General features: G+C 60.0%; 37 protein-coding genes. 25 read left to right on the top strand and 12 right to left on the bottom strand.

Annotated features, from left to right (window positions below; translation table 11 throughout):
- On the bottom strand, positions 1 to 537 hold a 537-nt coding region (locus WCA85_RS31800), incomplete at its 3' end, for a CoA transferase (RefSeq protein ID WP_424069125.1).
- Between the two features lie 127 nt (positions 538 to 664).
- Here WCA85_RS31800 and WCA85_RS31795 point away from each other — a divergent pair.
- Positions 665 to 1,897: a citrate/2-methylcitrate synthase gene (locus WCA85_RS31795; RefSeq protein ID WP_424069123.1), complete on the top strand. Its 1,233-nt coding sequence runs from the start codon at positions 665 to 667 to the stop codon at positions 1,895 to 1,897.
- Here WCA85_RS31795 and WCA85_RS31790 read toward each other — a convergent pair.
- Positions 1,890 to 2,204, bottom strand: coding sequence for a DUF2917 domain-containing protein (locus WCA85_RS31790; protein ID WP_424069121.1), 315 nt, complete (start codon positions 2,202 to 2,204; stop codon positions 1,890 to 1,892). The two genes, WCA85_RS31795 and WCA85_RS31790, sit on opposite strands and share 8 nt — an antisense overlap.
- Before the next feature lie 159 nt (positions 2,205 to 2,363).
- Here WCA85_RS31790 and WCA85_RS31785 point away from each other — a divergent pair, with 159 nt between their 5' ends.
- From WCA85_RS31785 to WCA85_RS31775, 3 genes are all read left to right on the top strand, one after another.
- Positions 2,364 to 3,788 carry a PLP-dependent aminotransferase family protein gene (locus WCA85_RS31785; RefSeq protein ID WP_424069119.1) on the top strand — a complete coding sequence of 475 codons (1,425 nt, stop codon included), beginning with the start codon at positions 2,364 to 2,366 and terminating at the stop codon, positions 3,786 to 3,788.
- Between the two features lie 81 nt (positions 3,789 to 3,869).
- Positions 3,870 to 5,330, top strand: coding sequence for a multidrug transporter subunit MdtD (mdtD, locus tag WCA85_RS31780; protein ID WP_424069117.1), 1,461 nt, complete (start codon positions 3,870 to 3,872; stop codon positions 5,328 to 5,330).
- A 266-nt stretch (positions 5,331 to 5,596) separates the two neighbouring features.
- Positions 5,597 to 6,871: an EAL domain-containing protein gene (locus WCA85_RS31775; protein WP_424069115.1), complete on the top strand. Its 1,275-nt coding sequence runs from the start codon at positions 5,597 to 5,599 to the stop codon at positions 6,869 to 6,871.
- On the opposite strand, the gene WCA85_RS31770 is transcribed toward WCA85_RS31775, so the two are convergent.
- Positions 6,827 to 7,813, bottom strand: a complete 987-nt coding sequence (locus WCA85_RS31770; protein WP_424069113.1) for a sigma-70 family RNA polymerase sigma factor — start codon at positions 7,811 to 7,813, stop codon at positions 6,827 to 6,829. The two genes, WCA85_RS31775 and WCA85_RS31770, sit on opposite strands and share 45 nt — an antisense overlap.
- A 290-nt stretch (positions 7,814 to 8,103) precedes the next feature.
- Here WCA85_RS31770 and clpP point away from each other — a divergent pair, with 290 nt between their 5' ends.
- Positions 8,104 to 8,751: an ATP-dependent Clp endopeptidase proteolytic subunit ClpP gene (gene clpP / locus WCA85_RS31765; RefSeq protein WP_424069111.1), complete on the top strand. Its 648-nt coding sequence runs from the start codon at positions 8,104 to 8,106 to the stop codon at positions 8,749 to 8,751.
- A 559-nt stretch (positions 8,752 to 9,310) separates the two neighbouring features.
- Positions 9,311 to 10,747 carry an NYN domain-containing protein gene (locus WCA85_RS31760; protein WP_424069109.1) on the top strand — a complete coding sequence of 479 codons (1,437 nt, stop codon included), beginning with the start codon at positions 9,311 to 9,313 and terminating at the stop codon, positions 10,745 to 10,747.
- Positions 10,748 to 10,819: 72 nt separating this feature from the next.
- Here WCA85_RS31760 and WCA85_RS31755 read toward each other — a convergent pair whose 3' ends face one another.
- The 6 genes from WCA85_RS31755 to WCA85_RS31730 form a co-directional block, all read right to left on the bottom strand.
- On the bottom strand, positions 10,820 to 11,938 hold the full coding sequence (locus WCA85_RS31755; RefSeq protein WP_424069107.1) for a porin: 1,119 nt from the start codon (positions 11,936 to 11,938) through the stop codon (positions 10,820 to 10,822).
- 479 nt (positions 11,939 to 12,417) lie between these two features.
- Complete coding sequence (locus WCA85_RS31750; protein ID WP_424069105.1) at positions 12,418 to 15,246, bottom strand: 2-oxoglutarate dehydrogenase E1 component; 2,829 nt, start codon at positions 15,244 to 15,246, stop codon at positions 12,418 to 12,420.
- 437 nt (positions 15,247 to 15,683) lie between these two features.
- Positions 15,684 to 15,884 (bottom strand): copper chaperone, encoded by a 201-nt coding sequence (locus WCA85_RS31745; RefSeq protein ID WP_424069103.1) that lies wholly within the window; start codon positions 15,882 to 15,884, stop codon positions 15,684 to 15,686.
- Positions 15,885 to 16,026: 142 nt separating this feature from the next.
- Entirely contained in the window at positions 16,027 to 16,272 is a 246-nt protein-coding gene (locus tag WCA85_RS31740) for a hypothetical protein (protein ID WP_424069101.1), read from the bottom strand.
- Positions 16,273 to 16,606: 334 nt separating this feature from the next.
- Positions 16,607 to 18,472, bottom strand: a complete 1,866-nt coding sequence (gene ilvB, locus WCA85_RS31735) for a biosynthetic-type acetolactate synthase large subunit (RefSeq protein ID WP_424069099.1) — start codon at positions 18,470 to 18,472, stop codon at positions 16,607 to 16,609.
- A gap of 313 nt (positions 18,473 to 18,785) precedes the next feature.
- On the bottom strand, positions 18,786 to 19,364 hold the full coding sequence (locus WCA85_RS31730) for an AraC family transcriptional regulator (RefSeq protein WP_424069133.1): 579 nt from the start codon (positions 19,362 to 19,364) through the stop codon (positions 18,786 to 18,788).
- Positions 19,365 to 19,722: 358 nt separating this feature from the next.
- On the opposite strand from WCA85_RS31730, the gene WCA85_RS31725 reads away from it, so the two are divergent.
- Entirely contained in the window at positions 19,723 to 20,748 is a 1,026-nt protein-coding gene (locus tag WCA85_RS31725) for a GlxA family transcriptional regulator (RefSeq protein ID WP_424069097.1), read from the top strand.
- 5 nt (positions 20,749 to 20,753) lie between these two features.
- Positions 20,754 to 21,275 (top strand): G/U mismatch-specific DNA glycosylase, encoded by a 522-nt coding sequence (mug, locus tag WCA85_RS31720; protein WP_424069131.1) that lies wholly within the window; start codon positions 20,754 to 20,756, stop codon positions 21,273 to 21,275.
- Here the strand turns inward: mug and WCA85_RS31715 are convergent.
- Positions 21,236 to 22,198: a LysR family transcriptional regulator gene (locus tag WCA85_RS31715; RefSeq protein WP_424069095.1), complete on the bottom strand. Its 963-nt coding sequence runs from the start codon at positions 22,196 to 22,198 to the stop codon at positions 21,236 to 21,238. The two genes, mug and WCA85_RS31715, sit on opposite strands and share 40 nt — an antisense overlap.
- A gap of 384 nt (positions 22,199 to 22,582) precedes the next feature.
- Here WCA85_RS31715 and WCA85_RS31710 point away from each other — a divergent pair, with 384 nt between their 5' ends.
- From WCA85_RS31710 to WCA85_RS31700, 3 genes are read left to right on the top strand one after another with little or no spacing between them, the layout of a single operon-like run.
- On the top strand, positions 22,583 to 24,193 hold the full coding sequence (locus WCA85_RS31710) for an MFS transporter (RefSeq protein ID WP_424069093.1): 1,611 nt from the start codon (positions 22,583 to 22,585) through the stop codon (positions 24,191 to 24,193).
- Positions 24,194 to 24,205: 12 nt separating this feature from the next.
- Positions 24,206 to 25,294, top strand: a complete 1,089-nt coding sequence (locus tag WCA85_RS31705; protein ID WP_424069091.1) for an HlyD family secretion protein — start codon at positions 24,206 to 24,208, stop codon at positions 25,292 to 25,294.
- Positions 25,291 to 26,835, top strand: a complete 1,545-nt coding sequence (locus tag WCA85_RS31700) for an efflux transporter outer membrane subunit (RefSeq protein ID WP_424069089.1) — start codon at positions 25,291 to 25,293, stop codon at positions 26,833 to 26,835. Before WCA85_RS31705 ends, WCA85_RS31700 begins: the two co-directional genes overlap by 4 nt.
- A gap of 40 nt (positions 26,836 to 26,875) precedes the next feature.
- Here the strand turns inward: WCA85_RS31700 and WCA85_RS31695 are convergent, their stop codons facing one another.
- Positions 26,876 to 27,796 carry a LysR family transcriptional regulator gene (locus WCA85_RS31695; protein WP_424069087.1) on the bottom strand — a complete coding sequence of 307 codons (921 nt, stop codon included), beginning with the start codon at positions 27,794 to 27,796 and terminating at the stop codon, positions 26,876 to 26,878.
- 142 nt (positions 27,797 to 27,938) lie between these two features.
- On the opposite strand from WCA85_RS31695, the gene WCA85_RS31690 reads away from it, so the two are divergent.
- From WCA85_RS31690 to WCA85_RS31660, 7 genes are all read left to right on the top strand, one after another.
- Positions 27,939 to 29,207 (top strand): MFS transporter, encoded by a 1,269-nt coding sequence (locus tag WCA85_RS31690; protein WP_424069085.1) that lies wholly within the window; start codon positions 27,939 to 27,941, stop codon positions 29,205 to 29,207.
- Between the two features lie 77 nt (positions 29,208 to 29,284).
- Positions 29,285 to 32,476, top strand: a complete 3,192-nt coding sequence (locus WCA85_RS31685; protein WP_424069083.1) for an efflux RND transporter permease subunit — start codon at positions 29,285 to 29,287, stop codon at positions 32,474 to 32,476.
- A complete protein-coding gene (locus tag WCA85_RS31680; RefSeq protein ID WP_424069081.1) occupies positions 32,466 to 33,644 on the top strand; it encodes an efflux RND transporter periplasmic adaptor subunit in 1,179 nt (392 codons plus the stop codon). The genes WCA85_RS31685 and WCA85_RS31680 overlap by 11 nt, the downstream gene beginning before the upstream one ends.
- Positions 33,637 to 35,061, top strand: a complete 1,425-nt coding sequence (locus WCA85_RS31675; RefSeq protein WP_424069079.1) for an efflux transporter outer membrane subunit — start codon at positions 33,637 to 33,639, stop codon at positions 35,059 to 35,061. Before WCA85_RS31680 ends, WCA85_RS31675 begins: the two co-directional genes overlap by 8 nt.
- A gap of 54 nt (positions 35,062 to 35,115) precedes the next feature.
- Entirely contained in the window at positions 35,116 to 35,499 is a 384-nt protein-coding gene (locus WCA85_RS31670; RefSeq protein ID WP_424069077.1) for a nuclear transport factor 2 family protein, read from the top strand.
- A gap of 93 nt (positions 35,500 to 35,592) precedes the next feature.
- On the top strand, positions 35,593 to 35,892 hold the full coding sequence (locus WCA85_RS31665; protein WP_424069129.1) for an ArsR/SmtB family transcription factor: 300 nt from the start codon (positions 35,593 to 35,595) through the stop codon (positions 35,890 to 35,892).
- 579 nt (positions 35,893 to 36,471) lie between these two features.
- Entirely contained in the window at positions 36,472 to 37,956 is a 1,485-nt protein-coding gene (locus WCA85_RS31660) for a CoA-acylating methylmalonate-semialdehyde dehydrogenase (protein WP_424069075.1), read from the top strand.
- Between the two features lie 33 nt (positions 37,957 to 37,989).
- On the opposite strand, the gene WCA85_RS31655 is transcribed toward WCA85_RS31660, so the two are convergent.
- Entirely contained in the window at positions 37,990 to 38,409 is a 420-nt protein-coding gene (locus WCA85_RS31655) for a (R)-mandelonitrile lyase (RefSeq protein ID WP_424069073.1), read from the bottom strand.
- A 398-nt stretch (positions 38,410 to 38,807) separates the two neighbouring features.
- Between WCA85_RS31655 and flgE the strand changes: the two genes are divergently transcribed.
- From flgE to WCA85_RS31620, 7 genes are all read left to right on the top strand, one after another.
- On the top strand, positions 38,808 to 40,079 hold the full coding sequence (gene flgE / locus WCA85_RS31650; RefSeq protein ID WP_424069071.1) for a flagellar hook protein FlgE: 1,272 nt from the start codon (positions 38,808 to 38,810) through the stop codon (positions 40,077 to 40,079).
- A gap of 111 nt (positions 40,080 to 40,190) precedes the next feature.
- The gene (locus WCA85_RS31645) at positions 40,191 to 40,772 is read left to right on the top strand and encodes a hypothetical protein (protein WP_424069069.1); all 582 of its coding nucleotides are present in this window, start codon (positions 40,191 to 40,193) and stop codon (positions 40,770 to 40,772) included.
- Positions 40,773 to 40,982: 210 nt separating this feature from the next.
- Positions 40,983 to 41,867 (top strand): LysR substrate-binding domain-containing protein, encoded by an 885-nt coding sequence (locus tag WCA85_RS31640; protein WP_424069067.1) that lies wholly within the window; start codon positions 40,983 to 40,985, stop codon positions 41,865 to 41,867.
- 167 nt (positions 41,868 to 42,034) lie between these two features.
- The gene (locus tag WCA85_RS31635; RefSeq protein WP_424069065.1) at positions 42,035 to 42,472 is read left to right on the top strand and encodes a MarR family winged helix-turn-helix transcriptional regulator; all 438 of its coding nucleotides are present in this window, start codon (positions 42,035 to 42,037) and stop codon (positions 42,470 to 42,472) included.
- An 86-nt stretch (positions 42,473 to 42,558) separates the two neighbouring features.
- On the top strand, positions 42,559 to 44,121 hold the full coding sequence (locus WCA85_RS31630) for a DHA2 family efflux MFS transporter permease subunit (protein WP_424069063.1): 1,563 nt from the start codon (positions 42,559 to 42,561) through the stop codon (positions 44,119 to 44,121).
- A gap of 98 nt (positions 44,122 to 44,219) precedes the next feature.
- Positions 44,220 to 44,657, top strand: coding sequence for a MarR family winged helix-turn-helix transcriptional regulator (locus WCA85_RS31625; RefSeq protein ID WP_424069061.1), 438 nt, complete (start codon positions 44,220 to 44,222; stop codon positions 44,655 to 44,657).
- Positions 44,658 to 44,748: 91 nt separating this feature from the next.
- On the top strand, positions 44,749 to 45,056 hold a 308-nt coding region (locus WCA85_RS31620), incomplete at its 3' end, for a TolC family protein (RefSeq protein ID WP_424069127.1).

Genomic DNA, 45,056 nt, shown 5'->3' with positions numbered 1-45,056 from the left:
GGCAATCGCCTTCGCCTGCTCATGCGCCGCCCATTCACGCGGCGAGCGGATCAACGCTGCGCACAAACCGGCATCGGCCAGCGTCTGATCGAGCGCCGCGCCATCCCAGCCCTTGATCGCCTCGGCCACCGCCGCTCGATCGTTCGCGCAACCCAGCACCTTCAGCACCCCGGCCAGATGATGCGGGAAGTTGGTGTGCAATTGAATCCAGCGGTCGTCTCGCGTCGCATAGAAGCCCATTACCGGATCGCGCAACGCGGGCGGCGGCCCGTCGTTGATACGCAGATACCGCTCGCTGCGAAACGCGGCCAGCGCACGCCGCATCTCCACATCGACACGTTGCCGGCAACCGGTGCGCAGCCGAAAGCATTCGGCTGCGGCCAAAGCGGTTGCGGCAATCGTCGCCGTGGCCAGCGTGCCCACACGATAGACCGAAGGCAAGCCTGGGTCATTGCCGCTGAGCGAGACCGAATCGAGGGCTGCGGAATCGCAGCCTGCAGCGGTCCAGAGATGATCGAGCGCGAGAAGAGGTGTCATGGCGAGTGGCGAATTGCGGTGAGGTTGAGAGAAATCACTGCGTCGAGTCTAGATTTACACCCCGCTTCGATCAATCTTGATTAAGATAATCAACATATATTGATTTCTACGGTTTTTTCTCATCTTTATGCCTATAGCCACCCACCTCACTGCTACCGAAGCCGCCGCACTGCTCGGCATCAGCGTACCGACGCTGTATGCCTATGTGAGCCGCGGCATGCTGGTTTCGTCACCGGACGCGCACGGCAAGCACCGGCTCTACGACGCCGCGGAAGTCCGGCGGCTCGCGCGGCGCAAGGCAGATGGCAAGCGCGCCGGCAAGGTCGCGCAGAAGGTGCTCGACTGGGGTGTGCCGGTGCTCGAGTCGTCGATCACGCTGATCGCCGATGGCCATCTGCTGTATCGCGGGCACGACGCAGTTGAACTGGCGCGCAACGCGTCGCTTGAAGACGTGGCGGCACTGTTGTGGGAATGCAGCGCGCGGCGTATCGCCGAAGCGCCGGGGGCTCTGCTAAACGCCGCCCAGTGGGGAGCGTGGCTTAAGCTTTGGGGCGACAGCACGCCGCTCGACCGGGCACTCGTGCTATTGCCGGCCGCCGCTGCGCAGATGCCGCGCGTCTGGGCCCAAGGCCGCGACGCCCAGCTCGACACGGCCTGCGCCGTCATGCGTCTGCTGGCTGCGGCGATGATGTCCGCAGCGCCATCTAATGAACCGCTACACCGGCAACTCGCTGCCGCATGGGCTGTGCGCAACCGGCAGCAAACCGGTGTGCTGCGCGCGGCCTTGGTTGCCTGCGCGGACCATGAACTGAATGCGTCGACGTTCACGGTGCGCTGCATTACTTCGACGGGCACTCATCTGTTCGGCGCGGTGGCGGGGGGTCTCGCGGCGCTCTCGGGGCCACGTCATGGCGGGGAAACGGTGCGGGTTGCCGCGTTGCTGGACGAAGCCGCTCGTGCTTCGGATCTCGATCGTTATCTGGCCACCCGTCTTGCGCATCATGAGGATGGCCGTTACGGCGCGGTGCTGCCAGGCTTCGGGCATCCGCTCTATCCGCAAGGCGATCCGCGTGCTCGTGTATTGCTGGAAATGTTGACGGAAAGCGCGCCGGCCCGTTCGCCGATGACAGAAATCCATGCGCTGGCCCGCGCCGTGCGCGATACGACGGGGGCCGACCCAACGCTCGACTTTGCGCTCGCGGCCATCGAGCGGGTGTTCGGTTTGCCGGCGGGCGCAGCGTTCACGTTGTTCGCGGTGGGCCGGGTCGTGGGATGGATTGCGCACGCCATGGAGCAGACCGCGGACGGGCGGCTAATCCGCCCGCGCGCGCGGTATATCGGCGAGGTCGACCTCAGGTAGTCTGCAACCAGCGCGGCACCCAACTCCGGGGCGCCGTCCGCGCTGCACTGACCGGCGGCCGTTCGCTCACGCGGGCGCTGGCAAAGGAAAGCGCCAGCCGCGCCCCGCGTTGCCCCGCGCTCACCCACGCGAGCGTGCCGCGGCTCAATTCGAAAGTCTCACCGGCCGATAGCCAGTAGTCCTCCGAATCACCCTCGACGGTGAGCCAAAGCTCACCGGCCATAACCTGCAATACGAGCGGCTGCGCGGCACGCCAGGCGGCGGCAGGTTCACCGTGTTCGAGTTCGAAAGTCCGGATTTCGCGCATCGCAATACTCCTTGAGAGGCTTTTACTGGTTGTCCAATTATTGCCGTGCGATGATGTCTATCCCATGCACACTTCTGGACAGTTACTACGGAACTGTGCAGTTGAAAAAGCTGACAGTTGCCAGCCTGTCCGATCAAAGCACGGGGAGTGCATCGTCCAATGAAACTCGATATCGCCCTCGACCGCGACAATGGCGTGCCGCTGACCGAGCAGATCGTCAGCGGTGTGACCGCGTGGATCCGTTCGCGCGCCGCCCATCCGGGCGCCAAGTTGCCGTCGATCCGCCAGTTCGCCACCGACTACGGCGTGAGCCGCTTCCCCGTGATCGAGGCGTACGACCGACTGGTCTCGCTTGGCTATCTGGACTCGCGCCACGGCTCGGGGTTTTACGTCTCTGAACGTCAGCGCGGCATGAGCGGGTGTCAGGGGAGTTCGGACCCACGCCGTGCGGAAGACGAAGCGGTCCACATCCTGCAGCAGTTCAATCACCCCGGCGAAACGCTCAAGCTCGGCAGCGGCTTCATCCCGGAAGCCTGGCGCGACATGGATGGCCTCGGCCAGGCGATCCGCCACGTGTCGCGAGTGGACAGTGCCAGCCTGATCGATTACGCCACCCAACTGGGCAATCCGACCCTGCGCGAGCATCTGCAAAGCCGCATCGCGCAACTCGGCATTGAAGCCGAGGCGTCGCAAATTCTGATCACCAACGGCGCGAGCCAGGCACTCGATCTGGTGATGCGCTACATGCTGAAGGCCGGCGACACGATGTTCGTCGAGGATCCTGGCTACTACAACCTTTACGGGCTCCTGAAGTTGCACGGCGTGAATCTGGTCGGCATCCCACGCACACGGCATGGTCCCGATATCGAGGTGTTGCAGGCGCAACTGCAACTGCATCGGCCGAAGCTGTTCTTCATTAACACGGTGTTCCACAATCCGACCGGCACCACGGTCGCGCCGCAAGTGGCCTTCCGGCTGCTGCAACTCGCGCGTGAACACGGCTTCAGGATCATCGAAGACGATATCTACGCCGACTTCCAGACCGACCTCACCGACCGCCTCGCGACGCTTGACCAGCTCGAACACGTGATCTACATCGGCGGCCTGTCGAAGACGCTGTCGTCGTCCTTGCGCATCGGCTATGTGGTCGCGCATCACGCGATCATCAAGGACCTCGCCGACATCAAGATGCTGACGAGCATCGGCGGATCGCGCTTTGCCGAGGCCGTCGCCGTGGCGCTGCTCGAACGCGGCGCTTACCGCAAATACCTGGAGCGGCTGCGCCGCCGTATGCGCGACGCGCTCGGCTCAACGGTCCAGGCGCTCGAAAGAAGCGGCTGGGAAGTGTTCGAAAGCCCGCTCGGCGGCAAGTTTGTGTGGGCGCGCCTACCGCATGTGAGCGACTCGACACGGCTCGTCGAGTGTGGCGAACCGCTTGGCGTGACCGTGGCGCCGGGCAGCTATTTCCGGCCGAATGCAGAGGTGAGCCCGTGGATTCGCATCAACGCGGCATATGCTGGCGATCCGCGTGCGCTTACTTTCTTTGATGCGGCTGCGCGGCTCGAACCCTGGGCGCGACGATGAGAGAGCCATCGCATGGCCGCGCGGTTTTACCTAGAATGGAGCCTCCCCAGCCAGTCCGGTACGCGTGAGCAGCCGCCTCCCATGTCCAATCCGCCGACCGCCGCCTCAGAGACCCCCACCACCGCTTCCCAGCCTACTGCGCGCTCACTCACCGTGATGCTGTGGCTCGTCGCCACCGGTTTTTTCATGCAGACGCTCGATTCGACCATCGTCAACACCGCTTTGCCGGCGATGGCGACAAGTCTCGGCGAGTTGCCGCTGCGGATGCAATCGGTGGTGATCGCGTATTCGCTGACGATGGCGGTGATGATCCCGGTATCCGGCTGGCTCGCCGATAAACTCGGCACGCGCAAAGTGTTTTTCAGCGCGATCCTCGTGTTCACGATTGGCTCGGTGCTATGCGCGAACGCGCAAACGCTCAATCAACTGGTGGTGTACCGCGTGATTCAGGGGGTGGGCGGCGCAATGCTTCTGCCGGTCGGGCGTCTCGCTGTGCTGCGCACCTTCCCTGCGGAACGCTACTTGTCGGCTCTGTCGTTCGTCGCTATTCCAGGCCTGATCGGGCCACTGATTGGTCCGACGCTCGGCGGCTGGCTCGTCAAGATCGCCTCATGGCACTGGATCTTTCTGATCAACGTGCCGGTGGGCATAATCGGCTGCCTTGCCACTTTCATTTTCATGCAGGACAGCCGCAACCCGGACACCGCGAAGTTCGACATCAAGGGTTATCTGCTGCTGGTCGTCGGCATGGTGGCGATCTCGTTCGCGCTTGATGGCCGCACCGAACTCGGCATCCAGCAGGCTACCGTGCTGGTGCTGCTGATCCTCAGCCTCGCATGTTTCGTCGCCTATGGACTGCATGCTGCGCGCGACCCGCATCCGCTCTTCTCGCTCGACCTGTTCAAGATTCATACGTTCAGCGTCGGGCTGCTCGGCAATCTGTTCGCGCGGATCGGCAGCGGCGCGATGCCGTATCTGATTCCTCTGCTGCTGCAGGTCAGTCTCGGTTATAGCGCGTTCGAAGCCGGCCTGATGATGCTACCTGTTGCTGCAGCCGGCATGACTTCCAAACGGCTCGCCACCAGGCTGATTACCCGCTATGGCTATCGGCACGTGCTCGTGACCAATACCGTACTGGTCGGCCTCGCGATGGCGAGCTTTGGGCTAGTAAGCACCGCACAGCCCTTGTGGCTGCGGCTCGTGCAACTCGCATTTTTCGGCGGCGTGAACTCGATGCAGTTCACCGCGATGAACACGCTTACGCTCAAGGATCTGGGCACGGGTGGCGCGAGCAGCGGCAACAGCCTGTTTTCGCTGGTACAAATGCTCTCGATGAGCCTTGGCGTCACCGTCGCCGGCGCCCTTCTCGCCACCTTCACCGGCCTGATCCACAAGGTGACCGAGGCCAATTCCCTGCCCGCGTTCCACGCGACCTTCCTGTGCGTGGGCATCATCACAGCGTGTTCCTCATGGATTTTCGCCCAGCTCGCCGCCGACATCCGCCGCACGGCGAAGAAAACCGACCCGTCCGAACGGACCTGAAGCCCCGTCTGGCGGCCATGAAAGCGGGCCTGAAACATGGCACACGCCGTCGCCGATTCCCGACCCGCAACGGGGCGCGGCGCGCACCACGGCTGTGCGCTGCATAGCCGCGGCGCGCATCCCGGCGCACAATGAGCAGCGCAATGCGGATTACCCCACGCGGAGAGCGCAATTGTCCCGTGCGCACGGTTCTTGCTCGCCTATCCTGTAAACTCTCGCTTTGCGCGCACCCGCTGCGCGGCTATTTCTCACACGACTGACACAAGATGAGCATGATCGAACTCGATCCTCCCGGCTTCCAGCCACCGCGCCCCATGGCGGGCGACGAAGGCTCCCGGCGCACCGTCCTGTACGGCGGCTACACGGTGTTCAGCGTGTTCCAGCCGGTATTCTCGGTATCGCACCGGCGCGCGATCGGCTATCACGCCTCGCTGCGCGCCCGCGATGAACATGGGCAGCAAGTTCCCTCACACGAGGTTTTCACCCAGGCCGCCCGGCGTGGCGACCTGCTCGAACTAGGGCGGCTCGCCGAATCGCTGCATCTGGGCAACTTCAATGCGTTCGACAGCCATGACGAATGGCTCTTCCTGAGCCTGCACCCCGCTGCGCTGATGGACACCAGCTACGGCGACGCGCTGCTCGCCGGCCTGAAGGCGCTGGGACTGCCACCGCAACGCGTGGTCCTCGAAGTGTCGGAGCAGGCCGGCGGCGAAACCACCCGCTTTGCGGAAATCATCGACGCGCTGCGCAAATCGGGCTTTCTGATCGCGCTGGACGGCTTTGGCGCGAAGCATTCGAACATCGACCGCGTGTGGAACCTGCGGCCCGATATCGTCACGCTGGACCGTTGCATCCTCGCGCAGGCGAGCGAGCATTCGCACATCGAACGTGTGTTGCCGGGGCTCGTATCGTTGCTGCACGAGTCGGGACAACTGGTGTTGATGGGCGGCTTGTCGACCGAGCGTGACGCGTTGATTGCACTCGAATGCAATGTGGATTTCGTGCAGGGTGCGTATTTCGCCGGGCCGAGCGTTGATCCGGTGAAACCGCAAGCCGCGGCGGGCTTGATGGACGAACTGTCCGCCGCATTGCGCGAACGCGTCGCGGCGCGAGAACGTGCTCAGTCGACGCGGCTCGCCCCGTACGTGACGGCGCTCGAGGCCGCCAGCGCGCACCTCGTCGCAGGCGAATCGGTCTCCCAGGCCACCGCGCCGCTGCTCGCGCTAGGCGAAACCGCACGCTGTTTCTTGCTGGACGGATCGGGTCGGCAGATCGGCGACAACGTCTTGCCGTCGGGCCGCGCATCGCAACGCGCGAAGCGGTTCCGCCCGTTGCTGCATTCGGAGGGCGCGAGCTGGGAACGCCGGCCGTATTTCATCGGCGCGATGCGTACTCCGGGTCAGGTGCACGTGACGCCGCCCTATCTGTCGATCAACGAAGCCCACTTGTGCGTGACCGCATCGATTGCGGCGCAAACGCCGCGTGGCATGCAGGTGCTATGCGTCGATATCAACTGGGAAGTCGCTGCACACCGCAATTGAGCGACGGGGCGCGCACCACGCGCGCCTGCTCAACGCCTTGAGCATCAGCCGGATAGCGGGCAATCCATAAGCAAGGTTGGCGGCCGCGAGGCGCGTCGCGCTCGTGACGATTAGCAGTCCCACGATTTGTCCATCGCAGCCCGACACATCGAGCAAGGCCGCGATTTCACCGTCCTGCAGAAGCGCCACACCCAGCGCGCCGTTGATCGAAACGAGTTCGGCGCGGTCGGCCTGGCCGCGAAGCGAGGCCACTGCGCCCAGCGCCTCCTGCCACGCCGCGGCTACCGCTACCGGCTCGCTGATCGGCACCGGCATATCGCTGACGACTTGCGGTGCATCGCTGAACAACCCTTGCAAGCCTTCCGTGTCTTGCGACTCCAACGCGGTACGCAGACGCTCCACCAGTCGGGCGTGCCTGACAGGATCGGGGCGCTGCAGCGGCACGCCCGCACGCTGCAAACGCTCTTTCGCGCGATGCACGATCTGCCGGCACGTCGCAGGTGTGCGCTCGAGAATCCGCGCGATTTCCGCGTAATCGCAATCGAAGCCTTCGTGCAGCACGAATGCGGCCCGCTCTTCCGGTTTCAAACGATCGAGCAACAACATTAGGCCATATGAGATCTGCGCCGAGCGTAACGCCAGTTCTTCCGCGGACGGCGCCACGTCGTCGAGCCACGGCTCAGGCAGCCAGCCGCCAGAGTGGGCATCACGCTCGCGTCGCAGATGGCGCAACCGGTCAATGGCGACGCGCGCAGTAATCGTGGTGAGCCATGCCAACGGCGTGCGCACTTCGTTCGTATCGGCGAGGTGCCATTTCAGCCAGACGTCCTGCACGACATCCTCCGCTTCCGCGCGGCTACCCAGCATCCGGTAGGCCAGCGCCAGCAATCTTGCGCGGGCGGCCTCGAAAGCGGACGCGTAGTCGAGTTCCTGTTCCGTCATGCGTGATGCTCCCCAAAACGTGAAGGTCGTGGCATCGCTGGCAGCGCGGCGAGCATGACCCATGCAGCCTTTGATGCCATTCCTGCGGTAAAACCGCCGCCGTAAACGCGACGCCATTTATAGCTAGACGTACGAGAACCAATCGTTGTGACAGGCGCGCGCAAAAATTCTTTTGTCACACGCTGCCGCGCCCTCTCGTCATAGGGGCATAGACACTCGCGCCCGCTTGCATCCGATTTCACCCGCTGGCCCGAACCGGTTTCGATCCTCCCACTTCAAACGAGACGCGCATGCATTCCAGTCACTCAAGCTTTACCGGCCTTGGCCTCGTACCCACCGTCATCGAACAGTCCGGGCGCGGCGAGCGCGCCTATGACATCTATTCGCGGCTGCTGCGCGAACGCATCGTGTTTCTGGTGGGTCCAGTCAACGAGCAGTCAGCCAGCGTGATCGTCGCGCAACTGCTGTTTCTTGAATCCGAGAATCCCGACAAGGATATTTCTTTTTATATTAACTCGCCGGGCGGCTCGGTCTACGACGGCCTCGCCATCTACGACACCATGCAGTTCATCAAGCCCGAAGTCTCAACGCTATGCACCGGATTTGCCGCAAGCATGGGAACGTTTCTGCTGAGCGCCGGCCAGCGCGGCAAGCGCTATGCGCTGCCGAACGCTCGCATCATGATCCATCAACCCTCCGGCGGCAGCCAGGGGACAGCAGCAGACGTGGAGATTCAGGCGAAGGAAGTGCTTTATCTGCGCGAGCGCCTGACCGCCATCACGGCCGAGCGCACCGGACGCAGCGTCGAGCAGATCGCGAAGGACACCGACCGCGACAATTTCATGTCGGCGATGGATGCGAAGGAATATGGCTTGATTGACGACGTATTGCAGACCCGCGAATCGCTTGCGTTCGACGCCGGCAAAAGTGTGCTGTAGCGGCCAACGCAGCCACGCGTAAGCTACGCGCGCCGCATGCCCGCGCGCCGTCACGCTTCCCATCAGCGTAACGGCGCGTACGCACAGGCGGCACGCCAATTTCATCCTTCGTTATGCAAGCGTTGCGCGGCTGCCGCGAAATCACTTTCATTCGATGCCGGCGCTGGCGCCGGCGAGCGTGATCGATTCTGGCTGATTCATGTCCGCCTGTCTCCTCGTTTCAGAGCCTGTCTAGCCCACCTAACCCGCCCACTAACGCCGCTTGCCGGCCGCTTGAGGCACTGGCTGCGAACTCATTCATTGCACTTTCATGCAGGCCGCCCAATCCCTGGGATCATGCGGCAGGAATAGATTTAAGCGGCCAAAAGAAAGAAGTGGATCGCGAAATCGGGACGTTTACATCTATCGTGGACGATGTATTGTGGCGGTCGCCTGCCCATCAGGGCCATTTGCCCTCGCTGAAGCTTCGGGCTTGAATACAAAGCTGTTAACCGGGGACAGGAATCGCTATCATGGTCGCGATCCGTCCGGTTTGACGGTTGCCTCATTGGAGAATTACATGGCGTCATCCAACGAAACGATCAGCATGGCGCTGTTCTGCGACTTCGAAAACGTCGCCCTCGGCGTGCGCGACGCGAAGTATGAAAAGTTCGATATCAAGCTTGTGCTGGAGCGTTTGCTGCTCAAAGGCAGCATTGTCGTCAAGAAAGCGTATTGCGACTGGGAACGCTACAAGAGCTTCAAGGGCACGATGCATGAGGCCAATTTCGAATTGATCGAAATCCCGCACGTTCGGCAGTCCGGCAAGAATTCAGCCGACATTCGCCTCGTCGTCGACGCGCTCGATCTCTGCTATACGAAATCGCACGTCAACACGTTCGTCATCATCAGCGGCGACTCCGACTTTTCGCCGCTCGTCTCGAAGTTGCGCGAGAACGCCAAGCAGGTCATTGGCGTCGGCGTACAACAGTCCACCTCCGATCTACTGATTGCCAATTGCGACGAATTCATCTTCTACGACGACCTGGTGCGCGAGAGTCAGCGCACGATCGTCAAACGCGAACCGGCCCGGCCAGCAGCACAACAACAGGCCGCCGCCAAACGCGCGCCGGACGAACCGAAGCGCCCCAAGGAAGATCTGGAGACCCGCAAGACCAAGGCAGTGGAAATCGCTGTGCAAACCTTCGATGCGCTCGCCTCCGAACGCGGCGACAGCGGCAAGATCTGGGCCTCCGTGCTTAAGAATGCGATCAAACGGCGCAAGCCGGATTTCAACGAAACCTATTACGGGTTTCGTGCGTTTGGCAATCTACTCGAAGAGGCGCAAGCGCGCGGCTTGCTCGAATTCGGGCGTGATGAAAAATCGGGCGCCTATGTATATCGCAGTACCGTGGTGACGCTGGGTAGCGAGACGATGAACGAACCGGCTGAACCGGCGCAGGAAAGCGCGCCAGCAGAAACCGCTGAACGCGCAGAAACGGGCAACAAGCAACGCGATTCACGACGCCGAGGACGTGGCAACCGCAATGCACCGCGCGAATCGGCGGCGTCCGAACCGGCGCCCACGTCTGACGAGCTTCAGGGCGGTGATGTCGAGCGCGAGGTGCCCGTATTCGGCGGCAAGGTGTTCGCCGACGAGGAACACGAGGACGATCAACGCGCGTTTATCCCCGAGCAGACGGACGAGCCGGCGGAGTTTGCGGCCGAGTCCGACGCTGTAGCAACGCAGACGTTCGTCGAGCAGGTCGAAGAATCCGCCACGAAAGCGCCTACGGCACGCAAAGGCCGCGCTAGCCGCAAAACCGCGGCCAAGAAAACGAAGCGCCCCTCCGCTGAGCGATCCGCAGAAGTCGCGCCTGAAAACCTGGTGATTCAGCAGGAGGCAAGCTCTCAGGCGGCGCCTGAAACACCGCCTGCCCGCAAGACCACCGCGCGCAAATCCGCCCCTCGCAGCCGCCGTCCGCGCAAGACGGCGACTGCACCGGAAGCGGAGTAAAAATCACCGTCAGAGGCGAGTTCGCCGTCTTCAGCTGAACACGGTGCTTCAACGTGGGATGGTGCCCCGCTATCAAAAGCGGTGCACCATCCCCACCGTAGCGAGAACCTGCTTCGTTCCCGCTTCGCTCACCGTCACGCCAGGCCAACTGATCGTCGCGCTTCCGTTGTTCTTGATATACCCCGCCCGAACGTAAAAGCTCGTGCGTTTGGAGATCGCGTGATCGGCGCCCACCTCGATGCCTGGCGCGTTGTCATGGGCGCCGCGCACGCTGCGCTGAATGCCAGCAATTTCGATCGTATCCGCCGCCGTGGCCTGGATCGTTGCGCCGAGTTCGGCAACGCTAAGCGAGTGGGCCGTGCCCAGCAGGGCGGCCAGTGAGCGCGCCGAGGGATCTTGCGCTCGCTGATACGAATAGTTGAACTGGAAGTTCACGATACCCACGCGATAAGCCAGCGCGCCAATGAAGTGCTCGGTGCTGAGCAGGTTCAACGCGGTCGGCAAACTTGCAATGGTCTCCTGCCCCGGATGCTGATTGACGTAAGCGAGCCCCGCATACAGACCATAGCCGCTGTAGTTCGCCCCCACGTTCAGCATATTGCCCGTGGTCGCCGGCACGGGTTGCGTCACCGTGGCCGAGAACGCATACATGCCGTAAAGCTGCACGCCACCCATGTTCGGCGATTGATAGAGGACCGAGTTGCTGGCGCGCCCCGAGTCGTACTGCGTCGACAATGTATTGCGGTCGACGGCGAGCACATCTGCCGAGAGCGGCGACAGGACCTCGTTGGCGCGATACGGATCGGTCGGATAAATTACGCGGAAGCTCGGTTCGTACTGACGGCCCATCGTCAACGATCCGTATTGCGCGTCGCTCAGGCCAACCCATGCCTGCCGGTAGAAGAGCGCCGAAGTATCGGCGAACAGCGAGCCATTATTGAGGTTGAAGCCGGTTTCGACGTCGAACTGCGCGCTCAACCCGCCGCCCAGATCTTCGTTACCCTTCAGGCCGAACTGTGATCCAGTCGATCCGCCACTTCGTTCGGAATACGAATGACTTCCACCGTTGTCGAGGTACTGGATGAACGTATCGGCCACACCGTACAGCGTCACGCTCGAATCCGCCGCCATCGCGCTGCCGGCGGCGAGCGCCAACGTGGCCCCGCAAATACCCTGACTGATCAAACGCATGCACGTCTCCTCGTTTTAATAGCCGCTTGATGCGGACTTGATTGCCTCGTTGCGATTCAGAGCGGCCGCTGTCTCCAGCACACCGGCCCAATGCGGTATGCGCGGCCATTCGGCTGACGTGTTCGGCTTTCCGCTATACCAGTCAGATCGAAAAATAGAATGGACGTGCTAATTTGAAGCCAAGTCGCTCCGCAAAGCCATTGCATTCTTTTCATGAGGAGCTTGCAGACCGCGCATGTACAAGGGTTGACCCGACGCGGGTAATTCCGGGGCCGAATCAGGGGGAGCGAAACCGCAGGAAGGGGGCGCCCGGGACGAGGCAGAGCACGCGTATCACGCCTGACGAGGCGCGCAGCCTGATTAGATGAAGGGCCTGAAAAGCAGAAAGCCCTCGCGAAGGAGGGCTTGTGACATTAAGACGCGGTATGGCGGGAGAGGCGAATCGGTGACAACCTCTCCGATTCGCCCTTGTTGCCTCGCTACTCCTCGATCGCTGCGTGCAGGAATTTTTCCTGACTTGCAAGGTGCATTGATTTGTAGCCCGGTGCGGTCGAAGCGGCAGCCTCAGGTCCGATGTAGCGCAGCGCCGCAGGTGCCTTCACGATGTCCAGCAGCTGTTCCATGACGAAATGCCACGAACCCTGGTTCTTCGCCTCTTCCTGGCACCACACGACACCCTTCAGATTCGGATAGCGCTCCAGTTCCGCACTGATCTGCTGCGCGGGGAACGGATACAACTGTTCAACCCGAATCAACGCGATGTTGTCCTTCTTCGCCTTACGCCGACGATCCATCAGTTCGTAGTAGACCTTGCCCGAACACAGGATGACCCGGTCGACCTTGGACGCATCTTCATTCGTAGGCGATTCGGCAAGAATCTCTTTGAAGTGGCCTTGCGCGAGATCGTCGAGGCTGCTGACCGCCTCCGGATGGCGCAGAAGTGACTTTGGCGTCATCACAATCAGCGGAACGCGATCGCGGCGCGCCACGGCCTGCATCCGCAGCAGGTGGAAAATCTGCGCTGGCGTCGTGGGTTGAACGACGCGCATATTTTCCTGTGCACACAGTTGCAGGTATCGCTCGAGACGCGCCGATGCGTGTTCCGGACCTTCCCCTTCCTGGCCGTGCGGAAGCAGCATCGTCACACCACTATGTTGTCCCCACTTTGCAGCGCCAGCAGACAGGAAGTTATCGATCACGACCTGCGCCCCGTTTGCGAAGTCGCCAAACTGCGCTTCCCACATGACGAGCGCGTTTTGCCGAACAATCGAGTACCCGTACTCAAAGCCCAAAACTGCAGCCTCTGACAATACCGAGTTGGTAAGCGAGAATCGTCCCTGGGTCTCCGCCACATGGTGCAGCGGAACGTATGTGCCTTCGCCCCGAGCCGACCGTTTTTGATCGTGAAGTACCGCGTGACGGTGGCTGAACGTACCGCGTTCACTGTCCTGCCCGCTCAGCCGCACGTCAATACCAGCGGAGAGTAGCGAGGCAAAGGCCATATGCTCAGCCATGCCCCAGTCCAGCGGACGCTTGCCTTCGGCCATATCGCGACGAGCAGACATCACTTTTCCAACCAGCGGGTGCAACGAGAACTGCTCGGGAACGCTGGTGATCTTGAGTGCAAGTTTCTGAACGAAGTCCGATAGCGGCGGCGCGTAATAGACACGGTCGACGTTGCCATCGAGTAGCTGCGGCCAGTTCTCCTCGTCGTTCCTTTGCTCGGCCGGCTTCTTCTCCTCGGCAGTTTGCGCAGCGTCAAGACGCTCGCGGTAGTCATGGACATACCTCTCCACGTCTTCCGCCGTCAGAAGCCGCTCATCCACCAGTTTCCTTGCATAGAGCGTGCGCACGCCAGGGTGGCCCGCAATAGAACGATACATCAGCGGTTGCGTGATAGCCGGCGTGTCCTGTTCCTGGTGGCCATGACGGCGGAAGCAAATCAGCTCGATCACGACACTCTTCTTGAAGGTGGAGCGAAAGTCGATTGCCAGACGCGTCGCGGCAATGACCGCCTCAGGATCGTCGCCGTTCACGTGCAGGATCGGCGCCTCGATCATCTTGGCAATATCGGTGCAATAGAACGACGACCGGGCATCTTCCGGGTGAGAGGTGGTGAAGCCGACCTGGTTATTCACCACCACGTGGATCGTGCCGCCCGTGCCGAAGCCCCGGGTATTCGCAAGGTTCATCGTCTCCATCACAATGCCCTGCCCCGAAATCGCCGCGTCCCCGTGGATCTCCACCGGCAGGACTGCGCTCGCGCCTTGCCCCAATACTTCGGCGCGCGCACGAGCGATACCTTGAACAACCGGGTTGACGATTTCCAGGTGCGACGGGTTAAACGCCAGCGTGACTTCCGCCGGGCCGGTTGCGGTCGGCAGCAAGCCGGTAAAGCCCTTGTGATATTTGACGTCGCCTGCCGGAAGCAGATGCGCGGTTTTGCCTTCGAACTCGTCGAACAACGCTGCCGGCGGCTTCCCAACAATATTGACGAGCACGTTCAGACGTCCACGGTGCGCCATGCCAAGAATCGAACTCTTGACTCCCTTCGTGGCGCCATAGGCAACCAGTTCATCCAGCAGGACGATAAGCGACTCGCCACCCTCAAGCGAAAAGCGCTTCTGACCGACGTAGCGGGCATGCAGGTATTTTTCCAGACCCTCGGCAGCGGTCAGCCGTTCGAGGATGTGCAGCTTGTCACCGTTATCGAGGGTGGCTTTTGCACGCGAGGATTCGAGATGCATTGACCACCAGTTGCGCTGTTCTGGATCAGCCAGATGCGAAAACTCGGCGCCTAGCGTCCCGCAATAGGTTTCTGTCAGCGCCTTCACCAGATCGCCGAGCGTTGCGTCGTCGTCCGAAAAGTAAGCGCCCGACATGCTGAATTTCGTGTCCATGTCCGCTTGGGACAGGTCGTAGTAGCTCGGGTTTAATTCAGGCACGGGGACCGGCGCGGTCCAGCGCAGCGGGTCCAGATGAGCATTACGAGTACCGACCATGCGATAAGCCGATATCAAGGCCTGTACGGCGACTTGCTTGCCCGCGAAAGTCAGTACGTCGTTCTCTGAGCGTCCACCGGTGCGCGCCTGCTTGGCCAACTCGACAAACCGCGACACAACCGGCGCATGCGCGACGTCGCCCGCGTCTGACCCGTCCACCGCCGGCGCACCTTGCAAGGCGTCAAAATACCCGCGCCATTCCTCCGACACCGTACTCGGGTCGGCGAGGTACGCCTCATACTGCTCCTCAACATAAGGAGCATTGCCTCCAAACAGGAAGGAGGTATTCCGATTCCGCATCATCATGATGACTCTGTCCTCAGTCGGGCTCATGCCCGGTATCTGCCACACATTCACTCAAGGCAGGACCTTTTCCGCCTTGGCGGGGCCAACGCGTCCACAGGTACACGAAGACAAAGATCGGACTGCAAAATTAAACAACCTTCAACGTTATCCAGTCTGCGTCAATTTGTGCAAAACCCCGTGACTCCTGCCACCAGGTTCCTGTGCCCGCCAGGATCAGCTATCTTTTGACCGCTGATAAAAAGAGTCTAGGTCCTGTGGGTTTTCCCTGGCGCTCTAGTTGTGATGGCTTTGGGACATTTCCTGCCCATTTCTGGCCATCACGTGAAAACCGCCAAAATCTCGTGTATCTACAGCGTCGGACAGCTTTGCGCCACAAAGCTGCCTTTCACATATCCCATGTGCTGGCTTCGGCTAGCACGTACGATGCGTGCGCCTCGCTAAGCTTCAGCAATGCTCACCTCGTAGTCTTCTTCGACGAAAGCGACAATAAACTCTTCGGGCATCAGCCACGAGTCAACGCTCACGGTGTTCGTATCAATGTTGACGTCGACCCTGGCGTCGCCGTCGACCATCTTGATGGCATGTTCAATCGTTCCGATATCGTCAGAGCGAATTTCATCTTTGACCGAGAATTTCATTTGTCACTTCTCCAGTAGATAGCTAAACGTGGCACGACCTTTCGACTCATCTGCGTCAGTGGCTTCAGCGCCAGGTCACTATGCCCGCCAGGATCAGCAATCTTCTGACCGCCGATGAAATCAGTTTAGGATTTGCAGGCTTTCACGGGTGCTCTAGCTGTGATGGTTTGGGGACATTTCCCGCTCGTTTCAGGCCACCAAGTGACACACTCCAGAATCTCGTCTCTTTTGAGAGTCGAACGGTTTTGCGATGCAAAAGCCGACTTGTCTGCGTCAGTTGATCCGCGCATTGATTGTAATAACTAACTGTTTTTTCCGGTGCGATCAAGACAGCGCGGTTCATTCCGTTGGCGCCTTGATCGGACAGTTTCGCATTGGCATCATTCATTTTCACGCGCTCCATGCTCGCCCCAGGCGAGCTTTGGAGACAGAGACCACAAGCGCCAAAACGCCCAATCAGGGCGCGAATTCTCTCTGCTCAAGGACGTCTGCGTCCATCAGAGAAATGTGGCTGATCGCTCCGCGCGGTCGCGCTGGAATTTGATCTGTTAGCCGGATGGAAAAAGATCTTTTCTGGTAAAGCGCGATGCCATGGTGGCTTTCGCCGAGCACCACGATCGCGGCTGAACAAAGAAGCGAGAGGCAGCGACGAAACGCACTGCCCCTCTCTCTCGCCGCACTCAGGGTCGCGTCACGCTTCACGACACTGAACGTCGCCCTCGCTAGAACATATCCGTTGTACCGGTGGGCCCCGGAGCCTCGCGTCGTGTTCCTGGCGCTGTGCGAGAAGGGATAAACGGACCGGTGATCATATTCGCGTAGGTTTGTCCTGGGCCCACCATCGGAAATACATCGGCGTTGTAGTCGATCATCACCTCAAGGAAGGCCGGTCCCTCATATTCCACAAACTGCTTCAGCATGTCCTCAAGCTCGCCTGGTGCTTCAACGCGGCGGGCAAATTCAAAGCCATCTGCCTTTGCCGCCATCACAAAGTCCTTGCGATGCAGCGACTTGTCGCTGACAAACATTCGCCCGTCGTAAAAGAGGCGCTGCCACTGCCGGATCATGCCGTCACCTTGATTATTGAGCAGCAATACCTTGACGGGGATGCCGTACGTGCTTGCCGTCTCCAGTTCGCCGGCGTTCATCCGGATGCTTCCGTCGCCGTCGATGTCGATCACAAGGGCATCGGGCCGCGCCAATGCCGCGCCAATTGCCGCCGGCAGTCCGAAACCCATCGTTCCCATACTGCCCGAGGTCAGAAAGCTGCGAGGCTCGACGAAGTCGAAGAACTGTGCGGCCCACATCTGATGCTGGCCGACACCCGTGCTGATGATCGCTCGTCCGCCTGTGATTTCGCTGAGCTTCTCGACCACCGCCTGCGGCTGAATCGCGGCGCTATTGCGGTCGTAGTTCATTCCGAACGTACGCTTCAACTGCATCGCGTGCTCGTACCAGTCCGAAGGCGACGGCGTCGCCGGGCTGTGCTCGATCAAACACCGCAAGGCATCTTTCGCATCGCCCACGTGGTTCCATTGAGAGCGTTTGACCTTGTTGATCTCCGCCTCGTCGATGTCAATGTGAGCGACATGGCGCGCACCGCGAGCAAATGAGTCAGGCCGGCCTCCGGCCACCCGATCGTCGAAACGGGCGCCCACTGCAATAAGAAAGTCGCAGTCTTCAACGGCGTAGTTGGCGCACGCGGTGCCGTGCATGCCGAGCATGCCGAGAGACAGTGCGTGCTTTGCAGGTATGGTGCCCAGACCCATGAGCGTCGTGACGATAGGAATGCTATTGCGCTCGGCAAACTCGCGCAGCTCATCAGTGGCGCGGGCCGTGATCACGCCGCCGCCGACGTAAAGCAACGGCCGCTTGCTTTGCCGCAGGATATCGAAGAAGGCCTCGACCTTTTCCCCGTCAAGCTGCGCGCCTTTCGCCACCATACGGAGACGATCGGAGTAGCCGCGAAAATGCAGCGAGCCTTGTCCATAATAGGGCCCTGTCCAGTTCTGGATGTCTTTTGGCACATCCACAACAACCGGACCCGGTCGGCCGGTGCGGGCCACTTCGAACGCGGTGCGCAGAGTTTGCTCTAGCTTCAGCGGGTCCGTGACCAGAAACACCTGCTTTGCGCACGCGGACATGATGTTGAAGACGGGCGCTTCCTGAAACGCATCGCTGCCGATCGCGGCACGCGGTACCTGCCCGCTGATCATCACAACGGGAATCGAATCGCCATTACAGTCGGCGATCGGCGTCACGGCATTCGTCGCACCGGGGCCCGACGTCACCATGAATACGCCGACTTTGCCGCTGGCGCGCGCGTACCCGGCAGCCATAAAGCCCGCGGCCTGTTCGTTGGACGGTACGATGAACTTGATCTGGCGCTCGGGATGCGCCTCGTTCATTTCGTTAAAGCGAAACACGGCGTCGTAAGTTGGCAAAATCGCACCGCCGCTATACCCAAACAGCGTGTCGACGCCTTGCTCGGCCAGTACGCGCAGGATAATGTCGGCGCCCGACATCGTTTCACCTGCGCTCGTTGGTGCCGGGTCGGCTTTTGAAGCAATGATTGAGGATTGGCTCATGTTTGGCTCGCGGGCAGATTGGCGCTGACAAGGGCAGCAGCCAAAATCGAAGGATCCGTTCCCTTCCAACTCGCGAACAATGTATGTTCGACACCAGCTTATGGACGGACGCTCAGACGGGTTCTCCGTACTGGCCTCGTCCACCAGGCACGCTCATGAGGTGCTTCTGGAAGAATCGTGAGAAAGGACATTGCCATTCTGCCAACGATTGCAATAGCGCGTTCTTTTTTGAAGGTGATGCATGGGCCAAATCTAGCTGTATCTGGGCCACGGCTGGCATGATAGTAAAGGGCGTCCGGCTCGTGGAATCGTCTTACCTTTGCACCCAGTTGTGCTGCCTCGACAATGAGGTTGCGATGCATCTGGCGAACTCGTCGCCCAGGTCCTCTCTGACGAGGGCGAGAGCCACCTCGATACCGTCGCTCGCACCGCACGACGAGTACAGGTTGCCATCCTGCAGATAGCGGCGGTCACTCATGACACGGACCAGCGGATACTCAGCAGACAGACGTTGCGCGTCGCGCCAATGCGTCGTCATCGAGCGATGGTCGGCAAGGCCGGCCCGTGCGATCAAAAACGCCCCGTTCGACACCGACGCAAGCCTGCGCACGGTGCGTCCGGTATCACTGAGCCAGTCCACCAGTTCGCGATGCTCACGGTCCGAGCCAACGACCGGAGCACCGGGCACAACCACGATATCGAGCGCAGGCTGCAGATCCAGCAGACACGCCGTGGTGCCCACCGCCACGCCATTCGAGCATAGAACCGGCCCCGGAGACGGCCCCACCAGATGCTGCTCGTACAACGCCGCGCCGCCCAGACGGTTCGCTTCGTGGAAGACGTCCATCGGGCCCGTCACCTCGAGCAGCCGGAAGCCCGCGTAAAGCATCATCGCCACATGCATGTGTCCTCACTCGGCCTGGATCAACGTAGACTGCGACTTTTTGAAGGGGCGGCTGTGGCCGCACTGATCAACCCAAGTCTAATCAGCCGGAACGGGCGAGGAAACACGTGGATATCGCCATGCCAGGCCAATCAACGTGAGATTTAGGCCAACGGCGGCGCCCTCCTGACCTTACACGGACGCAAAAGTCAATTTACAACCAGTGCGTCCCCGTTTTCGGGCGATTGCGGTAAGCTCGGTCGTCGCTCGTCAATACAGGCTAGCCGGTTCGCTCTCGCAGCTCGGGTGAAGCCTATTGAATCACCGGTATCGGAAACGGGCTTACTCACTCCACGAAGGTCACGGCATGAAAGTCGCCATTGTTATATTCGATGGTGTCCAGGCGCTTGATGTTGCAGGGCCACTCGACGTGTTTGCGGAAGCAAACACGATTCTTCCCGAACAGCAGAAGTATCAGGTTTCCCTTGTGGGACTTCAGGCCGGCCCGCTGACCTGTTCGAACGGAATGCAACTTTCGGTGCCGTTTGGCTATAAGGATGTCGACACGCAATGGGACCTGTTGCTGGTCGCAGGAGGCCCGCAATTGCCCAACGCTCAACCGTCCGGCGAGTTTCTGGCGTGGCTGCAAAATCAGGCACGCAGCGCGGCGCGGTTTGGCTCCGTTTGCAATGGCGCATTCGTGCTTGCACATGCAGGACTGCTTGACGGCAAGGAAGTGACGACTCATTGGGCCGACGCTGGCCGCCTCGCCCACGAATTCCCGCGCGCGCGCGTGCAGCCCGACAAGATCTTCGTTCGTGACGGTCGCCTCTTTACCTCGGCAGGTGTGACGGCCGGCATTGATCTGTGCCTGTCGCTTGTTGCCGAAGACTGGGGGCACGAACTGGCGGTGCGCGTGGCAAAACGTCTGGTCGTGTATATCCAGCGGGAAGGCGGCCAGTCGCAGTACAGCCCGTACATGGGAACGGGCCGGGACGAAGATCCGATTATCCGCAGAGTGCATCGATATGTGACCGAGCATATAACCGATGCGCTATCGATCGAACAACTCGCGGGCGCAGTCGCCGTGAGCCGGCGGACCTTCTCGAGAATATTTGCCAGGTATGCAAAGGTGACGCCCTCTGCATTTGTCGAGCAGGTTCGCGTCGACACCGCGAGAAAGTTGCTCGAAGAGACGGACGCACCGCTGAAGACCGTAGCATTTGAATGCGGCTTCCGCAGTGCCACCCACATGCGCACGACGTTCTCCCGGCGCCTGAACGTCACACCGAAACAATACCGCCAACGGTTTCGCGGAGAGACAGACAATCAGCCACGGGCGAACCGCGGTGCCGACGCACAAGTCGCGTTTCAAGGACTGCCTGCCCTGTGACCGACGTGGATTCGCTTCCTTCCCTTCCTGATCTCCTCGCACCTGGCTTGTCGCTGATATTTTGCGGAATCAACCCAGGCATGCGTGCCGCGTCGTCGGGTCATCACTTTGAGGGCAGAAACAATCGTTTCTGGCGGGTCTTGCATCTTGCCGGCTTTACGCCTGAACAGGTTCGTCCCGAAGACGATCACACGGTTCTTCGATATGGCTACGGTCTCACAACCGTAGTGCCGCGACCGACTGCGCGAGCCGCTGAGCTGTCGCGAGCGGAGATTGAACTGGCCGGGGATGCCTTTCGGCGCAAGATCGAACAGTACGCGCCACGCTACGTCGCTTTCCTTGGAAAGATGGCGTTCTCGGCAATCTCCGGCGCGCCCAATGTCGAATGGGGCCCACAGGCCAAGCCATTCGGCGGCGCACGCGCATGGGTCTTGCCCAACCCGAGTGGACTGAACCGCGGGTTCGACCTCGATGCGCTGGTAGCCGCCTACCGGGATGTTCGCGTGGCCGTTGCGTCCATGCCCTGAAGCTGCGCGTTATTGCGCAATGCCTCAGTGACGAACTCCACGAACGCGCGAATCTTGCCGCTGGTGCTGCGCCGCTCTATATGCAGCAGGTTCACCGGAATCGACTCGGGTTCGAATGCGGTGAGGACAGGTTGAAGCCTGCCGTCGGCTACCTCAGAAGCCGCCTGATACGACAGCAATTGAATGATCCCCACACCGTCAACGGCTGCAAGAACAGCAGAGGAACCCAGGTTAGCAATCATCCGCGGCTGAAGCTTGACGGACAATCTCGAACCGTTCTCGTTGAACACCCACTCAAGCGGCGACGTGACGCCAGTGAAAGACACGCAATGATGGTTGGCCAGTTCCCTGGGATGAAGAGGCTCCCCATGGGTGGCGAGATAAGAGGGAGCTGCATAGGTGCGGCGGCGCACAAAGCCTAACGAAATGGCGAACGTCGAGGAGTCTCCAAGGTGGCCGACACGGATCGCCACATCCACACCTTCCTCTAGAAGCCGCGTGGTTCGATCGGCGTACACCGCATTGACGTTGACCTCTGGATAACGCAGTGCGAACGCGTTGATGAGCGGCGCAACATATCGCTCGCCAAACAGGATCGGCGCAGAAACGGTCAACGTACCAACTGGATTGCGTTGATCGACCGCAATGCTTGCCTCTGCATCCGTGATCGTGTCCAGCACCTTCCTGCAGGCTTCAAGGTAGGCCATTCCCGCATCCGTCGGCCGAACCGAGCGGGTAGTCCTGGCCAGCAGATGGGTGCCCAGACGCGATTCCAGCGAATTCACCCCCCGCGAGACCGCCGCGGCCGACATTCCAACTTTATCGGCAGCGCCAGTAAAGCTGCCCCGATCGACGATGGCGACGAAAACCTCCATCTCACGCAATTTATCCATTCTGTTTTCTACCCTGATCAGCGCACGCACATGCGCGGATTCTATGCGTTGTGACCCGCATAGTGCCAATCCGCGTCGTCGAATGGCTCAAAGAATACACAAAATGCCCAATGCCAAACTTTTTCCAAATAGCAGGAAGCGGCGATCTATATTTTCCCTGCCGGAAACGATCGCATTGCCGTTTTGGAAAAGACTCTTTCAGGCCGTGACGGGTATGCGCGCACTCATGGTGAGTTGGCAAAATTCGCCAATTCATTGGCCCAATACTCACTAGTTTGGACTCCAATTAAATAGGGCTATGGTGGAGAATGACAATAGTCGCGATCGAACGATAACGCGGTCACGAATCGCCCACCCCGACGACGACAGCAACATTTAGATTCCCTACAGAACATGAACACCGACGGGATTCCTATGAATACAGGCAGCCCTTCACCCGCACCCGCTGAACCGCAAGCGCCTGCCGCGGCACAGCCGCCAGCAGCCATGCCTGCGCCGCCGCCGGCCGCGCAAGCCACGCTTTCGTTGCGTCTGGCCATCGGCCTCCTTGGGATGCTATTCGCCTCCCTCCTCGCCATTCTCAACGAGCAGGTCACGGCCATCTCGATGGCCGATATCCAGGGCGCGTTCTCGATTGGGCATGACGACGGCACCTGGCTGACCGCTTTGTTTGAAGCGGCTAATGTTTCGACGATGGTATTTGCGCCGTGGTTTGGGATTACGTTCACGCTAAAGCGATTCACGATTGGCGCCGTGATCGCGACTGTGTTCTTCGGCTTCCTTTGCCCCTTCGCGCCGAACCTGATGACGCTCTATGTGTTGCGCATCCTGCAAGGGATTTCCGGCGGATGTCTGCCCCCGATGTTGATCATCGTGGCGCTGCGCTACCTTCCGCCAAAAGTGAAGCTATACGGGCTCGCCGGCTACGCGGCCACAGCGACCTTTGGACCGGCGGTCGGCGCACCGCTCTCGGCTTTGTGGACTGAATATGTCGGTTGGCAAATGGCGTTCTGGCAAATCGTGCCGCTGGGCATCGCGGTCTGCGTCGCGATCCAATGGGGCCTTCCAGACGATCCCGTCAAACTCGAACGATTCAGGACATTCAACTGGATCGGCTTTCTCACTGGCTATCCGGCGGTCGCCATGATCGTGACCGGCTTTCTGCAAGGCGATCGTCTCGACTGGCTCAATTCCGACTTCATCTGCGTGATGTTCTTTGGCGGGGCGCTGTTGCTCGTGACATTCCTCCTCAACGAGTGGTTTCAACCGGTGCCATTTTTCAAGCTGCAGCTGCTCAAGCGCAGAAACTTTGCGCATGGACTATCGAGCCTGATGGGTGCGGTAATCCTGCTGGATGGCATGGCTGCGATACCCAGCGAATTTCTCGCGAGTGCTCACCACTACAGGCCGCTGCAGGTCGCGCCTTTATCGTTGCTGGTGGCGATCCCGCTGTTGCTTTCGCTGCCTCTGACGGCAGCGCTTCTCAATCTGAAGCGGGTCGACCACCGCTGGGTCATGGGCATTGGCTTGACCCTCATGATGATCACCTGCCTGATGGGGAGCCTGATCTCGTCCGAATGGATCCGCAACGATTTCTACTGGCTTCAATCGCTACAGATCGTCGCGCAACCGATGGTGATTCTCGGAATCCTGATGGGCGTGACAACGGGCCTCGCCCCGACAGACGGTCCATTTGCTTCAGCGATGTTCAATACGGTTAAAACATTTTCTGCGGCGATGGCGACGGCGATCATCGAAGGAATCGGCACCAATCGCGAACGTCTTCATTCGAACATGCTCGTCGACCAGTTAGGCAATCACTCGATTGTGTCGAGCCAAAGCATCAACGCAGCGCATGGTATCGGCGAACTTGCACACCGGATCCACGAGCAGGCAGAGGTCCTGACCTCCGCGGATCTCTATCTCATCATGGCAGGCATTGCCTTCGCCACTTTCCTCCTGGTGCCCGTGTTACCCGTGCGTATTTATCCGCCGTGGTGCACTTCGCCCCCCTCTTCCAAATAAGGGAAGGTATTTATGCCATCCGATGCCAAGTCCCCCCTCAGGTTTATTCGTATTGCCGCAGTGATTGTCATCATCGGCGTTGCCATCTGGGCTTTGTTAAGACTGACCGGTCTGTCACATGGTAGCTCGAATACTGAATACACCAACGACGCGTACGTAGAGGCCGACTTCACCCTCGTGGCGCCGCGTATCCCAGGCCAGATATCCGAGGTATTGGCCGAGGACAACGAAGTGGTCAAAGCCGGACAACTGCTGGTGCGTATCGACGACCGCGACTACAAGGCCGCATTGGCGAGCGCAGAGGCGGACGTGGCGACGGAAAAGGCGTCCATCACGAACTACGAAGCCGAGATCGCGCAGCAGCCTTCGCTCGTCGACCAGGCGCGTGCAACGCTTAAATCCGACGACGCTGCGATCGCGTTTGCGCGGCAAAACGCAGCGCGGTACAAGAATCTCTCAGTAAGCGGCGCAGGCACGACTGAGGAACAACAGCACACTTCGAGCACGCTCGCCGAACAGATGGCGCAGCAGGCCCACGACCAGGCCGCGCTGACCACGACTGAGGAGAACCTGGCCGTATTGAATACCGAGCGCGCCAAGGCGGTCGGCGCGCTCGCACGCGCCCAGGCAGTGCTCGATCAGGCCCGGCTCAATCTGTCCTACACGGAGATTCACGCGCCGATTGACGGCAAGGTTGGACGGCGTTCTGCACGGGTTGGCGCATACGTGACGCCTGGCACCGAGATTCTCGCGGTGGTGCCACTTTCCGAAGCCTATGTGGTCGCCAACTACCAGGAAAACCAGATCACCAAAATGCGGCCTGGTGACAGCGTTCGGATCACGGTCGACAGCTTTCCTGGCACGGTGATTCATGGCCATATCAATAGTCTTGCCCCTGCGACCGGCGTGGCTTTTTCCCCTATCGCACCGGACGACGCAACGGGCAACTTCACGAAGATCGTCCAACGTCTGCCCGTCAAGATCACTATCGACCCAGGTCAGGAAGCGGCATCTGTCTTGAGCGTGGGGCTTTCTGTGGAAACGGAAGTTGACGTCAGCCGGCGTCGCGACACGCCGGCCTCAGCGGGAGACGGAAAATGAATGCGAGCGGCTTTTCCTATAGGGCGTTAGTCCTGGAGATATCCGCGTGCCTTGCGATAGCGGGCTGCACCGTTGGACCGGATTTCAAACCTCCAACGTCGTCTACGCCTCCGCAGGTGTTTGATCGCACCGAGGCCGCTCAGGCATCGAGCAAGGCCGTTGAGTCACAATTCGATCCGGATTGGTGGACGCTGTTCAACGATCCCACCTTGAACACGCTCGAACAGCAACTGGCCGATAGCAACCTCGACGTGGCGGCGGCTTCGGCGCGTCTTCAACAAAGCCGTGCCGAACTGCGTGTTGCGGGTGCGGAGGAATATCCCACGCTAGATACCGCTGCCTCGTACAACCGCGAGCGCGCCAGCCCGAACGGCATTCTGGGGCTGCTGGGCGTCAGCCCGAGCACGGGTCAGCCGCAATCCGCTTCCGGTAGTAACCCGCTTGGTGCGGCGGCGTTGCCGCCACCGCCGGCGGGCTCGCCGGCTTACAACCTCTATCAGGTCGGCTTCGATACTTCCTGGGAAATCGATATCTGGGGCCGCGTCCGACGCGGCGTTGAAGCCGCAGCAGCGCTGAAGGACGCTTCATACGAGGACCGCAACGCAGTGTTGTTATCGGCCCGTGCGGAGCTCGCGCGAGACTACATTGAGTTGCGCGACACACAGTCGTTGCTCGCGATCGCCAGACAAAACCTTGAGCTAGCCCGCAATTTCACGAAGCTCACCCAGATGCGGCGACAAGAGGGCGCGACAACGGATCTGGACGTGGCCAACGCAGCCGCGCAGGCTGCGTCGATTGAAAGTCTGATTCCGACGCTCCAGTCGCAATCCGAGACCACCATCAACGCGATTGGCATCCTGCTTGCGGAGGAACCGGGTGCGCTCAAGCAAACGCTCGACGAGCCGCATGACGTTCCCGATCTGCCTGCTCAGGTGCCCATCGGTTTTCCGTCCGAACTTGCGCAACGCAGACCCGATATCAAGCAAGCGGAAGCGCAACTGCATGCGGCCACGGCGTCGATCGGCATGGCTAAAGCCGATTTCTATCCACGCATATCGCTCAATGGCAGCGCAGGGTTCCAGAGCCTTCAGCTCTCGAACCTCGCTAACTGGGCGTCAGGGCAGTTTGTCGTCGGACCCTCGATCACGTTACCGATCTTCGAGGGCGGCCGGCTCACGGGGACATTGCATCTGCGCGAAGCGCAACAACAGGAAGCCGCGATCGCCTTCCAGCACACCGTGCTCCAGGCATGGCGCGAAGTGGACGATGCGCTGATCGTCTACGATTCAGAGCAGCTGCGCCGCGACCGGCTGACGGAGGTGGTCAAGCTGAACCAGCGCGCACTCGACGTAGCGCAGCAGCGCTACAAGGCCGGGGCGATTGATTATCTCAACGTGTTGAACGTGCAACGGCAACTCCTCGACGGACAAAGCAACCTTGAACAAAGCAAGGCGACCGCTGACACGAACCTCATTACGCTCTGTAAGGCGCTCGGCGGCGGCTGGGAATCGACTTACGCCAATCCCGCCGCATCGCGTTGACGGCGGGCGGCTGCGCATTCAACCGGCCGCCTCCGCGCCATCAAGTCTTCGTGATGTCGGCGAGTTCGCGCGATATATGAGCGCGCAGGCGCGGCGTCACGAAGTCGAGGAATGCACGCAACTTCAACGGCAGGGGCGCTTGGCCTTTGTGCACGAGATGGATGGGTAATGGCGCCGGTTCGAAACCGTCCAGCACGATGCGAAGTGCGTTGCTACGTATCGCGTCCGCCACCTGGTAGGACAGCACATTGATCAGTCCCACGCCGAGAATCGCAGCTGCAATAGCTGACTCCGCCGTATTGACTGCGAGCCGTGAATGAACCGGCACGGACAGCTCTGACCTGCCAGACCCGAAACTCCAGGCGCGCCTCGACGCGAGGACCTCGAATGTCACGCACTGATGCCGCGCGAGATCGCCTGGGCTCTCCGGCACGCCATGCTCTGCCAGATAGGCGGGGCTTGCACATATGACCCGCCGGACTGTGCCAACACCCGTGGCCATCAGCGTGCTATCGGGCAATTCGCCAATCCGGACCGCGACATCAGTGTGCTCATCCATCAGATGCACGACGCGATCCGTGAACACGAGGTTAATGTCGATCTCCGGATAGTGCGCGAGAAACTCCGCCACCATTGGCACAACGTGCAAGCGTCCAAACACCACAGACGCGGTCACCACGAGCTCGCCTTTAGGCGTGGCGTATTCGCCTGTTGCCGCGCGCTCGGCTTCGCCAATCTCTTCCAGAATGCGCCGGCAAGCGGCCACGTATGAAGCCCCGGCCTCCGTCAACGAAATCTGTCGCGTGGTGCGGTGAAGCAGACGCGTCTTCAGATGCGACTCCAGTTCTCCAACCTTGCGGCTGACGGTTGCCAACGGCAAACCGAGGTGACGCGCGGCAGCCGACAGGCTGCCCGAATCAACGACAGCGACAAGGATAGACATGGATTCAAGACGATTCATAGACCCTATCAAATAGTGGAAGGATGATTCCTGATCCTGATGGATTCTCTTTGCATATGCAAGCGCGTAACGTTCGGAATCGAATCCTGTATCGCAGCATGTCGCTGCAAGCAACGGATAAATTGAAACTAAGGAGAATGCCGTGAGCGGCCTGCCCACCACACCCGTTAGTCCACCTGCGCATCCAGTAGCATCGCGCGGCAAGATACTCATGATGGCCATCATCGCAGGCGCGGTGATCACCAACATCTATTGCACCCAACCGATCCTCCCGCTGATCAAAGCGGGCCTCGGAGTCAACCTGACGATGGTCGATCTGGTTGCCGCTGCGGCACTGCTCGGCTTCTCCACCGGCCTTGCGCTGCTGTTGCCGCTTGGCGACCGCTTCGACCGGCGCAAGCTCATCCTCGGTCAAATCGCACTCGCCTTCGTGTTCGGTATTGCGGCAGCCGTCTCACCTGGCATCTGGGCGCTGATCGCGGCTTCCTTCGGCCTTGGCATCGTCAGTTGCGTACCACAGCAACTCGTGCCCTTCGCGGCCGTCATGTCGCCGCCTCACCAGCGCGGGCGTAACGTCGGCACGGTGGTCAGCGGCATTATGGTCGGTATTCTGGTTGGCCGCACGATTGCGGGCGTGGTCGGCGCGAAGTTTGGCTGGCGTGCGGTGTACGGCCTCGAAGCAGCGTTCATGGTGCCGGTCTTTATCGCCGCCGCCATGCTTCTGCCGCAGGGTGTGCCGAGCACGGATCTGTCCTACGGACGCCTGCTCGCGTCACTCTGGCCACTGGCCAAGCACCATCGTCCGATTCGTGAATCGATGATGGTTCAAGCATTGCTGTGGGCCTGTTTCAACGCCTTCTGGGTCAACCTGGCAGCACTCCTTGCTAGCGGACCGTGGCACCTCGGTAGCGCATGGGCAGGCGGCTTCGGTATCGTCGGCGCGGCTGGCGCGTTTGCGGCCTCATATGGCGGCCATATCTCCGACCGAAAGGGGGCACGACATGTGGTTGGGATCAGCATCGGCATCGTGACGCTGGCCTACCTGCTTCTCGCCGGCGCGAACTCCTCGATTGCGTTCCTCGTGATCGGCGTGATCGTGCTCGATATCGGCGTGCAGGCCGGCTTGGTATCCAACCAGACTCGCGCCTTCGCAGTCGATCCGAAAGCACAGGGCCGCATCAACAGCCTCTATATGACCGCCACCTTCTTCGGTGGAGCCATTGGCACGGTCATCAGTGGCTGGCTGATGTCGCGCTTCGGCTGGACGGGCATCGTCGCCTTTGGTATCGCGCTTGGGCTGGTTGCTGCGGCCATCCATTGGATCGCTGCTCCAAGCAACACCCAAAAATCGCAAACTCCGCATCCCGCCGCGCCGATCACCGCGAGCCGGATCTCTTCCACCCCAGATTAAGGTAAGCCATAGAGGATCTGGTAGCCGGATGGCGCTGTGGGTTGGGTTGCCACCGGCTTTGAAATTGTGGGATTTATATGATTGGCATCGTGCGCATTGCGCTAAAAAGGCCTTATACCTTCGTAGTACTTGCTATTTTCATTTTGATCGTTGGTTGTCTGTCTGCGCTTCGTACCCCTACGGATATTTTTCCAAGCATCAATATCCCGGTTGTTAGCGTGGTGTGGCAATACACGGGCCTTTCGCCCGACCAGATGGAAGGGCGCATCATGGCGCCGTTCCAGCGCGTGTTGACCACCACGGTCAACAGCGTCGAACACATCGAAGGCACCTCGCTTAACGGCTATGGCGTCGTCAAGATTTTCTTCCAGCCGGGCACCAACATCGGCACGGCGAATGCCCAGGTCACGGCGATCTCGCAGGAAATCCTGAAACAGCTGCCGCCGGGCGAGACGCCGCCGTTTGTTCTCAACTACAACGCTTCGACGGTGCCAGTCATCCAGCTCGCACTTTCTGGAAAGGGCCTCTCTGAACAGAATCTCGCGGATCTGGGCTTGAATCAACTGCGCCCGATGTTGACGTCGGTAGCAGGCGCGGCTATCCCGTTTCCGTTCGGCGGCAAAACCCGCCAGGTTCAGATCAACGTTAAACCGTCTGCACTGGAGTCTCGTGGACTCTCTGCCGAGGACGTCGAGAATGCGTTGGCGGCACAGAATCTGATCACGCCTGTCGGCACCGAAAAGATCGGCAACTACGAGTACACGGTACAACTGAATGACGCACCGTCGACGATCGCCGCGATTGCCGACATGCCTGTCAAGTCGGCGAACGGCACCACGGTTTATATGCGCGACGTCGCCGATGTGACCGACGGCGCCCCGCCACAACCAAACATTGTTCACGTGGAGGGCAAGCGTTCAGTGCTGCTCACGGTGTTCAAGAACGGTTCGGCATCGACCTTGTCCATCATTGCCGGGATTCGCGCGAAGGCGATCGATGCGAAAGCCTCGTTGCCGGATAACCTTCGGATCGATCCGATTGGCGATCAGTCTCTGTTCGTTCGCTCGGCCATTACGGGCGTCGCTCGCGAAGGTGTGATCGCCGCCCTGCTCACGAGCGTCATGATCCTGCTGTTTCTGGGAAGCTGGCGCTCAACCGTGATCATTGCAACGTCCATTCCGCTCGCAATTCTGGGCTCGATTTCAATTCTGTCCGTCCTTGGAGAGACGCTGAACATCATGACGCTCGGGGGACTTGCGCTCGCGGTGGGGATTCTCGTCGACGATGCCACGGTGACCATCGAGAACATCAACTGGCACCTCGAGCAAGGCAAGGAAGTCGAACCCGCGATTCTCGATGGTGCCGCACAGATCGTCACGCCAGCCTTCGTTTCGCTGCTTTGTATCTGTATCGTGTTTGTGCCGATGTTCTTCCTGGGTGGCGTAGCGGGATTCCTGTTCGTGCCAATGGCAGAAGCGGTGATATTCGCGATGATCTCGTCGTTCATCCTGTCGCGGACCCTCGTGCCGACGATGGCCAAGTATCTGCTGAAGCCCCATGCACAAAACGAGGACCACGCGCATCACGTTTCCTCGAACCCGCTGGTGAGGTTTCAGCGCGGCTTCGAGCGCGGTTTCGAGCGCATCCGTTCGAACTACAGCGGGATACTCGAACTGCTGCTGAACCATCGTCGCAACTTCGTCATCGGGTTCTTCGGATTCGTCGTACTGTCGTTCGCGCTGGTGCCGTTCCTCGGGCGCAACTTCTTCCCGGATGTCGATGCTGGCCAGATTCTGTTGCACGTCCGTGCGCCGGTCGGGACGCGTATCGAGAGAACGGCTGAGATCTTCGCTGACGTGGAAGCCAGTGTGCGCGCGACGATTCCGCCGTCCGAGTTGGGGACCGTGGTCGACAACATGGGGCTTTCAACCAGCTCCATCAATACGGCCTACAACAACACCGGAACGATTGGTCCGCAAGACGGCGATATCCAGATCTCGCTGAACGAGGGTCACCACCCCACGGCTGAATACGTCCGCAAGTTGCGCGAGGAATTGCCGCGTGAGTATCCCGGCGTCACGTTCTCGTTCCCGCCTGCGGACATCGTGGGACAGATCCTGAACTTCGGCTCGCCTGCACCGATTGACCTGCAGATTCGCGGCAAGAGTCTGCCGGCCGATTTTGCCTACGCGAACCTGATGCTGCGTCAGATCCGGCATGTTCCCGGCGTGGTCGACGCCCGCATCGAGCAATCGCAGGAGAGTCCGCAATTTAACGTCGACGTCGACCGTGCCCATGCAGAGCTTCAGGGCATTACCGAACGTGATGTCACCAACAGCCTGGTCGTACACCTGGCGGGATCCGGTCAGATCGCCCCAACGTACTGGCTCAACCCTGCCAATGGTGTTGAATATCCGATCGTGGTGCAGACACCGCAATACGGTCTTGATTCGCTGCCGGCGCTGAAGAACCTGCCCCTGAGCGGCGGCACAGAGGCAAACGCTGGGCAGATCCTCGCCGGCGTGGCCACGATTCATCGCACCGTCAGCAACGAAGTCGTCAGCGACTACAACGTCCAGCCGATGGTGGAGATCTTCGCAACAACCCAGGGGCGCGATCTCGGTGGGGTTTCCGCTGATATCCGCCGCATCGTGTCCGCCAATGCGAAGGCTTTGCCGAAGGGCGCGAAGGTTGTGCTGCGCGGCCAGGTCCAGACCATGAACAACGCCTTTAGCGGCCTGCTCTTTGGGCTACTTGGCGCAGTGGTGCTGATTTACCTGCTGATCGTCATCAACTTCCAGTCGTGGACCGATCCGCTGGTGATCGTCTCTGCATTACCCGGCGCACTGGCCGGCATCATCTGGATGCTGTTCGCGACGGACACCACGCTGTCGGTTCCCGCGTTGACGGGCGCCATCATGTGCATGGGCGTTGCAACCGCGAACTCAATCCTCGTGGTGAGCTTTTGCCGCGAACGTCTGGCCGAGCACGGCGACGCGTTCAAGGCAGCGCTGGAAGCCGGTTCAAGCCGTTTCCGCCCCGTCCTGATGACGGCTCTCTCGATGGTTATCGGCATGGCGCCGATGGCGCTCGCACTCGGCGAAGGCAGCGAGCAGAACGCCCCGCTCGGCCGTGCAGTGATTGGCGGGCTGGTGTTTGCCACTACCGCCACGCTGTTCCTCGTGCCAGCCGTCTTTTGCATGTTCCATTCGCGTCGCGGCGGCAAGTCGCCCGCAGCGATTTCCGGAGATTTGAATCATGTCATTTGAACCCACACCGCGCGCGGCGCTGCCGCAACGCCAGCTTTCGTTTGCAGGAATTGTCGGTGGTGCGCTTGCTGTCATCATCGTTGTTGGCGGGATCACGCTTCGCGTTAAGCATGAGCATCAGTTGAAAGACTGGACTGAAACGCAAGCGATCCCGTCCGTCAATATAGTTGTGCCTGCCAGGGAAGCACCCGGCGGTGCGCTGGACTTGCCTGGCAGGCTGGAGGCCTTCGAGAGCGCGCCGATCTATGCGCGTGTCGACGGCTACCTGAAATCGTGGAGTGTCGACATCGGCAGCCAGGTGAAGGCGGGCCAGGAACTGGCCGTGATCGATACACCAGAACTCGACCAGCAGTTGAATCAGGCCAAGGCCGACCTGGCAAGCGCGAAAGCTGATGCCGCTCTGGCCAAGACGACTGCCGATCGCTGGCAGGGACTGCTGGACTCCGATTCGGTGTCCCGTCAGGAAGTCGATGACCGTACGCAGGACTATGTGGCGAAGCAGGCCCGCGTGCAGGCCGCTCAGGCCAACGTCGACAGGCTGGTCGCGACCAAGGTATTCGCGAGGATCGTCGCTCCGTTTGACGGCGTGATTACCGCGCGCGACACCGACGTCGGCGCCTTGATCCACGCCGGCGGCGGAACCGGGCCGCAGCTCTTTTCCGTAGCGAGCGTGGACAAGCTACGTCTGTACGTGCATGTGCCGCAGGAAGATGCCCCGGTGATCAAACCCGGCGGGACCGCCACGTTCACCGTCCCGGAGTATCCTGGCAAGAGCTTTACGGCCACGGTTATTGGTCTGGCTGATTCCGTGAACGCAGCATCAGGAACAACGCTAGTCCAGTTGATGGTCGACAACTCCGGCCACCTGCTGCTCCCCGGCGGCTTCGTGAATCTGCACTTCACGCTGCCCGCGCGTGCCGACGCGTTGCGTGTGCCGGCCAGCGCGCTGATCTTCGACAACAAGGGGCTCCGGCTCGCAACCGTCGACGGCCGCAATACGGTCCACTTCAAGTCCGTTGCGATCATGCAAGACCTGGGCAATGCAGTGGATATCGGCTCGGGACTGGCGGACAGTGACCGTGTGATCGACACGCCCCCCGATGGTCTGGTTGAGGGTGATCATGTCCAGGTGAGCAGCCCAGGGGCCAAGGGGGCAAATCATGGCTAAGTATCGGACATTGACGGCACTGGTGAGCGCAATGGTGCTCGCCGGCTGCTCGCTCGCACCGCACTACGAGGTTCCGGATGTGCCCGTCGCGGCACAGTACCAGTCTCAGGGCCCTTGGACCACGGCCAGCCCGGCTGATCAGCTTGACCGTGCGGGATGGTGGAAGCTCTATCAGGAGCCCGGCCTCGATGACCTTGAGCAGCGCCTGATTGCGAATAACCCCGACCTGAACGCCGCGTACTACCACTATGTGCAAGCGGACGAGTACATCAAGCAGGTCAAATCCGAGCTGTATCCGCAGGTATCCGCGGCAGGAAATATCCAGCGTGACCGTGAGTCAGACACGCGGCCGTTGCGCCCCGCCGCTGCGCCATCCGACTACACCTCGGCCACGCTAGGCGTCCAGGTCGACTACGAAGTCGACCTGTGGGGGCGTGTGCGCGATTCCGTTGCCGCCAGCAAGTACGAAGGTCTCGCCTCAAAGGCGGATCTGGCATCGACGCAGTTGAGCCTCGAAATCGAACTGGCTCGAAGCTACATCGATCTGCGCGGCGTTGATCAGCAAATCCAGCTTATCGAAAGCACTGACGAGGATTATCAAAAGGCACTCGATCTGACTCGCCATCGGCATGACGCTGGAATCGTATCGGACCTCGACGTGACGCGCGCAACCAGCCAGCTAGCAGCGGCCGAGTCGGATCTGACCCAGGTCCGGGCCAAGCGGGCCTTACTGGAACACGCGATTGCTGTGCTGGTCGGCGCGTCGCCATCGGACTTCAAGATCGAGCCGAGTACCCAGCCCATCGCATTACCCGTTATCCCGGTTGGCGTGCCATCGACGTTGCTGCAAAGGCGGCCGGATGTCGCCGCAGCCGAGCGGCGCGTAGCCGAGGCCAACAAACGGATTGGCGTCGCGCGTTCCGCGTACTTCCCGTCACTGACGCTCAACGCCGCGGGCGGCGCGCAAAGCTCGGTACTCGCGGATCTGCTCAGCGCCCCCAGCTCTTTCTGGACCATCGGGCCAACGCTTGGCGTGTACCTGCTGGACGGCGGCAAGCGCCGGGCAGAGCTCAATTCCGCGAAGGCGGCGACGTCTGAGGCTGGAGACCGCTATCGTAGCGTGGTGCTGGCGTCATTCCGGCAGGTGGAAGACGATCTCTCGTTAATCGACGATCTGGGCACCGCTACGGATCAGCAGCAAGACGCCGCCAATGCCGCCGACAAGTCAGTCGACCTGTCGCTCGCGCGCTACCGGCGCGGTGCGGTGAGCTATCTGGACGTGGTCGAAGCGCAATCCACCGCGCTTGAATCGGAACGCAGCGTCATTGCGCTTCGAACGCAGCAACTGGATGCGAATGTAGATCTCATCCGCGCAGTCGGCGGCGGCTGGACCAAGGACGATCTGGCCGGCGGCTGAATCATTCCGCCGAATCATTGATTGTGATGTTTAACCCACCTCTGGAGGCAGATCATGCAAGAGGAAAAACTACGTGAAGTTCTGAATAGGCACTGGCACGCGTCGGCAGTCGGCGATCTCGATGCAGAACACGACATCTACGACGACGATGTCATTTGCGATTACCCGCAATCGGGTGAACGAATCGTTGGGCGAGTCAATTTGCAGGCGTTGCGAAGTCATCACCCAGGCAAGCCATCGGGTTTCGACGTCAAGCGCATTCAGGGAAACGGCAATCTCTGGATCACGGAATACACCATCATCTATCAGGGGCAAACGGCGTACACCGTGAGCATTATGGAGTTCCGAAACAGCAAGGTCGTTCACGAGACCCAGTATTTTTCGAGTCCCTTTGAGGCACCGGATTGGCGCAGTCAATGGGTAGAGAAGATGGCGTGACATGACTCTGGGCGCTACGCGATGAGACGACGCGTTTCATCGCTGCCTCTTTCGCCCCTTTATTTTGTTTCTTTCGTGGTACTTATTGAAATTATGATTAATGAAATTTTAATTCACAAGGCGCTCGCCAATCCGTTCCGGCGCGAGGTCTTGAAATGGCTAAAGGCGCCTTGCGATTACTTTGTGCAAGGACACTTCGACTTTACTTCCGGCGTGCCGGCAAACGCCATCCACGCGCGCAGCGGGCTCTCCCAATCGACCGTGTCGTCGCACATTGCGGCATTGATCGAAGCTAATCTGGTTGTTTCGACGCGTGTTGGTCAGTGGATGCTGGTGTCGCGCAACGAAGAGGTGATTCACGCATTCGCGGCGCAGATCAAGTTGCATTTGTAGCCGCCGCTTATATCGGCCTGGGGTCCGTCATCCGCGCGGGCTTTCTACGTTGTGGATGCGCATGCGGACCACGCCGGGTAGAAAAGGTCTTTTTCCATTCGGCTAACAGAACCGGGTTCAGCGTCGCGCAGTGGACCGAATAGCTGTATCGAGGCGCCAACGGAATAAATCCCGCTGTCCTGATCCAGACGGGAGAAACAGTTAGTTATTAAAATCAAATTGCGGATCCACTGACGCAGATGCGTCGGGTTATGCGTCGCAAAACGGTTCGACACGCTAAAGAAACGAGATTCCGGCGAGTCGAACGTGATGGCCAGAAACGAGCAGGAAATGTCCCGAAACCCTCACAGCTAGAACGTCGGTGAAAGCTGGGAAAACATAGACTGTTCCTGTCAGTGGTCAGAAGACCGTTGGTCTGGCGGTCAGAGGGACCTGGTGGCAAGCGTCACGGAAGTCACGGAATTTTGCGCAAGTTGACGCGCACAGGATGGATACACCGGCCGCGTGCGACGCGGTGCACGTGAGGGACGCGCCAGATGCTCAAGCGCGAACCGCCAATCTCATTGTTAGGAGAGCAGTATGAGCGAAGGAAACCAAGGCGCCGTGCGCCAACTGAGCCATTTCATCGATGGTCAACGCGCCGCTGGCGCGAGCGGGCGCTACAACGATGTATACGATCCTGCGCAAGGCCGCGTGTCGGCCCGCGTGCCGGTCGCTGACGTCGGTGAAGTCGCTGCTGCCGTCGCCGCCGCGAAAGCCGCGTTCCCGGCCTGGAGCGAAACCACGCCCCTCGCCCGAGCTCGTTTGATGTTCAAGTTCAAAGAACTGCTTGAAGCGCATGCAGACGAACTTGCGGAGCTCATTACGCGCGATCACGGCAAGCTGTTCTCGGATGCAAAGGGCGAGGTGATACGCGGGATTGAAATCGTCGAATTCGCGTGTGGCATTCCGAACCTGCTCAAGACCGATTTCACCGATCAGAGCGCCCCCAGCATCGACAGCTGGAACCTGCGTCAGCCGCTCGGCGTGGCTGCGGGCGTCACGCCATTCAATTTTCCAATGGTGGTGCCGTGCTGGATGTTCGTGATGGCCGCCGCGACCGGCAACACGTTCATTCTCAAGCCCTCGGAGCGCACTCCGTCGGCATCGATCCGGCTTGCCGAACTGTTCATCGAGGCGGGCTTTCCCAAAGGGGTCTTCAACGTCGTGCATGGCGACAAGACCGTCGTCGATGCGCTGATCCAGAGCCCCGACGTCGCCGCAATGTCGGTCGTGGCATCGACGCCGGTAGCCGAATACATCTACAGTGAAAGCGCAAAGCACGGCAAGCGCGTGCAGGCGCTAGGCAGTGCGAAGAACCATCTCGTCGTCATGCCCGACGCCGATCTCGATCAAGCGGTCGAGGCGATTATTAACTCGTCGTATGGCTCAGCTGGCGAGCGCTGCATGGCGACCTCGGTGGTCGTGGCGGTAGGCGGTGTTGGCGACGAGTTGATCGAGCGAATCGCGCCGCGCGTGCGCGCGCTGAGAATGGGTGACGGCATGGCGCCCGATCTGGACATGGGCCCGCTTATCAGCGCCGCGCATCGAACCAAGGTGCTCGGCTATATTGAGGCAGGGGTCGCGGCAGGTGCCAAGCTGGTCGTCGATGGTCGTGGCCGTACCGTACCCGGTCTTGAAGACGGCTTCTTTCTAGGCGGCTCGCTGTTTGACGATGTGACGCCTGAAATGAGCATCTATCGCGAAGAGATCTTTGGGCCGGTCCTGTCGGTAGTCCGCGTACCGGATCTCGAGACTGCGATCGCACTGGTCAACGCGCACGAACTCGGGAACTGCGTATCGCTGTTCACTTCCAACGGCGGTTCGGCGCGCGCTTTCACCCGGAAGATTCACATCGGTATGGTGGGTATCAACATTCCAAGTCCGGTGCCGTCGGCGTGGCATTCGTTCGGGGGTTGGAAGCGTTCGCTGTTCGGCGATCATCATGCCTACGGCCAGGAAGCCGTGCGCTTCTACACGCATTACAAGAGCGTCATGCAACGCTGGCCCGGCAGCATCGCATAAGGTACGTAATTCGCGGCGGCAGCGTTAGCGGCATTAGGCTTGCGCGCCGCCAGTGGGCCCTACCGCATATTCCTCGTCAGTCACCTTCTCCATCCAGACGACGCTGACACCGTCCAGCGCTTCCTGGATTCCTATGTGAGTCATGGACGTCGTAGCCGATGCACCGTGCCAATGCTTGTGATCCGGCGGGCACCAGATCACGTCGCCAGCACGAATTTCGACGATCGGTTCGCCCTCGCACTGTGTCCATCCACACCCCGCGGTGACAATTAGCGTCTGTCCGAGAGGATGGGTATGCCAGGCGCTCCGCGCGCCAGGTTCGAATGTCACGCTCACCACTGAAACGCGCGCGGGAGCCGGGGGCGAGTTCAATGGGTCAATCCGGACAGCACCCGTAAAGCACGCTTCAGGGGCTTTCGTCGAGGGTTGCGAACCCACACGCTTGAGATTCATGGTTCTCCCCTTTCAGGAGGAAATTCCCCGGCACTTCCTGCGGAAGGTAACGGGGAGTGTCGCGTAGTAACTTAAGACTACCAAAAAATGTGGCACGGATCGACCAACCCAACGCCTTGGCGAAGCCGCAAACAGGCTGCATAGTTTCCATTGAGGAAACAGTCCCGGTTAACGATGCATACACCCTCCCTGTGTCGTCCATCCACCCCGCTATAGACGAAAGCGTGTCCACAGTGTTAGGACCGAAACGCTAAACTCAACCAGAAATATCGCCCCTAGAATCAGGCCCATTAATGCAGTTAAAAGTCGCACCCGTGTGGCATTTCAGTCGGTACTGCAAATGCGCAAGGCGTGCTGATTTCGGCCAATCGAATAACGATTCTGATGCGGGGAATTTCATGAGCTATGACACCGGATTGAGCGGCCTGCAGGCGGCGGCAAACGACCTCGATGTAATCGGTAACAACATTGCCAACGCAGATACTGTCGGGTTCAAGACCGGCGAAGCAGTATTTGCAGACATGTACGCCAACTCCCTCGCCAGTTCCAGCGCCAATCAGATCGGCATTGGTGTGAACATGACCACGGTCGAGAACGACTTCTCGACAGGCACCTTCACATCGAACGGTAATCCTTATGATGTCGCCATTAACGGAAACGGCTTCTTCGTCGTGTCGAATAACGGCAGCCTTGCCTATACGCGCGATGGCCAGTTCCAGACCAACGCGCAAAACGTCATCACGACGCTGTCGGGCCAGCCGTTGATGGGCTACCCCGTTGGTGCGAGCGGCACCAGCGACGCGTCGCAGATGGTGCCGCTATCGATAGCGCAATACCAGAACCTTCCGCCGCAACCGACCACGAGCGTGGGCTGGTCGTTCAACCTGGACCCTGCCGATACACCTCCTACCGTCACGCCGTTTGACCCGACCAACTCGAGTACCTACAACTATCCGACTAGCGTTACCGTTTTTGATTCCAACGGCTCACCGCACACGCTAGACATCTATTTCGCCGCTACTAGCACGCCAGGCCAATGGAACGCTTATCTTGGTTCGTCCGACCCAACCACGACTGTGAGTACCGGCACCGGCACTGGATCGAGCTTCACCTCACTGGGCCCGGTTACTTTTAACTCGGCCGGCGTCATGACCTCGCCAGCTTCGAGCACGTTTGCGGTCAACATGGATACCACGAACGGCAGCGTTTCGCCTCAACCGATTACGCTCAACCTCGCGGGCACCACGGGGTATGGCGGTGTAGCGGATGCCGTAACCGGTATCCAGCCGAATGGATATCCCGCCTCAACGTTCAGCAGTATTTCGATCAGTCCTACTGGTCAAGTGACGGCCAATTACTCAAACACCGAGTACGGATCGTCCGGGTCACAGGTAATCGGGCAAGTCGCGCTCGCTACATTTAACGATCCCAACGGCCTGAACAACCTGGGGGGCAACCTTTACCAACAGACCTCGGAATCAGGCGACGCCAAGATCAACGAACCGGGATCCGGCGGGACGGGTGATTTGCTCGACGGCGACGAAGAGGAATCTAACGTCGATCTGACAAGTCAGCTGGTCGATCTCATTACTGCGCAACGCAACTATCAAGCCAATGCGCAGACCATCAAGACGCAACAGACGATCGACCAATCGATTCTCAACTTGTGACGCCACTGCGTTAAAGCGACGCGGCCATGCGAGCCGCGTCGTTTCGTTGCTCCCGCCCCTCCTATTCCACGATCGCGCAAAGCGTTGCAGCGATCCACGTGTCGCATTCTCATGGACGAAATCCAACAGTTTCCCAGTCCGCCGACATTCTTGCCGTATCGGTCCGGTGAAGAGCCGTGGTTCGAGCAGAGGCTGGCTCGACTTATCCAATGCGGCCCTTACACCGTGTCCGACACCGTGTGCTCGGATGAAGGCTGGGCCAGCTTTGAGACCTGCCTGATTTGCCCCGATCAATGGAACGTGGACTTCGCCGGCCCTGTATTTGCAGCACCCAAGCACTATGACGACGAACGCGTAACGAGTCTCGCGTTGCAAGTGACCATGCAAAATGGCTCGCACTATCCGGTGAAAGCTACGGGCTATGCGTATGACGACAGCAATGAGCTTCTAGGTCTTCTCGATCTGCGCTACTTTCGCGATGGCATGCCAAGGGCCTTGGGATTCGATGTATCCGCCTATGCTTTCCCCGCTTCGACGCAGTTCATGATTGCCTTCCAGGTCTCTGGCGGCGGCAGCAAACTGGTCTCAAATCCTCCCTTGATTACAAGTGTCGGTTTGAGCGCGCAGATTTCCTCGCCCCCCAATTCGGATCATAAGGACCCCTTTAAAAATGCCGTTCCTGCTGAAGCGTAGCAACGGTACCTGACAAAGCGACGCTTACGCGTTCACACGCCGCGGGCGGTGCTTAAGTGGCCTACTCCCATCACGTCAAGACGTCAAGCCGCGGAATAAACCCGACTAGCGTCGTGTTAGTTCAGTAGGGCTTGCTGAGAAAATCTCACGGGCTACAATCGCGGCGCAACACCGCATCACAGCCGATTTTAAGAAAGAAGGTAAAAGAGTTTGGACAATCTGAGCGCGCTAACTGCATTTGTGCACGCAGCAGAGACCGGTAGTTTTACTGATGCCGCCCGGCGACTGGGCCTGTCGTCTTCTGCTATAGGAAAGGCCGTTGCGCGTCTTGAAGGTCATTTGTCCGTGCGCCTGTTTCACCGCAGCACCCGTAGCGTTTCTCTCACGCAGGAAGGCGAGATCTTTCTCGAAAGCTGTCGCAAGATTGTGTCCGAGATGGAATCAATCGAGCACAAATTTGCACAACAGGGCGAAACACCGAGCGGCAAACTCCGCGTTAGCTTGCCGTTGCTCTGCACGTTCTTTGTGCCGGTGCTCAAGCAATTCATGCAGGCGTTTCCGTCGATCGAACTCGACCTCGATTTCGGCGATTGCGGCGTGGACCTGATCGAAGACGGCTACGACATTGCTGTACACATTGGCCGCGGCGACGATTCGCGTCTCATGTCGAAGTATTTGGGCTCCTATCGATTGGTCATTGTTGGCGCGCCAGAATACTTTGCGCGAGCGGGCACGCCCATTGTGCCTTCCGATCTGAGCCGCCACGTCTGCATGCATCATAAGTGCCAGACCACCGGCAGGCTGGAACCATGGCCGCTGGTGCACACCAGTGCCCGCGATTTCACGGTTCCCGTTTCTGCTGCGGCCAGCACGCACGAGCCCCTCATACAGTTCGCCGAATGCGGAGCAGGCATTACCTGCCTGCCCGATTTTTCGATTCGGCGTCAGCTCCTGGACGGCTCGCTCGTGCAAATCCTCGACAACTACGTTGACCACGCCGACGAGTTTCGCGCGGTGTGGCCATCGAGCCGCCATCTCGCGCCCAAGACTCGAGTGTTTGTTGATTTCATCGCCAAGAACCTGCTCGCTGAGTAAGCGTTTTTAGCAGCGAATACGGCGATCCGCGCGTCCTTATTGTTTCCTGCTGGCACAACCAGGCGAAACTTTCTCACGTTTTGGAAACAGAAATCAAAGGCCAAAAAAGTCTTTACATATATCTGATATGTCAGATATAGTCCCCATCAGAAACGGAGGTATCAGCCATGAACGACTATCAGGAAGACAGTTTTTTGCCGGTCCAACGCATCCTCTTTGCGCTGAGCAAAGCTCGCAACCTGCTCACAGGGGACATGCACGTCGCGCTTGCGGGCACCGGCGTCAGTGGTGCGCACATCGGCGCTCTACTGCTGCTTTCCCTGGGCATTGCGTGCACGTCGGTTGCGTTGTCCAAGCTGTTGGGCGTCGATGCAGGCTTCGTCACACGAATGATCGACCGTCTGGAAACGCAAGGCCTCGTGCGTCGGGATCGCACCAACCCGGACCGCCGGGTGGTGAACCTGTCCTTGACCGACGCGGGTCGGAATGTCGCCGAACGGATCGCAGAGATCGTGCCGACGGTGCTGAACCGGCGCTTGTCGGGCTTTACCCCGCTCGAGTTCGCGGCCTTATGCAGTCTGCTCGCCAAGTTGCTGGAAGAGTGAGCTTTTTTTAACCATATATCTGACAAATCAGATACTAGGCCATGGCTTGAAAACAGCCGGCCATCAAGCCTCTTAAAGGACGCAACATGAACCCGCCAAACAACGCGAGCGCTCCTGCGCCATTGATCGGCTGGCAGTTTGCACTGGGCGCGTTCGCCGTTTCTCTCGCCACCTTCATGAATGTGCTGGACTCGTCGATTGCCAACGTCGCGATCCCTACGCTCTCGGGCGACCTGGGCGTGTCGGTCGACGAAGGCACGTGGGTCATCACGCTGTTCTCCGCAGCCAACGCGGTGGCGATCCCGCTGACGGGGTGGCTCACGCAGCGAGTCGGACAGGTCAAGCTCTTCGTGGTCGCGATCCTGTTGTTTGTGGTGTCGTCCGCCGCGTGCGGATTCGCGCCCAGCCTGCCCATTCTGCTCGTGGCGCGTATCGTGCAGGGCGCGGTGGCAGGGCCGCTGGTGCCATTGTCGCAATCGCTCCTGCTCGGCACCTTTCCGAAGAATAAAAGCTCGAGCGCGCTCTCGCTGTGGGCGATGACCGCGACGGTCGGGCCGATCGCCGGGCCGGCTCTCGGCGGCTGGATCACCGACAACTACAACTGGTCGTGGATCTTCTACATCAACGTGCCGGTTGGCCTGTTTGCCGCCGCGGTGATCTGGGCGCTGTACCGCAAGCGAGAAACGCCGTCGCGCAAGCTGCCAGTCGACAAGGTGGGGCTGATGTCGCTGATCGTCTGGGTGGGCTCGCTGCAGATCATGCTCGACAAGGGCAAGGATCTCGACTGGTTCAACTCCCCGGTGATCTGGGCGCTCACGATCGTCGCGCTGGTCGGTTTCCTGTTCTTCCTGATCTGGGAGCTGACCGAGGCCAAACCGATCGTCGACTTGCGGCTGTTCAAGGGGCGCAACTTTCTGGGCGGCACCATTGCGATATCGATCGGGTACGCGGTCTTCTTCGCCAACCTCGTGATCCTGCCGACGTGGATCCAGGAATACCTGGGCTACCGGGCCGTCGATGCCGGGCTTGTGACAGCGCCACTCGGCATCTTCGCGGTGATACTCGCACCGGTGATGGGCAAGGTCATGCCGAAATCGGATACGCGGATATTGGCGACGCTCGCCTTCCTCTGCTTTGCGGGTGTGTTCCTGATGCGCTCGTGGTACACGACGGACATCGACCCCTACACGCTGGTTCTGCCGACGCTGCTGCAAGGTATCCCGATGGCGCTGTTCTTCACGCCGCTCACGGCCATCGTCCTGTCGGGCTTGCCGCCGGAGAAGATTCCGGCAGCCGCGGGCTTGTCGAACTTCGCGCGAATCTTCGCTGGCGCGGCGGGCACCTCGCTCATGAGCACCATCTGGAACGACCGGACGATCCAGCACCATTCGCAGCTCGCCGAGCAGACGAGCGTGAATAACCCGGCCTATATGCATGCGATTGCGGGTATTCAGACGACGCTGCACGCGAGTGTCTTCAAGGCTCAGACCTTTTTCGAAACACAATTGAGCGCGCAGGCTTCGATGCTCGGCCTGAACGATGTGTTCTGGCTGTCGGCAGTGATCTTTATCGTGATCATTCCGCTCATCTGGATCACCAAGCCCAGCAAGGACGGCGCGAATGCCGCAGCAGGCGCAGGCGGTCACTGAGCAGCGCGCCACCCGAATTGGCAGAAGTTGCGAAGATTCTCCTTGCATACATCTGACTTTGCAGTTATTGTTTTGGTCATTCACCTTGAGGACGCGCCATGAAGCACTACACACCCGAAGGTTTCTCGCTGACGCAAAGCGTCGGGTTCCTGCTGACCAAGGCACGCAACCTGATCACGGCGGAAATGGACACCGGCCTCAAGGATCTCGACATCACTGGCCAGCAGATGGGCATTCTGCTGGCCATGCAGCGCGGCCTGGCCTCCACGCCTTTCGAGCTCTCGAAGATGCTGTCGGTCGACACCGGGTTGATGACGAGGATGCTGGACAAGCTGGAAACGAAGGGGCTGCTGGAACGCTCGCGCAGCCTGGACGATCGCCGGGTGGTCAACCTGGTGCTGACGAAGAAGGGCAAAGAAATCGCCGCCCAGATTCCAGGTATCGCGCCGGAAGTGCTGAACGCACGGCTGAAGAAGTTTACGAAGGCGGAGTTCGAAGAGCTATGCCGTCTGCTTCACAAGTTCATTGGAGAGTGAGCGCGCTTGCGCTCGCCTTTTTTTAAACATTAATCTGACAGGTCAGACAATGAAAGCGCAGATTATCCAATCCGGCTGCGGTATCCATGTGATGAAGACGGGGCTGTCGGCGATCCTGGTGGCGCTGCTCTCGGCATGCGTCAACTATGCAGGTATTCACAGCGACCAGCAGATGGCGAAGCCGCAACAGTTCGCGACCACGCAAAGCCTGCCGGCCGAAAGCGGTCACTGGCCCGCAGCCGACTGGGCCGACCAGTTTGGGGATGCACAACTGAAGGCCCTGATCGACGAAGCCCTCAAGGGCAGCCCGACGATTGCACAGGCGCGCGCCCGCATCGCCGGTGCCCAGGCCTATGCGGACACCGCCAAGGCCGCCACGATGCCGCGCGTCGATGCCTC

Origin of the sequence: Paraburkholderia sp., assembly GCF_049581445.1 — a bacterium.
Lineage (GTDB): Bacteria > Pseudomonadota > Gammaproteobacteria > Burkholderiales > Burkholderiaceae > Paraburkholderia.
The sequence above is the reverse complement of the archived record's forward strand: the minus strand, read 5'-3'. Positions and strand labels throughout refer to the sequence as shown.

What these genes read in the sequence shown, in the direction of transcription:
- ilvB (WP_424069099.1), bottom strand. Translation starts at nt 18,472, where the DNA reads ATGAGCCAATCCTCAATCATTGCTTCAAAAGCCGACCCGGCACCAACG.
- WCA85_RS31740 (WP_424069101.1), bottom strand. Translation starts at nt 16,272, where the DNA reads ATGAATGATGCCAATGCGAAACTGTCCGATCAAGGCGCCAACGGAATG.
- WCA85_RS31795 (WP_424069123.1), top strand. Translation starts at nt 665, where the DNA reads ATGCCTATAGCCACCCACCTCACTGCTACCGAAGCCGCCGCACTGCTC.
- WCA85_RS31775 (WP_424069115.1), top strand. Translation starts at nt 5,597, where the DNA reads ATGAGCATGATCGAACTCGATCCTCCCGGCTTCCAGCCACCGCGCCCC.
- WCA85_RS31755 (WP_424069107.1), bottom strand. Translation starts at nt 11,938, where the DNA reads ATGCGTTTGATCAGTCAGGGTATTTGCGGGGCCACGTTGGCGCTCGCC.
- WCA85_RS31785 (WP_424069119.1), top strand. Translation starts at nt 2,364, where the DNA reads ATGAAACTCGATATCGCCCTCGACCGCGACAATGGCGTGCCGCTGACC.
- WCA85_RS31630 (WP_424069063.1), top strand. Translation starts at nt 42,559, where the DNA reads ATGAACCCGCCAAACAACGCGAGCGCTCCTGCGCCATTGATCGGCTGG.
- clpP (WP_424069111.1), top strand. Translation starts at nt 8,104, where the DNA reads ATGCATTCCAGTCACTCAAGCTTTACCGGCCTTGGCCTCGTACCCACC.
- WCA85_RS31745 (WP_424069103.1), bottom strand. Translation starts at nt 15,884, where the DNA reads ATGAAATTCTCGGTCAAAGATGAAATTCGCTCTGACGATATCGGAACG.
- WCA85_RS31660 (WP_424069075.1), top strand. Translation starts at nt 36,472, where the DNA reads ATGAGCGAAGGAAACCAAGGCGCCGTGCGCCAACTGAGCCATTTCATC.
- WCA85_RS31670 (WP_424069077.1), top strand. Translation starts at nt 35,116, where the DNA reads ATGCAAGAGGAAAAACTACGTGAAGTTCTGAATAGGCACTGGCACGCG.
- WCA85_RS31665 (WP_424069129.1), top strand. Translation starts at nt 35,593, where the DNA reads ATGATTAATGAAATTTTAATTCACAAGGCGCTCGCCAATCCGTTCCGG.
- WCA85_RS31635 (WP_424069065.1), top strand. Translation starts at nt 42,035, where the DNA reads ATGAACGACTATCAGGAAGACAGTTTTTTGCCGGTCCAACGCATCCTC.
- WCA85_RS31655 (WP_424069073.1), bottom strand. Translation starts at nt 38,409, where the DNA reads ATGAATCTCAAGCGTGTGGGTTCGCAACCCTCGACGAAAGCCCCTGAA.
- WCA85_RS31730 (WP_424069133.1), bottom strand. Translation starts at nt 19,364, where the DNA reads ATGATGCTTTACGCGGGCTTCCGGCTGCTCGAGGTGACGGGCCCGATG.
- WCA85_RS31695 (WP_424069087.1), bottom strand. Translation starts at nt 27,796, where the DNA reads ATGAATCGTCTTGAATCCATGTCTATCCTTGTCGCTGTCGTTGATTCG.
- WCA85_RS31705 (WP_424069091.1), top strand. Translation starts at nt 24,206, where the DNA reads ATGCCATCCGATGCCAAGTCCCCCCTCAGGTTTATTCGTATTGCCGCA.
- WCA85_RS31625 (WP_424069061.1), top strand. Translation starts at nt 44,220, where the DNA reads ATGAAGCACTACACACCCGAAGGTTTCTCGCTGACGCAAAGCGTCGGG.
- WCA85_RS31725 (WP_424069097.1), top strand. Translation starts at nt 19,723, where the DNA reads ATGAAAGTCGCCATTGTTATATTCGATGGTGTCCAGGCGCTTGATGTT.
- flgE (WP_424069071.1), top strand. Translation starts at nt 38,808, where the DNA reads ATGAGCTATGACACCGGATTGAGCGGCCTGCAGGCGGCGGCAAACGAC.
- WCA85_RS31675 (WP_424069079.1), top strand. Translation starts at nt 33,637, where the DNA reads ATGGCTAAGTATCGGACATTGACGGCACTGGTGAGCGCAATGGTGCTC.
- WCA85_RS31790 (WP_424069121.1), bottom strand. Translation starts at nt 2,204, where the DNA reads ATGCGCGAAATCCGGACTTTCGAACTCGAACACGGTGAACCTGCCGCC.
- WCA85_RS31710 (WP_424069093.1), top strand. Translation starts at nt 22,583, where the DNA reads ATGAATACAGGCAGCCCTTCACCCGCACCCGCTGAACCGCAAGCGCCT.
- WCA85_RS31750 (WP_424069105.1), bottom strand. Translation starts at nt 15,246, where the DNA reads ATGATGATGCGGAATCGGAATACCTCCTTCCTGTTTGGAGGCAATGCT.
- WCA85_RS31770 (WP_424069113.1), bottom strand. Translation starts at nt 7,813, where the DNA reads ATGACGGAACAGGAACTCGACTACGCGTCCGCTTTCGAGGCCGCCCGC.
- WCA85_RS31700 (WP_424069089.1), top strand. Translation starts at nt 25,291, where the DNA reads ATGAATGCGAGCGGCTTTTCCTATAGGGCGTTAGTCCTGGAGATATCC.
- WCA85_RS31760 (WP_424069109.1), top strand. Translation starts at nt 9,311, where the DNA reads ATGGCGTCATCCAACGAAACGATCAGCATGGCGCTGTTCTGCGACTTC.
- WCA85_RS31645 (WP_424069069.1), top strand. Translation starts at nt 40,191, where the DNA reads ATGGACGAAATCCAACAGTTTCCCAGTCCGCCGACATTCTTGCCGTAT.
- WCA85_RS31685 (WP_424069083.1), top strand. Translation starts at nt 29,285, where the DNA reads ATGATTGGCATCGTGCGCATTGCGCTAAAAAGGCCTTATACCTTCGTA.
- mdtD (WP_424069117.1), top strand. Translation starts at nt 3,870, where the DNA reads ATGTCCAATCCGCCGACCGCCGCCTCAGAGACCCCCACCACCGCTTCC.
- WCA85_RS31680 (WP_424069081.1), top strand. Translation starts at nt 32,466, where the DNA reads ATGTCATTTGAACCCACACCGCGCGCGGCGCTGCCGCAACGCCAGCTT.